Here is a 57,671-nt window from a genome sequence, read left to right as displayed (position 1 = left end):
CAATGACCGCTAGCAGCAACTTCGATATCGACGAGACGCCGATTCTGGCGAGCCTCGCCGCCGGCGCAGCCAGTGCTGCGCCTGGCTCCGCGCAGGTGCGCGAGATACTGGCCAAAGCACGCGAACTGAAAGGCATCAGCGCCGACGAGATCGTGCCGCTGATGAACCTGCGTGACCCCGAACTCATCGACGAACTGTTCGCCAGCGCGCGTTTCGTCAAGGACGCCATCTACGGCAAGCGGCTGGTGATCTTCGCGCCGCTCTACGTCTCCAACCTGTGCGCCAACGAGTGCAGTTACTGCGCCTTCCGCAAGCGCAACAAGGAAGTCGTTCGCCGTGCGCTCGACCAGGACGAGATCGCACGCGAAACGCGCATGCTGATCGACCAGGGGCACAAGCGCATCCTGCTCGTCGCCGGCGAGTCCTATCCGACGCGCGGCCTCGACTACATTCTCGACGCCATCGACACCGTCTATTCGGTCAAGCATGGCAAGGGCGAAATCCGCCGCGTGAACGTCAATATCGCGCCGCTCTCGGTCGAGGAATTCGCGCGCCTGAAGGAAGCGAAGATCGGCACCTACCAGATCTTCCAGGAAACCTACCACCACGAAACCTACCGCCAGGTGCATACCAGCGGTGCCAAGACCAATTACCAGTGGCGCCTGCAGGCGATCGACCGCGCGATGAGCGCCGGCATCGACGACTGCGGCGTCGGCGTGCTCTTCGGGCTTGCCGACTGGCGCTTCGACCTGCTCGCGCTGATGCAGCACATTGGCCACCTCGAGGCGACTTTCGGCGTCGGCCCGCACACCATCAGCGTGCCGCGCATCGAACCGGCGACCGGTTCGTCTTTCGCGACGCTGCCGCCGCACGCGGTCAGCGACGAGGACTTTCGCAAGATCGTCGCCATCCTGCGCATCGCCGTTCCCTACACCGGCATCATCATGTCGACGCGTGAAAACGCCGAGATGCGCCGCGAAACCTTCGCGCTCGGCGTCTCGCAGATTTCCGGCGGCAGCCGCACCAACCCCGGCGGTTACGCCGAAGCGGCGCGCGAGGACATGAGCCAGTTCTCGCTCGGCGACCACCGCACGCTCGACGAGGTGGTGCAGGACGTCGCCCGGCTCGGCTACATCCCCTCGTTCTGCACCGGCTGCTACCGCCTCGGACGCACCGGCGCCGACTTCATGGACATCGCGCGCCCCGGCGAGATCAAGCAGCACTGCGACCCGAACGCCGCGTCGACCTTCCAGGAATACCTCTCCGACTACGCCTCGCCCGAGGCGCGCGCGCTCGGCGAGCAGGCGATCGCCGCCTTCATCGACGGCATGGAGCCGACGCCGGCGCGCTACTCGCGCGTGATGGTCGACAAGGTCAGGCAGGGCAAGCGTGACGTCTATCGCTGACGCGACAGCCGTGCCTGCCGGGCAGCGCCGCGAGAGCGACGCGCTCGGCAGCCGCCTGCTTCCTGCCGACTGCCTCTACGGCATCCACACGCTGCGCGCGCTGGAGAACTTCGCGCTCGCCGGCCGCCCGGTACGTCGGCCGCTGGTGCATGCCTACGGTCTGGTCAAGCTCGCCGCCGTGCGCACGATCGGCGCGCTCGACGGCTGGCGCGAGACTTCCGAGCGTGCCGACGCGATCGAACGCGCCTGCCACGAACTCGCCGCCGGCCTGCTCGATGAACACGTTCCGGTCGATGCGCTGCAGGGCGGCGCCGGTACCAGCCTGAACATGAACGTCAACGAAGTGATCGCCAACCGCGCGCTGCAGCTCGTCGGCGCCGCGCCCGGCGACTACGCGCTGATTTCGCCGCTTGACGACGTCAATCGCTGGCAGTCGACCAACGACACTTTTCCAACGGCGTTGCGGCTGGCGGCGATCCGCGAGATCGGCCGCCTCGAGAACGCGCTGGTACGCCTGCAGGAGAGCTTTCAGGCGCAGGAAAAACGCCTCGAGCCGGTGGTCAAGGTCGGCCGTACGCAGTTGCAGGACGCGGTGCTGATCACGCTCGGGCGCGAGATGGGCGCCTACGCCGAAGCGATTTCGCGCGACCGCTGGCGCGTCGCCAAATGCGTCGAGCGCCTGCGCACCGTCAATCTCGGCGGCACCGCCATCGGCACCGGCCTTGGCACGCCGCGCGCCTACATCTTCCGTGTCGTCGATACCTTGCGTGAGCTGTCGGGAATTGGCCTGGCGCGCGCCGACAATCTGGTCGAGGCGACGCAGAACGCCGACGCCTTCGTCGAGGTTTCGGGAATCCTCAAGGCCGGCGCGGTCAATCTGCTCAAGATCTGCGGCGACCTGCGCCTGCTCAGCTCGGGCCCCGACGCCGGCTTTGGCGAGATCCGCCTGCCGGCGCGGCAGGCCGGGTCGAGCATCATGCCGGGGAAGGTCAATCCGGTGATTCCCGAGGCGGTGACGCAGGCGGCGCTGCAGGTCTGCGCCAATGATCAGGCGATTACCAGCGCCGCGGCGATGGGATCGCTCGAACTCAACCCCTTCCTGCCGCTGATCGCCGACTGCCTGCTCGGCAGCATCGACCTGCTCGCCAGCGCCTGCGACATGCTGGCGCGCCTGTGCGTCGACGGCATTGACGCCGATGCCGAGCGCTGCCGGCAGAGCGTTCTTGGCGCGACGGCGAGCGCCACCGCGCTGCTGCCGCTCGTCGGCTACACCGCTGCCGGCGAGCTTGCTGCCGCTGCCAGCGCGAGCGGACGCAGCCTGCGCGACGTCGCCATCGCCTCAGGACTCGTTTCCGGCGAAGCCTACGATTCGCTCATCTCGCCCGAAGCGGTGTGCCGCCTCGGCTCTCCCGACATCACGCCATGAACCAGAACACCCCACGCGCGCTGCGCTTGCACATCGGCATCTTCGGCCGGCGCAACGTCGGCAAATCGAGCCTGCTAAACGCGATCACGCGGCAGCAGGTGGCGATCGTCTCCGCACTCGCCGGCACCACCACCGACCCGGTCGAGAAGCCGATGGAGCTGCTGCCGGTCGGGCCGGTGCTGTTCATCGACACCGCCGGCATCGACGACAGCGGCGTCGTCGGCGATCTGCGCGTCGCCAAGACGCGGGAGGTGTTCGAGCGCACCGATCTTGGCATCATCGTCAGCGACGGCGAATGGGGTGCTTACGAGGAATCGATCGCCGCCGCACTGGCCGAGCGCCAGACGCCGGTGATCGTCGTCCTCAACAAGAGCGACCTCGGCGCGCCGCCGGAAGCGACGCTGGCGCGGCTCGCCGAACTGCGCCTGCCGAGCGTGCGCACCGCGGCGGCGAAGCGGGACGACCCGCTCGGCGACGGCATTCTCGACCTGCGCCACGCCATCGTCGACCACGCGCCGGAAGACTTCATCAGCAACCCGGACATCGTCGCCGACCTCGTCGGGCCCGGACAGATGGCCGTGCTGGTGGTGCCGATCGACAAGGAGGCGCCGAAAGGCCGGCTGATCCTGCCGCAGGTGCAGTCGATCCGCGACCTGCTCGACAACGACGCCTGGTGCATGGTGGTCAAGGAACGCGAGCTGCGTACTGCGCTCGATCAGCTGAAGCGGCCGCCGAAGCTCGTCGTCACCGATTCGCAGGCCTTCCTCAAGGTCGCCGCCGACACGCCGCCGGAAGTGCCGCTGACCAGCTTCTCGATCCTCTTCTCGCGCTTCAAGGGCGATCTGGTCAGCCAGACGCTCGGCGCGCTGGCGATCGACACCCTCAAGGCCGGCGACCGCGTGCTCATCGCCGAAGCCTGCGCGCACCATCCGATCGCCGAGGACATCGGCCGCGTCAAGATTCCGCGCTGGCTGACGCAGTACGTCGGCGGCAAGCTCGAGTTCACCATCGTCGCCGGCCGCGACTATCCCGAGGATCTGTCGCCGTTCAAGCTGATCGTCCATTGCGGCGGCTGCACCTTCAACCGCAAGGAAATGCTCAACCGCATCCTCAAGGCGAAAGCCGCCGGCGTGCCGATCACCAACTACGGTCTGACCATCGCTTTCAGCCTCGGCATCTTCGAGCGCGCGCTGCAGCCCTTCCCGGCGGCGCTGGCGGCCTACGTCGAGGCGCGGCGCGAGCAGGGCAGGGCCGGGCGAGTGGTGGGCGAAGCGACGGGGGAAGCGAAGGGGAAGGAATTAACGGGAAAGGAGATGGCGTGAGCCAGCCGTCGCCGGCGCTGGCAGCGCTGCTCGCGCAGCGCGAGTTTTCCGACGCCGACATCGTCGCGCTGCTCGGACTCTCGGCCGCCGCCGACATCGAATGCCTGCGCCGCGCCGCCTTCGCGCTGACGACGCGCGAAGTCGGCGACCGCGTGCACTACCGCGGACTGGTCGAAATCTCCAACGTCTGCGTGCTCGACTGCCACTACTGCGGCATCCGCAAGGGCAACCGCGCGGTCGAGCGTTATACGCTGAGCCGCGAGCAGGTGATCGACGCCGCTCTGTGGGCTGCGCGCGCCGGCTACGGCTCCTGCGTGCTGCAGGCGGGTGAACGGCGCGACGAAGGTTTCATCAGCCTCATCGAGGACTGCGTTCACGAGATCCGGCAACGCTCGCAGTCCGCGTCTTTGCCGCAAGGGCTCGGCATCACGCTCTCGCTCGGCGAGCAGAGCGCCGAGACCTTCCGCCGCTGGCGCGCGGCCGGCGCGCACCGCTATCTGCTACGCATCGAGACGAGCAACCCGGAACTCTTCGCGCGCATCCATCCGCCGACGCAGCGCATCGAGACACGCTGGCAGGCGCTCGCCGACCTGCGCGACGCCGGTTTCCAGGTCGGCACCGGCGTCATGATCGGCCTGCCCGGACAGACGCTCGTCGACCTCGCCGCCGACATCCTCGCTTTCGCCGATCGCGACATCGACATGATCGGCATGGGGCCGTACCTGCCGGCACCGGGCAACGCCATGCCGGCGGCGGGGGCACTGGCCAGCGACGAGCTGCTGCAACTGGCGCTGAAGATGATCGCGGTGACGCGCCTCGTCCTGCGCGACGTCAATATCGCCGCGACGACGGCACTGCAGGCGCTCGTTGCCGACGGCCGCGAGCGTGGCGTCACTTTCGGCGCCAACGTCGTCATGCCCAGCCTGACGCCGCGCGAGGTGCGCAAGAATTACCAGCTGTACGAAGGCAAGCCCTGTCTCGACGAAGCGCGCGACGATTGCCGTTCGTGTCTGGCCAATCGCATCAGCAGCACTGGCCGCCAGGTCGGCTGGAACGACTGGGGCGATTCGCCACACTCGCGCCACTTCGCCCGCCACAGCGACGCCTAGCCGGCCGGCGGCGGCTGCTCGCCGCGCTTACGGTCGATAGAGCGTGCAGGCGGCGATGCGCCGCTCGATCTCGGCAAGCATCGCCTGGTAAGGGGGCGCGCCGACACCACCGAAACGGCGCTTGAACTCGGCTTCGGCCATGTCTTCCGGCAGACCGGCGATGTCGGGAATGATCGCGCTTTCACCGGCGAGTGCGGCGCCGCGGCGCTGCAGATCGGCGACGCGATCGCCACTGCCCAGCTGTCCGAAAAGCGTCCCCGAACGGTCGGCAGCGAGGTCGACGAAACTGAAGCCGCTGCCGCCGCGCGCGTCGTCGAGCTCCTTGTACAGGCCGATGGCGTCAGCCAGCGGCGTACCGGCGAAAGCGGCGATTGCCGCCGAGACGATGAAATGCTGGGCAAGGTCAGTGCGCCCGCGCAGCGTCACCTGATGCAGCGTCAGCGGCGGCCAGTTGCGCGCTTCGGGGATCAGCGTCGCCCAGTTCCTGCCATTGACGTAGAACGCTAGCACGGCAAGCAGCGCGCGCTGCTCGGCCTGCGCATCGGCACCCGCCGCCGAACGCTCGTGGGCGAGCCGCAGCAGCGGTGCCAGCAGGCGCGACAGCGAAACGCTGTGCGTCAGCTCCGGCGCTGCGCTGAGCAAGGCTAGGCGCTCGTGGTAGGCGCGCAGGCGTTCGCGTTCGGCCGCCGGCAACGTTGCCGCACGCAGGCGATCGGGCAGTTGCTCATCCCAGCGATAGCCGATCGACACACGGTCGTCGGCGATGCTGACGCTGCGGATGGTGTCGGCGAGCAGCCGGTATTCGGCTTTGTTTCCGAGCGCTTCCCGCGCCAGTGCCAGGACAACATGCGCCAGCGCCGCCGGAACGGGCAGCTGCCCTAGCTGCAGCGACTCGATTTGCGGAAAACCGGGAGCGTCGCGCAGCAGCGCGTGCACATTGACGAAATCGCCGAACGGGTTCTGCGGTAGGCGCAGGCTGGCATCGAGCGTCAGCTCTCCCTGCGCCAGCGCCAGCCGCGAACTGCCGCGCCCGAGGCGGTGCAGCGCGTAATTGACCGCCAGATCGACGTCAGCGGCCGAGAGGACGATCGTATGCAAGCCGTCCACCGGCACGCCGTAGCCCTGAAACTGCCGCGGGTCGTTCAAGGCGAGGATGTTCCTGGCGCGCGCGATGTCGTCGGCAGTGAATTCGATCTCGCGCTGCACCCGCGGCGCGTCTTCGCAGACAAGAGCCGCCGCCGCGATGAGCGCCAGCGGGGAGACGACGCCGACGAGGACGAACAGAATAATGAACAGGCGTTTCATCGCTTTCCTGCGGCAACAGATCCGGCGCGGCGAAATCCGGCCAAGCGAAGCGGGACTCGGCGAAGCGTGACCAGGCCAAGCGTGACCAGGCCAAGCGTGACCAGGCCAAGCGTGACCAGGCCAAGCGCGGCCGGTTGCGGTGTGGTCCGCCGCTGCATTCATAGGGGGCTCAGTTTAGCAGCGTCACCGACAATCCCCGGCAGCGGTGGGCGGCAGGCGGTAAAATCGCAGCCCAATGCCTGCCATCGTCCTCCCCCCATCGCCTTTCTCGCCGCCGAAAGGCCTCTTCTCGTGGCGTCCGTACTGGGCCAAGCGCTTCGGTCCGGCGCCTTTCCTGCCGATGTCGCGCGCCGAGATGGACAATCTCGGCTGGGATTCCTGCGACGTCATCCTCGTCACCGGCGACGCCTACATCGACCATCCGAGCTTCGGCATGGCGTTGATCGGCCGCCTGCTCGAGGCGCAGGGCTTTCGCGTCGGCATCATCAGCCAGCCCGACTGGCGCTCGGCCGAGGCCTTCCGCACCCTCGGCCGGCCGAACCTGTACTTCGGCGTCACCGCCGGCAACATGGATTCGATGGTCAACCGCTACACCGCCGACCGCCGCATCCGTACCGACGACGCCTACACGCCCGACGCCGAAGCCGGCCGCCGCCCCGACCACGCGGCGGTGGTCTATGCGCAGCGCTGCCGCGAGGCCTTTCCCGGCAGCGTCGTCGTCATGGGTTCGATCGAAGCGAGCCTGCGCCGCATCGCGCACTACGACTACTGGTCGGATACCGTGCGCCGCTCGGCGCTAGCCGACGCCAAGGCCGACCTGCTGGTCTATGGCAACGCCGAACGTGCGCTAGTCGAGATCACGCATCGGCTGGGGCTTGGCGAAGCGATCGACACGATCCGCGACCTGCGCGGCACCGCCTATCTGACGCCGCGCGGCGCGCTCGCCGGGCGCGGCTGGGTCGAGGTGGACTCGACCAGCTTCGACCTGCCGCGCACGGTCGAGCCGATCCAGAGCCCGTACGAGGATCTGGCGCCGGTACGCATCGATCCGCAAACGCGTCTGGCGCGTGCCGCCGGCCAGCAAAGAATCGAGCTGCGCCGCGCCGCACGCTCCCACTCGGTCGTCCGCCTGCCCTCGTACGAAGCGGTGCGCGAAGACCGCGTGCTCTATGCGCACGCCTCGCGCACGCTGCATCTTGAGTCGAATCCCGGCAACGCGCGCGCGCTGGTGCAGGCGCACGGCGAGCGCGATGTCTGGCTCAACCCGCCGCCGCTGCCGCTGAGCACACCGGAACTCGACGCGGTATACGCGCTGCCGTTCCAGCGCCAGCCGCACCCGGCCTACGCCAAGGCGCGCATCCCGGCCTACGAGATGATCCGTTTCTCGGTGTCGATCATGCGCGGCTGTTTCGGCGGCTGCACCTTCTGCTCGATCACCGAGCACGAGGGGCGCATCATCCAGAGCCGTTCGGAGGAGTCGATCCTGCGCGAGGTCGAGGAAATCCGCGACCGCACGCCGGGCTTCACCGGCATCATTTCCGACCTCGGCGGGCCGACCGCCAACATGTATCGCCTCGCCTGCCGCGACCGCACGATCGAGCAGAGCTGCCGGCGCCTCTCCTGCGTCTATCCCGGCGTCTGCGAGAACCTCAATACCGACCATTCGCCACTGGTGCAGCTCTACCGCAAGGCACGCGCGCTGCCCGGCATCAAGAAGGTGCTGATCGGATCAGGTCTGCGCTACGACCTCGCCGTGCTGGCGCCCGACTACGTACGCGAGCTGACCAAGCACCACGTCGGCGGCTACCTGAAGATCGCGCCGGAGCATACCGAGAAGGGGCCGCTGTCGGCGATGATGAAGCCGGGAATCGGCGACTACGAGAAGTTCAAGGCCTTGTTCGACCGCTTCTCGCAGGCGGCCGGCAAGGAGCAGTACCTGATCCCGTACTTCATCGCCGCGCATCCGGGAACCAGCATCGACGACATGGTGGCGCTGGCGCTATGGCTCAAGCGCAACAATTTCCGCCTCGATCAGGTGCAGACCTTCCTGCCGACGCCGATGGCGCTGGCGACGACGATGTACCACTCGCAGCGCAATCCGCTACGGCCGCTAAAGCGCGATTCGGCGCCGATCGCCACCGAGCGGACTGGCCGCGGCCGGCGTCTGCACAAGGCTTTCCTGCGCTACCACGATCCGGCCAACTGGCCGATGCTGCGCGACGCGCTGAAGAGCATCGGCCGCGCCGACCTGATCGGCCCGGGCAAGAAACATCTGATTCCGGCGCACCAGCCGGCCGGTTTCGTCGCTGCTGGCGGTGGCCAGCAGCGACGAAACGGCTTGCCGCGGTCCCGGCCGAGAGGCTAGCGGCAGCCTGCGAGGCTAGTGGTTGCCGTAGAGCAGGTTGATCGGTAAGGCGACGACGACGCCAACCGAGGTGCCGAAAAATATCCCGCTGTTGATCATGCTCCACAGCGGCGTTTTCGGCAGAAAGCGGCCACCGCCGAGAATGACGAAGGCCGATACGAGTAGTGCCGGCAGCATCCAGTTCAACCATAACCAGCCGACGGCTACGGCGCAGACGGTGCCGACGGCGAACGCCAGAACGATCGAGTTGGCTTGCTGTGTGACGGATGGGCTGGGGTTGGGTTCCATTGTCCTGCGACTCCTGGGGTTTCAGTAAATAGTGGGCAACCGGGAAAAGTTGCGTGATCAGGGTAATCCCGTCAATTGTCCATTGTTTCGCGTGTCGCGCGCCAGTGTACGAGTTCGTCTGCCGACATCGGCAGGGCAAAGAAGAATCCCTGGCCGAACTCGCAGCCAATCTCGCTGAGCAGTGCCAGCTGCTGGGCGTCCTCGATGCCTTCGGCGATGACCTTCAGGCGTAGGCGACGGCCCATGCTGACGATGGCGTCGGCGATGGCAAGATCGTCGTCGTCCTCGAACAGATCGCGAACGAAGGACTGGTCGATCTTCAGCTTGTCGATCGGGAACTGCTTGAGGTATTTGAGGCTGGAATAGCCGGTGCCGAAATCGTCGAGCGAGAAGCTGATGCCGAGCAGGCGCAAGGCGCTCATCTGTTCGAGCGTGCGTGGTGAGGCATCGATGAACAGGCTCTCGGTCACTTCAAGCTCGAGCAGGCTGGGCGGCAGCCCGCTGCTGGCCAGCGCCGCTTCGACCGCTGGCTGCAGGTTGCCGTGGTGCAGCTGGATCGCCGAGACATTGACCGCGACCGGGGTGACGGCGATGCCGGCGTCCATCCAGGCGCGATTCTGCCGACAAGCTTCACGCAACACCCATTCACCGATGTCGGTGATCAGGCCGCAGCCTTCGGCGATCGGGATGAATCGCGATGGCGGGATATTGCCGAACTGCGGATGCTGCCAGCGCAGCAGGGCTTCGAGTCCGATCAGCCGGCCGCTGGCGAGGTCCACCTGCGGCTGATAGTACAGGGTGAACTGGTTGTCGCTGAGTGCGTCGCGCAAGGCGGCTTCGAGGAACAGTTTTTCCTTGGCCGCTTCGTGCATCGTCGCTTCAAAAAACTGGAAGCCGTTGCGGCCTTCCGCTTTGGCGCGGAACAATGCGGCGTCGGCGCAACGCAGCAGGATATCGAAGCTTTCGCTGTCGCGGGGGTACATGCTCAGGCCCAGACTGGCCGAAACATGAAGCGTGTGGCCGTCGATCGTCATCGGCTGCGCGAGGTGTTCGATGACTTTTTCAGCGATGCGCGCGGCGCCGTCGGCGCCGGTTTCGCCGAGCAGCAGCACGAACTCGTCGCCGCCAAGCCGGGCGACGGTGTCGGTTTCGCGTAGCGTGCTGCGCAGGCGGTTGCCGATTTCGCGCAGCAGACGGTCACCGACCTCGTGACCGAGCGAATCGTTGACCGTCTTGAAATGGTCAAGATCGAGCATGATCACTGCCACCTCGCCCTGGCTGCGGTAGGCGGCAGCCAGACATTGATGCGCACGGTCCTTGAGCATCAGCCGGTTGGGCAGGGCGGTCAGTGCGTCGAAATAGGCGAGTTGCTGGATCGCCGCCTCGGCCTCCTTGCGCTCGCTGATGTCCTGGCCGACGCCGATGTAATGCGTTGTCTTGCCGCGGGCATCGCGGACGGAGCTGATCGTCACCAGGAAGGGGTAGACGGATCCGTCCTTGCGCCGGTTGCTGAATTCGCCCTGCCAGAAACCGTAGCGACTCAAGGACTGCCAGACACGGACATAGAACGCGTTGTCCTGTAGTCCCGACTTGAGGATCCTCGGGTTGGCGCCGATCAGCTCGCTTTCGGCGTAGCCGTTCAGTTCGACGAAAGCCTGATTGACGGCGAGGATGCGGCCATCGAGGTCGGTGACCAGCATCGACTCGCGGCTGACTTCGAAGACCTTGGCGGCGAGGCGCAACTGCAACTCGTTGGCAATGACGTCGCTGACGTCACGAACGACGGCGAAAATCCGGCGCGATGCCAGATCGGCATACGAGGTCCACGACAGCCAGCGCCATTCGTCCTGATTGGTGCGGTAGCGGTTGCGGAAGTCGATTACCGGCTCGCCGGTAAGCAATTGTGCGCCGCACTCGATCGTCGCGGCGACATCGTCGGGGTGCACGAAGTCAAGCCAGGGGCGGGTGCACAGCTCTTCCGCGCTCCAGCCGAGGCAGCGCGTCCACGCCGGATTGACCTGCGTCAGCTGGCCGTCCAGGTTGGCAATGCCGATGAGGTCGAGCGATTCGTTGAAAAACTGGTCGCGTTCGTCTTCGGCACGCCAGCGCTCGATGGCCTCGCTGAGCATTTCCGCTGCGGTGTGCAGCAGGGTCCGCTCCTCGTCGATGAACGGATCGGCAGTGGCTGCGGCAGGGTCACCGTCGAGGTTGACGATCTCGATCTCGCCGATCACTTCACCGGCGACCCTGAGCGTCTCGAGAAGGTAGTTCGTGCCGCTGCGGTAGCCGGGTGTGGTAAAGCTCAAGTCCCTGACACGGACGCGTGCGCGCGTTCTGTCGGGCTTTTGCCACCCGCTTGGCAGCAGCCGGGCGACGTCCTCGACGAATTCGGCCGACAAGGCGCGCGTTCCCTGGATCAGTGTCGATAGCGCGAAGAGGCAACTCAGTTCCTTGACGCGCTCTTTCAGTTCCTCCGACAGCCGCCTGTTTTCCGCCTCGGAAGAGATGAGGCGGCGCCTTTGTTCGACCAGCTGGCTTTGATCGACGATGGCGGCGACGAAGTGCCAGCGTTCATCGGCATCCCCCTCGGGAAAGCGCGCCAGATGCAGGTCGCCGACGAAATCGCGGCCGGCGGCACCGCGGAAATCCAGTTCGCGCAGAACCTGCGGCGTCGTTTCCGCCGATGAGAAGGCGCCCAGCGCTGCCGCCTGATGATGCTCGTCGACCAGGCGGCGAAAGAAGTGCTGACGCAGATGGCCACGGTCAAGGCCGAACATCAGCTCGGCCTGATCGTTGGTGTGGATGATCAGACCGTGCCGGTCGACGGTCATCAGCGCCATCGGGACATTGGCAAAGAGCGTCGAAAAGCGCGCCAGTGCGATCTCGGCCGCGTGCTGCGATCGCCCCAGCTCCTCGTTCTGGATGATCAGCTCGGCCTGGTAGATACGCAGGTTTTCGACCAGTTCGCCGAGGGTGAAGTCGCCGCGTTCGAGAATCCGCTCGGCTAGCGCGAAGTCGCCGCGACGCAGTGCGGCGAAGGCCCGGCGCCGCTCGTCTTCGCCAAAGTGGGCGAGAGTTTCGTCCTTGCTGTCAGCCATTGCATGGGCCCCAGGTGGAGACGTCGATATGGCTGACAATCGCGCCGCCTTCCGGGCTGTCAAGTGGCACCGCCTGCATCAGGAAGCGGCTGTTACCGCCGGGCGCGGTGTATTCGAGCGAGAACCTTGGCAGTTCGCCGGCGAGAACCGAGTCGAGGCCGGCGGCAATACGTTCGCCGGTGGCGCTGTCCGCATCGCGGCTGGCACGCAAGGACGCCGGGTAGCGCGAACCCGGACCCGAGCGGAGCAGACGCGGGTCGCCATTGTGCTTGGCAAAGTCACGCCACGAACTGTTAATCAGGCGAATCATGCCGTCGCGGTCGACTACCGCCACCTGCTGCGGCAGCGCGTCGAGGATTGCCTGCAGACGGCGCATGTCGTGCAGCGAGGTAACGTCGATGAAGGCGATCACGGCGCCGCGGCTGCGCGGCGCCAGCGCTGCGTAGGGAACGATCTTGACCAGATAGAGCTTGCCGCCGCCGCCGCGGACTTCCTTTTCGAGGGTGCGGGCGCTGGCGACGCAGGTATGCAGGTCGCTGGCCAGTGTCGGGTAGTCGAGTGTGTGCGTGAAATCGGCCAGCGGCCGGCCGATGTCGCCGTCGCGGATGTTGAAGATGTTCTTCACCTGCGGCGTGAAGCGTGTGATCTTGCGCTCGTCGTCGAGGAAAACGGTCGGAATGCCGCCGGCCATCGCCATGCTGTCGAGGTCGGCGTTAAGGCGGTTGAGAATCTGGATCTTCTCCTGGTTCTCGGCATTGACCGTGTACAGCTCCTCGTTGAGCGACTGCAGTTCCTCGTTTGAACTCTGCAATTCCTCGTTCGAGGCCATCAGCTCCTCGTTGGTTGCCTGCAGTTCCTCGTTCGAGGTTTCCAGTTCCTCGATTGCTGCCTGCAGGCCTTCGCGCGTCGCCGCCAGTTCGCGTTCCATGGCGCTGACGCGCTCGACAGTTTCGACGTCGAGATCGAGCGCGCGCATGCCCTCGGCCGAGCCGGGCGCCGGGCTCACCGGGACGACTTCGAAGGACAGCAGCAGGTAGGGGCCGAGCCCGTTTTCACGCGGCAAGGGGCGCACCAGCAGACGCAAGCGCTCGACGCTGTCGTCGGCGAGGCTGAAGTTGGCGGGCTCGGAGCAGATGCTCTTGCCGTCCTTCTGCGCGCGATGCACCAGCGCCTGCGCTACCGGTACCAGCTGCGCCGGCAACAGGCGCAAGGCGTCGAGCGAGACCTGTCCCTGCGGAAATTGCAGATAACGTTGCGCGCCGCCGAAGATGTGCGTCAGTTCGCGCTTTTCCGAGAGCAGCAGGCTGGGCGGCGCGTGCGCGCTGAGCAGCAGGTTCTGCGCGGCGTCGATCGCCTGCGAGTCACTTGACCGCCCCGGTATGCCGAGCAGCGGCCGACGCAGGTTGGCCGCGTCGGCGTTATGCCGTCCGCGCGTGCCGACATCGCCCAGTTCGATCGGCAGGCTGGCGTGACGCAGCACGCAGAACAGCTTGTGCTTGCTCGACGTTGCCGTGAAGTCCTGATTGAGTGCCGACAGCGACTCGCTGCTGCCAAGGAACAGGAAACCGCCCGGCGCCAGCGCATAGTGCATGCGCCGCAAGGCGCGTTCCTGCGCCGAGGGCAGGAAGTAGATCAGCATGTTGCGGCAGGTGATCAGATCCATGCGCGTGAACGGCGGATCCTCGAGCAGGTTGTGCCGGGCGAAGACGATGTTCTGGCGGATTTCGGGATTGACCGCGAAGTGTCCGCCCTTCTTGGTGAAGAAGCGCTCGAGACGCTGCGGCGACACTTCGGCGATGATCGCTTCCGAGAAAACGCCAGCGCTGGCGGCGTCGATATTCTGCTGGGCGACGTCGGTGGCGAAAATCTTGAAGTTCGGCCAGCGGCGCACGCGCTCGAATTCCTCGGCGAAGAGGATGGCGATCGAGTAGGCCTCTTCGCCGGTGGATACACCGGCGACCCAGATGCGGATCGCTTGTGTGTCGGCGTGGTCGGCGACGATGCGCGCCACGGCGGTGCGGGCAAGCTCCTCGAAAGACTCCGGGTCGCGGAAGAAGCTGGTCACCGGGATGAGGATTTCCCGTTGCAGCAACGCCGCCTCGCCGCGCTCGCCCTCAAGCAGGTGGAGGTATTGCTCGAAATCCGGCGTATGGCGCACCTGCATGCGCCGTTCGATGCGCCGCAACACGGTCGCCGGCTTGTATTCGTGGAAGTTGATGCCGCCGAAATTGCGCAGCAGGTGCAGGATTTCCTCGAGGGAGTTGCCGCGCTCGGCCGGCGGCGGCACGCGTGCGCTGTCGCGCGAACTCGGCGACAGCGGCTGGCGGATGTGTTCGAGAATGCGCTGGCCCATCTCCTCGGCGGCGAGGATTTCGTCGACCAGACCGGTGGCGATGACCGAGCGCGGCATGCCGTCGAACTTGGCGCTCTCTGGCGACTGCGCCAGCAGCAGGCCGCCGGCATCGTTGATCGCCACCGATCCGCGCGCGCCGTCAGAACCGGTGCCGGAAAGGATGACGCCGATGGCGCGCGCGCCGAAGCTGGCCGCCAGCGAGGAAAAGAAGAGGTCGATCGGCAACGACAACCCGTGCGGGCTTTTCGGCATCAGGCGCAAGCGCCCCTTTGCCGCAGTCATCATCGCGCCGGGCGGGATCAGGTAGACATTACCGGCGACGATGCGCATGTCGTCCTCGACCATGGTCACCGGCATGCGCGTATGCCGCGCCAGCAGACTGGCCATCAGGCTCTTGTGGTCGGGCGAGAGGTGCTGGACGACGACGAAGGCAGCATCGAGATCGGTGGGCATCGGCTCGAACATGCGTTCAAGCGCTTCCAGACCGCCGGCCGAGGCGCCGACGCCGATGACGTAGCCGGGGAACTCAATCTCACTCGCCGCCGTTGTCGCGTTTGGTGCGGCTTCCTGTGCCGGCGCGTCGAACAACTCCAGGTAAGCAGCGGCGTCTGCATCCCCGTCGGCCGGTGGCGAAAACGTCTGCTGCTGCCCGGCCTGCTCGCCTGCTGTCCCGTTATCCCGCACGATGCACTTCTCCCCTCAAGGCACTGCTTCAATTCCGCCGCGGTGAATAATTGTTGTGCGGCATCAGCTCGTGGGATTTTACTCGCAAGCCCTGCAATAGGTTGCATCCCTTACGCGCCTGCTGTTCGCGTGCATTGGCGCGCCGCCATGCCGCTGGGGCGGCGAAGGCCGCTGCGGCAGAAGTAGTTCTGGCCTGGCCCGTTTTGGCGGGGCGGTCAGCCTGCGCGCCACGAACATCAGCGGACGGGTGGTATGATGAAAACCGTTCCCGCACATCGGCGCAATGAATCTGGCGCCCGGGCGGGGCGGCGGCACCCGGAATTCTCGCGCTTGATCGTCGAGTTTGTGCGTTCGTCGCGCCGGCTTGCCGGAAATGCGCGGCATTGGTTCCGGGCGCTTTGCTGGTCGGGGTGTCGCGGCCTGCTCTTGTGCCGACTTGCAGCGCTGCGCGGCGTCCCGCCGTTATCAGCGCGGGCTGGAGCATGCCGCGCTTGTTGATTGCGCTGTGCCGGGCGACAGATGGTCGCAGGAAAGTCGCCGGAATGCGGCGGCTTCGGCAATTCGGGCACAATGCGGGCGGATTTCGGGCGGATTTCGGGCGGATTCGTGGCAGGATTCGCAGCAAATAAAAAAGCCGGCTCGAAAGCCGGCTTTTTCTGAATCTGTTGCTTGGTGCCCAGGAGAGGACTCGAACCTCCACAGTGTTGCCACCACCAGGACCTGAACCTGGCGCGTCTACCAATTTCGCCACCTGGGCAAGCGCGAAGAAGGCCGAATTTTAATGGAAACTTTTACGATGTCAATAAAGAAATTGTCGAAAATACGAAAGAATGATCCGCAACTCGCTCGCGAGATGGAGCGCTACGAGAATCCGCTGCCCTCACGCGAGTACATCCTGCAGTTGCTCGAAGAGGAGGGAAAGCCCGCCGGCTTCGAGCGTTTGTGTGAAATGCTCGATATCCGCGCGGAGGAGCTCGATTCCTTCCAGCGCCGTCTTGGCGCGATGGAGCGCGAAGCGCAGCTGATGCGCAACCGCAAGGGCGCCTACATCGTTCCCGAGCGCGCCAGCCTGATCGCCGGCCGCGTCGAAGGCCATCCCGATGGCTACGGCTTCCTGATTCCCGATGGCGACGGTGCCGATCTGTTCCTCGACTCGCGGCAGATGAGCAAGGTGCTGCACGGCGACCGCGCACTGGCGCGCGTCACCGGCGTCGACCGCAAGGGGCGTAGCGAGGGGACGATCGTCGAGGTGCTCGAACGCGCCAACCACAAGGTCGTCGGCCGCGTGCTGGTCGAGCACGGCATCACCGTCGTCGTTCCGGAAAATCGTCGCATCAGCCAGGACATCCTCGTTGCGCCGGACAAGAAGGCGAAGCCGCAGTCGGGGCAGGTGGTGATGGTCGAAATCATCGAGCAGCCGGGGCGGCACGCCAAGCCGATCGGCCGTATCGTCGAAGTACTCGGCAACTACGCCGATCCGGGAATGGAAATCGAAATCGCGCTGCGCAAGCACGAGATGCCCTGCGAGTTCGACAAGGCTTCGCTGGCCGAGGCCAAGGAGTTGCCAGCCAAGGTGAAGAAAAGTGACCACGTCGGTCGCGTCGATCTGCGCGCCTTGCCGCTGGTGACCATCGACGGCGAGACGGCGAAGGATTTCGACGACGCCGTCTATGCCGAACGGCGCGGCGAGGGCAAGAACGCCGGCTGGCGGCTGGTCGTTGCCATCGCCGACGTTTCACATTACGTGCGGCCGGGTTCGGCGCTCGATGCCGAAGCCAAGGAACGCGGCAATTCGGTCTATTTCCCGCGCCGCGTCATCCCGATGCTGCCGGAGAAGCTGTCCAACGGCCTCTGCTCGCTGAATCCAGAGGTCGAGCGTCTGGCGATGGTCTGCGACATGCAGATCGGCGCCAATGGTGCGATCGAGGACTACCGTTTCTACCCGGCGGTGTTTCGCTCGCAGGCGCGCCTCACTTACACGCAGGTGTGGAACTGGCTGTCCGGCGAGTCATTCCCCGAGGACAACGCGCAGGCCGCGCTGCTGCCGCATCTGCGCAATCTGGAGTCGCTCTACCGCGCGCTGGCGCAGGCGCGTACCGAACGCGGTGCGATCGATTTCGAGACGATCGAGACGATGATGCTGTTCGACGATCAGGGCAAGATCGCCAATATCGTTCCGGTGCATCGCAACGAGGCGCATCGCCTGATCGAGGAATGCATGCTGGCGGCCAACGTCTGTGCCTCGGCTTACCTCGAAAGCCACAAGCAGCCCTGCCTCTACCGCGTGCATGAAGGGCCGACGCCGGAAAAGCTCGAAGGCCTGCGCAATTTCCTCAAGGAATTCGGTCTCGGTCTTGGCGGTGGCGACAAGCCCTCCGCCAGTGACTACGCGACGCTGCTCGAACAGATCAAGCAGCGCCCGGACGCGCAACTGTTGCAGACGGTGATGCTGCGCTCGCTGCGCCAGGCGATGTACAGCCCGGACAACGTCGGCCATTTCGGCCTTGCCTACGAGCGCTACACGCACTTCACCTCGCCGATCCGCCGCTATCCCGATCTGCTGGTGCACCGCGCGATCAAGGCGACGCTGGCCGGTGAGCGTCTGCCGGCCAATGGCTGGGACGATATCGGCCTGCACTGTTCGATGACCGAACGCCGTGCCGACGAGGCGACACGCGATGTCAGCAACTGGCTGAAGTGTTACTACATGAAGGGGCGCATTGGCGAGGAGTTCGACGGCACCATTGCCAGCGTTACCGCCTTTGGCGTCTTCGTCGCACTCGATCAGGTGTATGTCGAAGGCCTGGTTCACGTCTCCGAGCTCGGTGAGGACTACTTCCGCTTTGATGCGCAGCGCCACCAGATGCTCGGCGAGCGCACGGCGCGTCGTTACCGTCTCGGCGATCGCCTGCGCGTCAAGCTGGTGCGCGCCGACCTTGAAACCGGGCGTATCGATTTCGTTCTCGGCACGACACCGCTGGCCGTTGCGCAGACGCCGGCTGCGGCCGAGGCTGGCGCCGAGACGAAGGCGAGGAAGCCGAGACGCGCGCGCAGCTGATTGCGCGCGTCTTCCTGCTGTCGGCCGGCAGGAAGACGCGCTGGTCGTGGCGGCGGATGCGGTGTCGGATGCCGCGTCCGCCGCGCTGCGCGTCTCCGCTGTTAAACTCGCGGCCTTTCCGCAGAAGGGGTTTCGCTCATGTCGCAGTTTCGCCCGATCCACGGCTTTCACGCCATCCTTGCCAAGCTTCGCCACGCGCCGGATTCGATCCGCGAAATCTATCTTGACGCCGGCCGGGCTGACGCGCGGGCGCGCGACCTGATCCGTCGTGCCGAGGTGGCTGGCGTACGCCTGCTGCCGGTCGATGCCGCGCGGCTGGCGGCGATGGCGCCGGGTGCCAGCCATCAGGGCGTCGTCGCCCACGTCGACGCCGCCACACCCTATGTGACGCTCGATGATGTGCTCGACACGCTGGAAGAGCCGCCGCTGTTGCTGGTGCTCGACGGCATCCAGGATCCGCACAACCTCGGCGCCTGCCTGCGCGTCGCCGACGCCGTCGGCGCGCACGCGGTGATCGCGCCGAAGGACCGCGCTGTCGGTCTGACGCAGACGGCGATCAAGGTCGCCAGCGGCGCCGCCGAAACCGTCCCCTACATCGCCGTCACCAATCTCGCGCGCACGCTGCGCGAGCTGAAGGAGCGCGACATCTGTGTCATCGGCACCGACGCCGCGGCGACGCAGGACCTTTACACGGCCGAGTGGCCGGTGGCGACGGCCTGGGTGCTGGGTGCCGAAGCCGACGGCATGCGCCGTCTGACGCGCGAGAATTGCGACCAGCTGGTGTCGATCCCGCTGCTCGGCTCGGTGGCGAGTCTCAACGTCTCGGTTGCTGCCGGTGTCTGTCTTTACGAGGCGCGGCGCCGGCGCAGCTGAATTGAGCAAGGAATCAGTCTCGCTTGCTTTGGCTCAAAAAAAGTTAAATGTGAGAAAATAGCCGATTCCGTGTAAGAGAGGCCGAGAATCATGTGGCTGAAGACCCTGCAGGCCCGCTTTGCCGTACCCGTTTCGGTTTTTGTCGGGGTGGCTGTACTCGGCAGCGCTTTTGTTTTCTCGGTCATCGAGCGTTCGCGCATCGAAGGCGACGTCGCCGCCAAGGCGATGCAGCAAAGCCGCAGCGTCAGTCAGTTGCTCGATGTCACCGACGCGCTGGTGATGGACCGCACGCGCAGCTCGATGCGCCTGCTGATCGAGCGCGGGCAGGCCTTGGGTGCGCCGTCGCTCGGCGGCGAGGTGCGCGTCGGCGAGAAGACGGTTCCCGATCTGCTGCTCGGCGGACGTGGCCAGGCCAACCGCTTCGAACTGGTTGACGGCGTCACCGCCATCGGCGGCGGCACGGCGACGCTCTTCGTCAGGAGTGGCGAAGATTTCGTACGCATCTCGACCAACGTCAAGAAGGACAACGAGCGCGCCACCGGTACGGTGCTCGACCCGAAAGGCAAGGCCATGGCGGCGATCCGCGAAGGCAAGGCTTTCTACGGCGAGGTCGACATCCTCGGCAATCCCTACCTGACCGGCTACGAGCCGATCCGCGATGCTGCCGGGCAGACGATCGGCATCTGGTACGTCGGTTACAAGCTCGATCTGGCGCCGCTGAAAGCGGTGGTCGAAAGCGGTCGGCTGCTCGAAACCGGCTTCATCGCGATCATCGACGGCAAGGGCAAGGTTCGCTTCCGTTCAGGCCATGTCACCGACGAATCGGTCGAAGCCCTGCTCAAGGACGGCGCCGGCTGGGTTGTAGAAAAAACCGAATTCGCGGCATGGGGATTCGTCATCGTCGCGGCGTATCCCGAGGCCGAAGTGGCGCGGATTGCCAACGGTCGCATGTTCGCGATCATCGGCGTCGGTGTCGCCGCCTGTCTGTTGCTGATCGGCCTGCTGATCTTCCTGCTGCGCCGACTGGTGCTCAAGCCGCTCGGTGGCGAGCCCGATGCGGCGAGCGCGGCGGCGGCGCGCATCGCTGCCGGCGACTTGCGCGAGGCGATTCCGCTGCAGCGCGGCGACGCCAGCAGCATGATGGCGGCAATTGCACGCATGCAGGACAGCCTGCGCGGCATCGTCGGCAGCATTCACGGCAGCGTCGGCGCGCTCGACGACGCTGCCGAAGCGCTGGTGCAGATGGCCGAGCGCGTGTCGCAGGGCAGCGCGCAGCAGAACGACGCGACGTCGACGATCGCGGCCACCCTTGAAGAAATCACCGTCAGCATCCGCCAGGTTTCCGACGGTGCGAATACGGTCGATCAGATGGCCGGCAGCGCCGGCACGCTGGCCGGCGAAGGCGACGTCATCGTCGGCGAGGCAGTGCGCGAGATGCGGCAGAGTGCCGAGGTCGTCAATCAGTCGGCAAAGACCGTCGAGCAACTCGGCCGCGATTCGCAACGCGTCACCGAGATCGTTCAGGTGATCAAGGAAATCGCCGACCAGACCAATCTGCTCGCGCTCAACGCGGCCATCGAAGCGGCGCGTGCCGGCGAACAGGGGCGCGGTTTTGCCGTCGTTGCCGACGAAGTGCGCAAACTGGCCGAGCGCACGGCACTATCGACGCAGGAGATCGCCGGCATGATCAGCGACATCCAGCGCAATACGCAGGCGGCGATCGTCGGTATCGAAGACGGTGCGGTTCGCGTCAACAGCAGCGTCGAGCGCGCGGAAGCCGCTGGCGTCGGCATGACGCGCATTCGCGAGGCGACCGAATCGGTCGTGCATGCGGTCGGCGAGATTTCGAGCTCGCTCAAGGAACAGAGCATGGCGGCCGAACTGATCGCGCGCAGCGTCGAACAGGTGGCGAACATGAACGACGAAAACACCGCGGCCGTGCACGGCGTCACCGAGGAAGTGCGTCGCCTGCATGAACTGGCGGGCGAACTGCGCGTCGCCGCTGATACTTTCCGCGTCTAGGGGGCAAGCTGCGCGTATCCCGCGGCGCAAGGAAAAAGCCCTCCCGGCCGGCAGCCGGGAGGGCGTTTCAGTTTGCAGGGCGGCTTGGCGACTGTCTGGGCGGCCGTCAGACGATCATGCCGGCGCCGACGGTGTTGTTGCTGGCTTCGTCAATGACGATGAAAGCGCCGGTGGCACGCTCGTCGGCGTAGGCGTCGACCGCCAGCGGCTGCGCCAGGCGGAAGGCGACGCGCGCGATGTCGTTCATCGCCAGCTGTTCGGCCGGCTGGTGTTCGAGGCTGTTGATGTCGACGCGGTAGTCGATGCCGTCGAGCAGCGCCTTGCTTTCGCGCGTGGTGTGCCGGATCAGGTACTTGCGTCGCGGATCGAGCGGCGATTCCGACAGCCAGCAGAGCATTGCTTCGATGCGCCGGGTGACGGTCGGCAATTGTTCGCTGCCGACGATGCTGTCACCGCGCGAGACGTCGATGTCGTCTTCGAGCAGCAGCGTCACCGACTGGCCGGTCACCGCGAATGGCAGCTTGCCGTCGCCGGCCGGGCCGGACTCGTGCAGGCGGATTTCGCGGACCCGCGTTTCGCGCTCCGACGGCAGCACCACCACCCGGTCGCCGACGGCGACGCGGCCGGCTTCGATGCGTCCCATGAAGCCGCGGAAATCGTGCAGTTCGGGGTTGGCCGAGTCCTGCGGCCGGCACACATACTGCACCGGGAAGCGTAGCGCTGCGTTCTCGCGGTCGCGCCGCAGGGCGCCGGCGGCGGGCGCGGCTTCGAGCAGTTCGAGCAGCGTCGGACCTTCGTACCAGCCGAGATTATCGCCGCGGTCGACGATCATGTCGCCGTTCAGCGCCGAGATCGGGATGAAGCGCACTTCGATGTCGAGCTGGCTGGCGAAAGCCTCGTAGTCAGCGCGGATCTCGTCGAAGCGCGCCTGCGCGTGATCGACGAGGTCCATCTTGTTCACCGCGACGACCAGCCGCGGAATGTTCATCAGCTTGGCCAGATACGAATGCCGGCGCGTCTGCGTCAGCACGCCACGACGCGCGTCGATGAGGATGATCGCCAGATCGGCGGTCGACGCGGCGGTGACCATGTTGCGCGTGTACTGCTCGTGCCCCGGCGCGTCGGCGATGATGTACTTGCGCGTGCCGGTGCTGAAGTAGCGGTAGGCGACGTCGATGGTGATTCCCTGTTCGCGCTCGGCCTGCAGGCCGTCGGTAAGCAGCGACAGGTCGACGGCCGACAGTCCGCGCTTCTGCGAGGTGCGCTCGATCGCGTGCAGCGTGTCGGCGAGGATGGTGCGCGAGTCGTAGAGCAGGCGGCCGATCAGCGTGCTCTTGCCGTCATCGACGCTGCCGCAGGTGAGAAAGCGCAGCAGGCCGTGGTCTTCGGGCGCCGCGGGCGTGCCGGCCGTAGGCAGATGTTCGATCGCTGACATCAGAAATAACCTTCCTTCTTGCGTTGTTCCATCGACGCTTCCGAGGTCTGATCGTCAAGGCGCGTTGCGCCGCGTTCGCTGACCGTGGTGATCGCCGTTTCCTCGATGATCTCGGCGATGCTGACGGCAGCCGATTCGACCGGCGCCGTGCAGGTGATGTCGCCGACGGTGCGGAAACGCACCTGCAGGTCCTCGACGACGTCGCCGGGCTGCACCGGCGTCACCGGTGTCACCGGCGCCAGCAGGCCGTTGCGGCGCACCACCGGGCGGCGGTGCGCGAAGTAGATCGAAGGCAGCTCAAGGCCTTCGCGTTCGATGTACTGCCAGACGTCGAGCTCTGTCCAGTTCGAGATCGGGAAGACGCGCATGTTCTCGCCGCGGGTGATACGCGCGTTGTACAGGTTCCATAGTTCCGGGCGCTGGTTCTTCGGATCCCACTGACCGAATTCGTCGCGGAAGGAAAAGATGCGCTCCTTGGCGCGCGCCTTTTCCTCGTCGCGCCGCGCGCCGCCGATGCAGGCGTCGAAGCCGTGCTCCTCGATCGCTTCGAGCAGCGTCACCGACTGGTGCTTGTTGCGCGATTCGCCTGGTGTGCGCAGCACGACGGTACCGCGCGCCATCGAATCCTCGACAGAACGCACGATCAGCCGTTCGCCGATCTCGGCGGCGCGGCGGTCGCGAAAGTCGATCACCTCGGGATAGTTGTGGCCGGTGTCGATATGCAGCAGCGGGAAGGGAAAGCGGCCGGGGCGGAACGCCTTTTCGGCGAGGCGCAACAGGCAGATCGAGTCCTTGCCGCCGGAGAAGAGCAGCGCCGGCCGGCTGCACTGGCCGGCAACCTCACGCATGATGTGGATGGCTTCGGCTTCGAGCCAGTCGAGGTGCGACAGCTCGCTGCCGGCGGCCGCGGTGGGCGATACAGGGGAATTCATCGGGTCTTGTTTCCTGGGCTGATCGGGGAGACGTCGGCTGAGCTGGCTGCATGCGAGCCGGGGTGCAGTCCGCACTCGCGCACCTCGGCATTTTCCCACCACCAGCGGCCGGCGCGAACGTCCTCGCCGGCGCTGACGGCGCGCGTGCATGGCGCACAGCCGATGCTCGGGTAAAAGCGGTCGTGCAGCGCGTTGTACGGCACTTCGTGCAGCTGCACGTAGGCCCACACCTCGCGCTCGCTCCACGCGGTGAGCGGGTTGAACTTGGCGATGCCGTGCGCGGCGTCTTCCTCACGCAGCGCGAGTCCGGCGCGCGTTACCGACTGTTCGGCGCGCTGGCCAGTGATCCACGCCTTGGCGCCGGCGAGCGCGCGGCCGAGCGGTTCGACCTTGCGCAGCCGGCAGCAGGCGCGGCGCTGCTCGACCGAGTCGTAGAAGGCGTTGATGCCATGCTCGTCGACCCAGGCTTCGAGTGCCTCGCGCTGCGGGAAATGCACCGCCACCGGCAGGCCGAAATGGCGGCGCGTGGTGTCGAGCAGGGTGTAGGTTTCCTCGGGCAGGCGGCCGGTGTCGAGCGTGAAGATGCCGATCGGCAGTTGCTCGCGCGCGATCAGGTCGGTCAGCACCATGTCCTCGACGCCGAGGCTGCTGGCGAAGACGGCAGGGGCGAAGTCATGCGCGATCTCGCGCAGCAGCGCGAGCGCTTCGGCACTGCGCTGGTCGACGCGGGCGACGAGTTCGGCGTCGCCGCGATAGTCGGGACGCTTCATACCGCTTCTCCCGGTTGCGCCGGGCGGCGGCGGAACAGCGGCAGCGGCTGCTCGACGGCGCCCTGATAGCTGTCGCTGAAGGCCGTCAGGCCTGCCAGCGCGCGCTCGGCATCCTTGTCGGCACGCAAGGCGAAAGCGTCGAAGCCGCAGCGACGCAGCAGGTACAGCTGGTCGTGCAACACGTCGCCGATGGCGCGCAGTTCGCCCCGATAGCCGTAACGTTCGCGCAGCGTGCGCGCGATGCTGTAGCCGCGGCCGTCGGTGAATTTCGGGAAGTTCACCGCGAGGAGTGTGAAGTGTTCGAGGTCGGCGGCGATTGCCGCCGGGTCGTCAGCGGCGTCGAGCCAGACGCCGAGCGCTTCCCCACGCGCCAGCAGTTGTTCGCGTTGCGCCAGCCATACGTCAAGCGGTAGCAGCAGCGGGCCGGCGGGCGGCGTTTGCGCTGCGTCGGCAGCGGCGTCGATCTTGGGCAGCAGTGTCCAGGCGTCGTCCTCGACGCGGGAATTACGAATGATCCGCGCCATCGGCGGCTTTCCTTTTCTCTGGGATGTGGCGACCGCGCCCGGCGTAGGCGCGCTCGCGGAAGGGGGTGCTACCGATGCGCGCGAGGCTGTCGGCGAAAAGCTCACCAGGGGCCGCGTTTTCCTGGTGCACCGCGACCAGCGCCTCGACCACTTCCGGCACCTCGTCGGCGCGGAAGGACGGGCCGATGACGCTGCCGATCGTCGCCGCATTGCCCTGGCGGCCACCGAGCGTGATCTGGTACCACTCCTCGCCGTTTTTGTCGACGCCGAGGATGCCGATGTCGGCAAGGTGGTGATGGCCGCAGGAGTTCATGCAGCCGGAGATGTTGAGCGACAGCTTGCCGAGCTTGTCGAGCGCGTCGGCATCGGCAAAGCGCTGCTGCACTGCCTCGGCAACCGGCACCGAGCGCGCGTTGGCGAGCGAGCAGAGGTCGCCGCCGGGGCAGCAGATGATGTCGGTGAGCAGGCCGATGTTCGGCGTCGCCAGCCCGGCGGCGGCGCTGATCCGCCAGACTTCGGGCAGATCGCTCAGGCGCACGTCGGCGAGAACCAGATTCTGTTCGTGGCTGCTGCGCAGTTCGCCGAAGCTGAAACGCTCGGCGAGATCGGCGACGGCATCCATCTGCTCGGCCGTGATGTCGCCGGGGGCGACACCGGTCTTCTTCAACGACAGGGTGACGGCGGCGTAGCCGGCAACCTTGTGCGCATGCACGTTACGCGACAACCAGCGTGCGAAACCGGGTTCGCTGGCGGCGAGCCGGTCGAGCGCGGCGCGTTCGCCAGCGACATCGCTGACCATGGCATAGGCCGGCGGCGCAAAGTCGGCGGCGACGCGCGCGAATTCCTCGTCGGTCAGCGTCAATGGCCCGTCGCGGTACAGCGCCCATTCGTCTTCGACCTGACGGCGGAATTCGTCGACACCCAGCGCCTGCACGAGAATCTTGATGCGCGCCTTGTACATGTTGTCGCGGCGGCCGTGGCGGTTATAGACGCGCAGCACCGCGTCGAGGTACGAAAGCAGGTGCCGGCGCGGCAGGAAATCAACGAGCAGTTTGCCGATGATCGGTGTCCGCCCGAGGCCGCCGCCGACGAAAACGCGCAGGCCGAACTCGCCATCTTCGCCGCGAACCACTTCAAGACCGATGTCGTGCGCGCGGATCAGCGCCCGGTCGGTGCCGGCGGCGTTGACGGCAATCTTGAACTTGCGCGGCAGGAAGGCGAACTCCGGGTGGATGGTCGACCACTGGCGGATGATCTCGCAGTAGGGGCGCGGGTCGGCGATCTCGTCCGGCGCGATGCCGGCAAAGTGATCTGAGGTGACGTTGCGCACGCAGTTGCCCGAGGTCTGGATGGCGTGCATCTGCACGCCGGCCAGTTCGCCGATAATCGCCGGCGTCTCCTCGAATTTCGGCCAATTGAGCTGCAGGTTCTGCCGCGTCGTGAAGTGGCCGTAGCCGCGATCGTAGCGGCGCGTGATGTCGGCGAGCTTGCGCAGCTGCGCCGCCGACAGCAAGCCGTACGGGATGGCGATGCGCAGCATCGGTCCGTGGCGCTGGATATACAGGCCGTTCTGCAGGCGCAGCGGGCGCAGCTCGTCGGCCGACAGTTCGCCGGCGGCATGGCGCGCCATCTGGTCGGCAAACTGGGCGGCGCGCTCGTCGATCAGGCGCTGGTCCTTGGTATCGTAGCGATACATCGTGGGTTTTCCGTTTCGGCCGGAGTCGCTGCCGGCACGATCTTCTGTGCGGGCGACGGCCGGAGTGTAAGGTGTGACGGGAAGGCGAAACTTACGGCAAGCTCCGAACTGGCGGCATCGTAGCAGTGCACTATTGATCCAAAAAGACTGTTCAGTTAGATTGTTATAACTCTCTGTTATTAATTCGCCGGATTTCCGCCGCTTCGCCGTTTGGCCTCTGCCCAGGTGCACCGATGAAACTTCAACAATTGCGTTACCTCGTCGAAGTCGCCCGTCGCGGGCTGCATGTTTCGGAAGCTGCCGAGGCACTCTATACCTCGCAGCCGGGCGTTTCCAAGCAGATCAAGCTACTTGAGGACGAACTGGGCATCATCATTTTCGAGCGCAGCGGCAAGCGTCTGACCGGGATTACCGAGCCTGGACGTGAGGTCGTCGAGATTGCCGGCCGCATGCTGCGCGAAGCCGAGAACATCAAGCGCGTCGGCGAGGAATATACCGGCGGCGGCAGCGGCAGCCTGGTCGTGGCGACGACGCATACGCAGGCGCGCTATGCCTTGCCGCTGGTGGTCAAGCAGTTCGTCGACCGGCATCCCTCAGTGCGCCTGTCGATGCGCCAGGGTAGCCCGACGCAGATCGCCGAATGGACCGAAAAGGGCGAGGCCGACATCGCCATCGCTACCGAAGCACTTGACCATTATCCGCAGCTGGTTGGCTTGCCCTGCCATCAGTGGTCGCACTGCGTGATCGCCCCGTCCGGCCACCCGCTGCTCGCCGAGGGCAGCCTGACGCTGGCGTCGCTGGCGCGCTGGCCGCTGATCACCTACGATCCGGCCTTCTCCGGTCGTTCGCGCATCAACCAGGCTTTTGAGCGCATGCAACTGACGCCGACGATCATGCTGACGGCGATCGACGCCGACGTGATCAAGACCTACGTCGGTCTTGGCCTCGGTATCGGCATCATCGCCAGCATGGCTTATGACCCGGTGCGCGATGCTGGAATCGGCGCGCTCGACGCCGAACACCTGTTCGGCGCCAATACCACGCGTCTCGGCTTGCGTCGTGGTGTCCGCCTGCGCCGCTATGACTATGATTTCATCGAGCTGTTTGCACCGCACCTGCCACGGCACGCGGTCGACATGGCGATGGCCGGCGGCGGCGAAGAGTACCAGCTGTAGCTTTTTCGCTGTTTGCCAGAGGTTTGCGCTACGCCCAGCAGACTTGCCGCGCACTTTGTTGAACAAGGGCGCGGTAAACCGCTATAATCGCCGGCTTTTCCACCTTGCCCCACCGTTCGCATGGCGGGGGGTTTTTGCCATAAGGAGTGTTCATGCGTCATTACGAAATCGTTTTCATCGTGCATCCGGACCAGAGCGAGCAGGTCCCGGCGATGGTCGAGCGTTATCGCTCGCTCGTCACCACTCGCAACGGCCAGATCCACCGCCTGGAAGACTGGGGCCGTCGTCAACTGGCCTACCCGATCCAGAAGCTGCACAAGGCGCACTACGTGCTGATGAACATCGAGTGCGACGGCGAAACGCTGGCCGAACTCGAGCATGCCTTCAAGTTCAACGACGCCGTTCTCCGCCACCTCACCATCAAGACGAAGAAGGCCATCAGCACGCCTTCGCCGATGATGAAGGAAGAAAAGGCGCGCTCGCTGCTCGAACCGAAGGCCGAGGCCAAGGTGGAAGCCACCGAGCAACCGGCAGCCTGAACTCGGGAGACTCGCTGAATCGCGTCGATCTGGCCGGCGTTCTCGTCGAACGCAAGGCCCTCCGCTTCACCCCGGCCGGTGTGCCGGTGAGTGAGTGCCTGATCAGGCATCAGTCGGAGCAGATCGAAGCGGACGTGCCACGGCGTGTCGAGTGTGAAGTCCAGGCCATCGGCCTGGGGCCCGTAGCGCGCTGGATACAGGCGGCGCCAACGGGAGCGACGGTCCGCCTGAGCGGATTTCTCGCCGCACGCAGCGCCAACGGCAAGCAGTTGAGATTGCACATACACACGATCGAATTTGTAGAAGGAAAGCAAAATGGCCAGGTTCTTCAAGAAGAAGGATGACAAAAACGGCAAGAAGCGTGGCGGCGGTCTGTTCAAGCGCCGCAAGTTCTGCCGCTTCACCGCAGAGAAGGTCGAGGAAATCGACTACAAGGATGTTGACCAGTTCAAGGAATACATCGCCGAAAACGCCAAGATCATGCCTGCACGTCTGACCGGCACCAAGGCCGGCTACCAGCGTCAGCTGTCGGTGGCGATCAAGCGTGCGCGCTTCCTGGCGCTGCTGCCCTACACCGACAACCATCAGTAACAGGGGGAAAGACGATGCAAATTATTCTGCTGGAGAAGGTCGTCAACCTCGGCGCCTTTGGCGATCTGGTCAAGGTCAAGGATGGCTACGCCCGTAATTTCCTGATTCCGACGGGCAAGGCCCGCCGCGCGACGCCGAAGGCGCTTGCCGAGTTTGAAGTCCGCCGCGCTGAACTCGAGCGTCTGGCTGGCGAAAAGCTGGCTGCGGCCCAGGCCGAAGGCGAGAAGCTCGAAGGCGCCATCGTCCGCATCGCCCGTAAGGCCGGTGTCGATGGCCGTCTGTTCGGCTCGGTGACCAACTACGACGTCGCCGATGGCCTGAAGGTGCTCGGCTTCACCGTCGAAAAGTCGGCGATCCGCATGCCGGCCGGCCCGATCAAGACGGTCAGCGAAACGCAACTGGAAGTCTCGCTGCATACCGACGTGATCGCCACCGTCACGGTTGCTGTCGTCGCCGAGTAAGTCGCGCTTTCGGTACCCAGCGTACTGAACGCCAGAAAAAGCCCTGCTTCGGCAGGGCTTTTTCATTGCCTGCTGCCAGCGCCGGCAGCGCACGTTAAACTGCGCTTTTCAATCTTCGCTGCCGTTGCGCCCGCTGCGCCCGGCACTGGCGTTTTTCTGTCCGGATGCTCATGGCCAAGTCGTTCAAGTCCTTCAATGCGCAGTCGCGGGATGCGGCTGTAGACCCTGCCATCGCCCAGTTGCGCGTGCCGCCGCACTCGCTCGAGGCCGAGCAGTCGGTGCTCGGCGGCCTGCTGCTCGACAATTCGGCGTGGGACCGCATCGCCGACCTGCTTTCCGAAGGCGATTTCTACCGCGACGAGCACCGCCGCATCTGGCGGCAGATCAGCAAGCTGTTCGAGCGCGGCAAGCCGGTCGACGCGGTGACCGTTGCCGAAGCACTCGAGACCGCCGGTCAGGGTGAGCAGACCGGCGGTCTCGCCTACCTTGGCGAACTGGCGGCGAACACGCCGTCGGCGTCGAACATCCGCCGCTACGCCGAAATCGTTCGCGAGCGCGCCATCCTGCGTCAACTGGTCACTGCCGGTGACGAGATCGCCGGCAGTGCGCTCAATCCGCTCGGCCGCGACCCGAAGACCCTGCTCGACGAGGCCGAGGCCAAGGTGTTTGCCATTGCCGAGAGCGGCTTCCGCCACCAGAGCGGCTTCCAGCACATCAATCCGCTGCTGACGCAGGTGGTCGAGCGCATCCAGGAACTGCACGACCGCGACAACGCCTCCGATATCACCGGCGTGCCGACCGGCTACCACGATCTCGACGGCAAGACCTCGGGCCTGCAGCCTGGCGATCTGTTGATCGTCGCCGGCCGGCCGTCGATGGGCAAGACTTCGCTGGCGCTGAACATGGCCGAGCACGTGGCGATCGAGGTCGGCCTGCCAGTCGCGGTCTTCTCGATGGAAATGGGCGGCGCGCAGCTGGCCATGCGCATGCTTGCCTCGGTCGGTCGTCTCGATTCGCATCGCGTGCGTACCGGGCGGCTGAATGACGACGAGTGGTCGCGCCTGTCACTGGCCATCGGCAAGATGCACGAAGCGCCGCTGTACATCGACGAGACGCCAGCCTTGAACCCGATCGACCTGCGCGCGCGCGCGCGCCGCCTGCACCGCCAGTGCGGCAGCCTCGGCCTGATCGTCATCGACTACCTGCAGCTGATGTCGTCTACCTCGGCCGGCGAGAATCGCGCCACCGAAATTTCCGAAATTTCGCGTTCGCTGAAAGGCCTGGCCAAGGAGCTTTCGGTACCGGTGATCGCGCTGTCGCAGCTCAACCGCTCACTCGAACAGCGCCCGAACAAGCGGCCAGTGATGTCGGACCTGCGCGAGTCCGGCGCCATCGAGCAGGATGCCGACGTGATCATGTTCATCTACCGCGACGAGGTGTACAACCAGGACACGCCGGACAAGGGCATCGCCGAGATCATCATCGCCAAGCAGCGGAATGGCCCGATCGGCACCGTCAATCTCGCCTTCCTTGGCGAGTACACGCGCTTCGAGAACCTCGCCCATCAGGGCGGCTACTAGTGCGTCGCAGCCGGCGCGAGGCGAACGCCGCAAGCGCCCGGCTGCGGGTTGCAGTTCCTAACCGTTGATCCGGCGCGTCGCGACGCGGTAGCCGAGGCGATCACCATCGAGGCTGGAGAAGCGCCCGTCGGCCGATTCGGCCTGCGGGTAGACGAGGAAGGGCAGTGAGGCGCCGGCACCGCGCGGCAGCGGTGTGTCACCGAAGGCATCGCGCAGGCTGACGTCCTGTGCGGCGTTGAAGCCGATCCAGTTCATTTCCCAGAAGCCGAAAAGCAGCTTGCGCAGCACTGCCAGCTTGGCGTCGGCCGGGCCGAGGTGTTCCTCGGCGATCGCCGTACGCACGTCGGACGGGTCGACCGGAATCCAGCCGTAGCCCGGTGCGTAGAACTCGGCGCGGCAGTGCTGTGCCTGCGCCAGTTCGCCGTTGCGGCCGAGACTGGAAAACAGCCGCGAACTGTCCACCCGCAAGCCGAAGACCGGCCGCGCCGGCATGCCGATCGAGCGACACAGGCCGACGAAGAGCAGTGCAATATCGGCGCTGCGGCCGGAGAAGCGGCCACCTTCGATCATCGCCGCGACGTTGCCGGAGCCACAGCCACTGCCCAGCGGATCGCGCACCGTGTTGTCGACGACCCAGTCGTAGATCGCCTTGCCTTGCGCCACCGGATCCTTGACGCGGCCGACGGCGCGCTCGGCGAGGTGGCGCAGCGCTTCCTCGCTGACGCCGTTGAGTGGCTGCAGACAGCTGCGCAGCACCGCGGTGCGTTCGGCAGCGACGTTGCGCCGCGTGATGTCGAAATGCCGGTCCTGCGTTGCTACCTGGCTGACCATGCGCAACTGCGGGTTGGCGACGCCTTCTTTCCATTCGGCGACGAAGACTTCCATTTCCGCGGTCGGGTCGCGGTAGATGCCGGCCGTCTCGAAGTTGCCGTCCCAGCGGTGGCCGAGCGAGCGCTGCCAGACCGAATCCTTGTACTGCGCGAGCGGCAGCCAGACGCGCACGCGTCCGCGCACTTTCTGCACGCTGATCTGCGAAGTGATTTCGTAAGTTCGCCACTGCTCGGGTGGCTCTTCGGGCAGCGTCAGCGCGGTACGTACGGGCTGCGCTTCACTGCCGGCGGCAAGCGGCTTGGCCGGTGACTTGCGCGCGTTGTTCTTGTAGGCAAGCTTCTGCCCGGGGCGGGCAGTCGTCTTTGGCGCGGTGCGTACTGCGGGTTTCCTGGCTGCTACCTTGTTGACAGCGACTGCCGGCGTCGAGGCCAGCAGCGAGAAAATCGCCGTTGCGGCGAGGAATCTGCGTCGTTTCATCAGCACTCCAGCGAGCGTCACGACCACCCGTACCGGCCGCTGCTGGCGACACCTTGCGCACGTTCAGCGCCGGCAGGTGCGGCGTTCGGCGTGGCAGAAGCTGAAGCGGAAAGCGTGGCAGAAAACCTGGCAAAAAGCGTGGTGGGCAGTCGTTCGCGATTGCCGGCCGGGGGAACCGGCCGGCCCGGATCATAGCACTTCGGCAGCGCGGTCGGCGAGGCGGGAACGCTCGCCGCGTTGCAGCGTGATATGGCCCGAATGCTCCCAGCCCTTGAAGCGATCGACGACGTAGGTCAGGCCGGAGCTGCCTTCGGTGAGGTAAGGCGTGTCGATCTGCGCGATGTTGCCGAGACAGACCACCTTGGTGCCGGGACCGGCGCGCGTGATCAGCGTTTTCATCTGCTTCGGCGTCAGGTTCTGCGCCTCGTCGATGATCAGGAACTTGTTGAGGAAGGTGCGCCCGCGCATGAAGTTGAGCGACTTGATCTTGATCCGGCTGCGAATCAGGTCGCGCGTCGCCGCACGCCCCCAGTCGCCGGCTTCGTCATCGGTCTTGTTGAGCACGTCGAGATTGTCTTCGAGCGCGCCCATCCACGGCCCCATCTTTTCTTCCTCGGTGCCGGGCAGAAAACCGATGTCCTCGCCGACCGGGACCGTCACCCGCGTCATGATGATTTCCGAGTAGAGCTTGCTTTCGAGCACCTGCGTCAGGCCGGCGGCGAGCGTCAGCAAGGTCTTGCCGGTACCGGCCTGGCCGAGCAGGGTGACGAAATCGACTTCCGGGTTCATCAGCAGGTTGAGCGCGAAATTCTGCTCGCGGTTGCGCGAGGTGATTCCCCAGACGTTGTTCTTCGGATGCGTGTAATCGGTCAGCGTTTCGAGCAGCGCACTCTTGCCCACCACCTCGCGCACGATCGCGTAGAGCGGATGTGAACCTTCCTGGAAGACGAATTCGTTGACCAGCAGTTGCGAACAGAGCGGACCTTTCAGCCGGTACAGCGTGTGTCCATCCTTTTTCCACGACTCCATCTCCGGGCCGTGCGCTTCCCAGAAATCGACGGGCAGCTCGCGCATGCCGGTGTACAGCAGGTCGGTGTCCTCGAGCACCTTGTCGTTGAAATAGTCCTGTGCCTCAAGGCCGAGCGCGCGTGCCTTGATGCGCATGTTGATGTCCTTGGACACCAGGATCACCGGGCGCCCGGGATGACGCTGCTGCAAGTGGATGACGACGGCGAGGATCTGGTTGTCGGCTTTGGCCGTCGGCAGGCCCGCCGGCAGCTCGCCGGCGATGGCTTCGGTCTGCACGAACAATCTGCCGCTGGCCAGCCCGCGCGAAGGGCCTGCGAGCGGAATGCCGAGTTCGATACCCTCTGCGGTGCTGCTGACGATTTCGTCGAGCGTGCGCGTGATCTGGCGAGCATTGCGCGCGATTTCCGACATGCCTTTCTTGTTGTTGTCGAGTTCTTCCAGCGTCATGATCGGCAGGAAGACATCGTGTTCCTCGAAGCGGTAGACGCTGGTCGGATCGTGCATCAGCACGTTGGTGTCGAGGACGAACAGCTTGACGGCAGGGACTTCGGAACGTGCGGCGCGTTTGCGGGCCATTCAGTATCTCCGGCAGGGTGGGCTCAGGTGCGGGTCAGCAGCGGACAGCGACGGGTTACGGGCAGGTCAGAGGCTTTTCACGAAATCGAGCACTTGCGCCGCATGGCCGGCGGTTTTCACGCCGCGCCACTCGCGCCGCAGGACGCCCTCGGCGTCGATGACGAAGGTACTACGCTCGATGCCACGGCATGCTTTACCGTACATGCTTTTCATCTTGATGACATCAAACTGGCCGCACAGCGACTCGTCGACGTCGGAGAGCAGCGGGAAGGGGAGTTCCAGCTTGGCCTTGAAGTTCTCGTGCGATTTCAGGCTGTCGCGCGAGACGCCGGCAATCCGGCAGCCAGCGCTGGCGAATTCGTCGTGCAGATCGCGAAAGTCCGAGGCTTCGGTGGTGCAGCCCGGCGTGCTGTCCTTCGGGTAGAAGTAGAGCACCAGCGCTGATCCGCGTTGTTCGGACAGGCGGAACTCCTGGCCGCCGGTGGCCGGGCGGCTGAAGTCGGTGACGGCTTGATCGATCATGGCTTCTCCTTGTCGAATGAGTGCTGTCGGCGTTCGCCATCGTGCGGGGATGGGCGCGCCCAGGACGGTCTGATTGTTGGGGCAAAGCGGCGGCCGGTCAAGCAAGCGCGGTTACGCGTCGTGGCCTGCTCCTTGCGGGCGCTGCATGCGGTCGTATCAAGCGCCGGCTTGCTTTCGCGCGTGTCGCGCCTATACTGGACCTTCATCGCAAGAGGTGCATCATGGAAACAGCTGCCGTCAGTTCTGCCACCAACAACCCGCTTGCCACGCGTGAATCGCTGCTGCAAACGGCTGCCGATCGCAGCAGCACGCGCGCCACCGGAAAAGGCGTTGCGACCGAGAGCAAGCAGGCGCTGGCGACGGACAATCCGGTCGCCACCAACCAGAGCACGCGCGTCAGCCTGTCGGCCGAATCGCTTGCTCGCGCAGCCGCCGAGACGCAGTCGGCAGATGCCACTGCACCGAACGCTGCCGGCACTGTAACGGACGCCCAGCCGGCCAGTGCGACGACGGCGGCAGGCACTGCGACGTCGACCACGCAGTCACCCGCCAACGGCGTCGCGCCGGCTGCCGATACGGGGGCTGCGGCTGCGTCGCGCAGCGAAGCGCGGGCCACCAGCGCACGCGCCGCCGAAGCCAGTGGCAATCAGACCGCTGCCGCCAATGACGAGAGCAGAGCGTCGGCGGCCAAGAGCGCGGCAAGTACGGCGAACCCGGCGGTCGCCGCGGGTGTCGTCGCTTATCAGCGCGTTTTCTCGCTCTGAGTCCTGCTTTTCCGGCGCCGCTTCGGCGCTGATCGGGCCGCGCTTGGTGGTCGTTTCGCGGCTGTAGCGCGTTTCTCCTGCCCGTCCCCTCAGGCTTTTGCCCCTCGCGGTCGCGGCGCGGACTCGACGCTTTGCGCCATTCCTTGCCCGCGCCCGTCGGCGCGGGCGGCGCCGGCTTCTGGTAGCATGCGGGCTGATTTTCGAAGAAGTGCGCATGTCCCTTTCCGTTGCCGATGTCTTCTCCGCGAGCGGGCCGCTGGCTGCCCGCATTGCCGGTTACCGTCCGCGTTCGCAGCAGGTCGAGATGGCGTCGCGCGTTGCCGCCGCCATCGAGGGTAATCGCGTCTTTGTCGCCGAGGCCGGCACCGGCACCGGCAAGACCTACGCCTACCTCGTTCCCGCGCTGCTTTCCGGCGGCAAGGTGATCGTCTCCACCGGCACCAAGACGCTGCAGGACCAGCTCTTCGCGCGCGACATACCGACCGTGCGCGACGCGCTCGGCTCGCCGGCGCAGGTGGCGCTGCTCAAGGGGCGCGCCAACTACGTCTGCCACTACCATCTTGAGCGAGCGCTTGCCGACGGACGCTTCGTCAGCCGTGAGGATGCGGCGCACGCGCAGCGTATCGCGCGCTTTGCCAAGCGCACGCAGACCGGCGACAAGGCCGAATGCAGCGACGTGCCGGAAAACTCGACCGTCTGGCCGCTGGTGACGTCGACGCGTGACAACTGCCTCGGCCAGGATTGCCCCAACCACAAGGAGTGCTTCGTGCTCGCCGCGCGCCGCGACGCGCTCGCCGCCGATCTGGTCGTGGTCAACCACCACCTGTTCTTCGCCGACGTGATGCTGCGCGACGAAGGCGCCGGCGAGCTGCTGCCGGCCTGCAACGCGGTGGTCTTCGACGAGGCGCATCTGCTGCCGGAAACCGCCAGCCTGTTCTTCGGCGACAGCATTTCGACTTCGCAGATTCTCGATCTGGTACGCGATGCGAAGAACGAAGCGCTCGCCGCGGCACGCGACTGCCTCGACCTGCCGCCGGCACTCGCCGCGCTGGACAAGGCGACGCGCGATCTGCGCCTGACGCTGCCGGTCGATCCGGCTCGCTTTGCTGTCGCGCAGCTGCTGGCGCGCGACGGTTTCGAGCTGGCGCTGGCCGAAGTCGGCCGCCGCCTCGACGCCGCGGCGAAAATCCTCGAAACGCAGGCCGGGCGTGCCGAAGGGCTGGAGAACTGCTGGCGGCGCGCTGGCGAGGTGCTCGCCGCGCTGCGTCGCTGGCAGGCCGGCGCCGACGCCGAAGTGGTGCGCTGGGGAGAAACCTATACGCATGCGCTGCAGCTCAACGCGACGCCGTTGGTCGTCGCCGGCATCATGCAGAAGCAGATGAGCGGTCATCCGCGCGCCTGGATCTTCACTTCGGCGACGCTGGCGGTGCAGGGCGATTTCGCGCATTACTGCGGCGAACTCGGCCTCGACGACGCCGACGCGGCGTGCTGGGAAAGCCCCTTCGACTACCCGCAGCAGGCGCTGCTTTACGCGCCGCGCGATCTGCCTGACCCGAACAGCCGCGACTATACCGAGGCGATCGTTGAAGCCGTTTTCCCGGTGCTGCAGGCGGCCGGCGGTCGCGCTTTCTTCCTGTGTACCTCGCTGCGCGCCATGCGCCGCACGCACGAGCTGCTCGCCGAACGGCTCGAGCGTGCCGGTCTCGACTGCCCGCTGCTGCTGCAGGGCGAGGGTGGCAAGACCGAACTGCTCGAGCGCTTCCGCCGCCTCGGCAACGCCGTGCTGGTCGGCAGCCAGAGTTTCTGGGAAGGCGTCGACGTGCGCGGCGAGGCGCTGTCGCTGGTGGTCATTGACAAGCTGCCCTTCGCGCCACCCGACGACCCGGTGCTCTCGGCGCGCATCGAGAAGATGCGCGGCGAAGGCAAGAACGCCTTCATGGAATACCAGCTGCCGCGCGCGGTGATCAGCGTCAAGCAGGGCGCCGGCCGACTGATCCGCGACGAGACCGATCGCGGTGTGCTCGTCATCTGCGACCCGCGCATGCTCAGCAAACCCTACGGCAAACGCGTCTGGCGCAGCCTGCCGCCGATGCGGCGCACGCGCGAGCTGGCCGACGCGGTCGCCTTCTTTTCTTCCTCGACCTCTACATGAATCAAATCCTCCCGGCGAAGCAGATCGCTCCTGACCAGGACTGTTTGCTCGCGGCGGCAACGCTCAACCACGAATGCCTGTGCCCGACGCTCGACCTCGAGCGGCTGCCGCAGGCACTCGCCTCACGTCTGCCCTTGGTGCCCGCCGGCAGCGCTGTAGAAGATCCATTGCCGGGACTACTGGCGACGCACGCGCATCTTTTCTCGCCGGCGAGCATCTACGTCGCCGAAGCCGATCTGCAGGCGATGCGCGCCGGGGTCGAAGCGATCGAGCGCGTCATCGCCACGCCGGCTTTCCGCCAACAGGCGCTGGCACAGGCACCGGCCATCGCGCAGCTACCGCAGGCCGCCGCCGGCGTCTTTCTCGGTTACGACTTCCACCTCGGTGACGACGGGCCGCGCCTGATCGAGATCAATACCAACGCCGGCGGCGCGCTGCTCAACGCGCTGGTGGCGGCGCTGCCGCGCGCCGCCTGCGCGCACCACGGTGCCCTGCTCGGACTGAGCGCGAGCGCCAGTGCCGGCACTGCCGATCATCCGTTGCCGGATGCTACAGCTGCCACGCCGTCAGTGACCGACGCGGTCTCGCCGGCAACGACCTACCGCGACCCGGCGAGCGCGCCGACGCGCTTTCTTGCCATGTTCCGCGAAGAGTGGCGGCGCGCGCGTGGCGCGCGGCCGCTGCGTCGCATCGCCATCGTCGACGCGGCGCCAGCGGGGCAGTTTCTCGCCGCCGAATTCGAGTGCTTCCGCCGCTTGTTCGAGAGCGACGGCATTGCCGCGCTGATCGCCGATCCTGACGAACTCGCTTTCGACGGCAGCGTTCTCTCGTGTCGCGGCGAGCCGGTCGACCTCGTCTACAACCGCCTGACCGATTTCGCGCTCAACGAGCCGGCGCAAGCCGCGCTGCGCGCCGCCTATCTTGCCGACGCCGTGCTGCTGACGCCGCACCCGCAGGCGCACGCGCTCTACGCCGACAAGCGCAATCTCTGCCTGCTCTCCGACGACGCCTGGCTGGCTGCTGCCGGTGTCGATGCCGCCGACCGTGCGCGGCTGGCGGCAATCGTTCCGCACACGGCGGTGGTGACGCCGGAAAACGCCGACACCTTCTGGAACGAGCGCCGGCAGTACTTCTTCAAGCCCTGGGGCGGCTATGGCGGCAAGGCGGCATATCGCGGCGACAAGCTGACGCGTCGCGTCTTCGGTGAAATCGCCGCCGGTGGCTACGTCGCGCAGCAGGTGGCGCCGCCGTCGCTGCGCCGCGTGCGCATCGACGGCGAGGCACGCGAACTAAAGCTCGACTTGCGTCTCTACGTTTACGCGGGCGAGGTGCAGTTGGTCGCTGCGCGCCTCTACCAGGGGCAGACGACCAACTTCCGCACGCATGGCGGCGGTTTCGCCACGGTCATCGAAGTTCTCTGCGCGGCGGCGATGGCTGCCAGCGCAGCGACGGGCGAAGCCGACGTCGTTCCCGCTTAGCCGGCGCCAGGCGGCTTCTCGCGGCTGCGGATTGTGGCTGCCGCCGACAAGCTTGTCCGCAGCGCGGCTGTGATCCCGTAAGGTCTCTTGCCGTCGTCGCTCGCTGGCGACAGCGAATACTTTTCCGCAAGCGGGGGTCCGCAGCATGGCTTTCATCTCGATCGACGAACTCACCGCCAAGCGCATTCCGCCCGAGACCTTCTCGCTGTTTGCGCTCGGTTTCCGGCCGTTTTTCCTGCTCGCGGCGCTGTTCGGCGCGCTGGCGGTGCCGGTGTGGGCGCTGGTGTGGGCGCTGGTGCTCGCCGGCGTCGTCAGCACGCCCCTGCCGGGTCTGTGGTGGCACGCGCACGAGATGATCTTCGGTTTTGCCGCAGCGGTCATCGTCGGCTTCCTGTTTACCGCCGGCAAGGCATGGACCGGGCAACAGACGCCGACCGGCCAGCTGCTGGCGGCGCTGGCCGCACTGTGGATCGCCGGTCGGCTGGCGATGGCACTCGGCGACGGCGTCTGGGTGGCGCTGGTCGATGCCGCCTTCCTGCCTGTCTGCGCGGCGATCTTCGTCGGCTTGCTGGTACGCTCCAGGAACAAGGTCAATTACTTCATCGGCGGCCTGCTCAGCGTGCTCGGGCTGCTCAATCTCGGTTTCCACCTGGCACGCCTGCACGTGCTGGCAGTCGATCCGCTGAGCGTTCTGCACTTCGCGCTTTGCCTGATCGTGCTGCTGGAAACGATCATCGCCGGTCGTGTCGTGCCGATGTTCACGCTCAGCGCCATTCGTGGCGTCCGGCAGTGGCGCAACAAGGCTTTCGACTACGCGGCCATCGCCTGCACCGGAGTGGCACTGGTGCTATGGGCCGGCGACGCCGGGCCATGGGCGGCTGCCGTCGCCGTTCTTGCCGCACTGCTGCAGATCGCGCGCACCCTCGGCTGGAATACCTGGGCCACACGGAAGAATCCGCTGCTGTGGGTGCTGCACGTCTCGCATCTGTGGATTCCGCTCGGTCTGCTGCTGCTCGCGGCGGCTCAGTGGCAGCTGCTGCCGCGCTCGGCCGGTATCCACGCGCTGGCCATCGGCGCCACCGGCGGCTTGATCATCGGCATGATCACGCGCACCGCGCTCGGTCATACCGGCCGCTGGCTGGTCGCCGGGCCAGTGGAAACGATCGCCTACGCGCTGGTGCATCTGGCGGCGCTGACGCGCGTGCTGACGATCGCGGCGATTCCGGCGGCGGCGAGTGGTGGTGTGCATCTCGCCGCGACCCTGTGGGCGCTTGCCTTCCTGCTTTATTTCTGGCGCTACCGGCCTTTCCTGACGCGCGCCCGGCTCGACGGCAAGCCCGGCTGATGTGCGCAAGCCGCGCGTGGCGCCGGCGTGCCCCCCCTTTGTCATTTGCGCCGGGCTCGTCGTACCATAAGCGCCCTCGCAACCGGGAGTTTTTCCGACCATGCATCGCCGCGTCAGCGCAGACCTGAAATCCGGCCAGTACTGGGACGCCATCGACAGCGCGCGTTCCTGGCTGGAGTGCACGAGTTACGGACAACTGGCGCGCGAACTGGCGCGCATCGACGATGACGAACGCGCGTCGCTGATCGCGCTGCTGCGCGATGTGCTGCTGATGGGCGGGCCGCTCGGCGGCCCCTTGTGGGGAACGCCGCTGCTCTTCCGCTACGATTCGCCGACGCGCGACGAAGTGGTGTTCATGCCGCCAAAACGCCTGCCGGCGGGCAGCGTGCTGGCGGGCTGGCTGCCCGTCTATCTGCTCGACAGCGAGGAGCCGCTCGGCTTTGCCTGCAAACCGGCGAGCATCGCCGTCGCCACCGGCGCCCTGTCGGCAGCGGTGCTGGTGCTGCAGAGCGCCGATACCGAACCGCCCGAACTCGCCGACGACTGGCTCGCCACCTCGGTCAGTCCGGCCGATGATGAGCGCGTCATGCTCTCCGCCGGCCCCCTGCTGCCGTGGATCGAAGCGCTGGAAGCGGCGCAGCTGATGCTCGACGAAATCGCCATCGCCGCGCTGCCCGAAAATTCGCCGCGGCGTGAGAGTGCCGGGCAGATTTCACCGCTCTTCCTCTCGCCCAAGGCGCAGGCGCTGGCCTCGGCGCGGGTGCTGCACCTCGCCGAATTCGCCGCCCCGGCGAAAAGGCCGAAAACGGGCAAGAAGGGGCGTCAGGAAAACTGAGCGACCCTCGCTGCCGGGTCTTCCTGCTCCGGCAGGTGGCCTTAATCCGCTGGCTTGCGTTTCATCAGGCTCGCGGCGAGCACGGCAAAGACGAAGACCACCGCCAGCAGCAGGAAGCTCTCCGAGAAAGCCTGTGCCATGCCGCCGGCGCCGTGCAGCGTTTGCCGCCATTCGACGAAGACCGCCGAAAAGGCGATGCCGAGCACGCCGCCCAACTGGCGGACGTAGCTGATCACCATCGATGACTGGCCGAGCTGGTGGATTTCCATGCCACGCAGCGCGGCAATACTCAGCGAAGGCAGGATCAGCGCCAGCCCGATGCGGCCGAGAATTGTCGCCGCCACCAGACCGGCGTAGTCGATATGGCCGCCGATGATCGCCAGCGCCAGAAAAGACAGGCCGAACAACACCAGTCCGACGATGGCGATCCACTGCGGCAGATAGCGGTCGGCGAGACGGCCGGCGAGCGGAATGCACAGCGCCAGCGCGATGCCCGCCGGCATCAGCGCGAAACCGGCGTCGGTCGCCGAATAACCGAGCACGCTCTGCAGAAAGACCGGGATCAGATAGGTCGAGGCATAGAGACCGAAGCCGTAGGAAAACGACACCAGCGTGCCCATCGCGAACGGCCGGTCGCGAAACAGCGACAGGCTGATGATCGGGCTGCTGGCACGGCTGCCGTGACGGATGAACAGCACCAGCGCCAGCAGCGCGATGCCGAACTGCAGCCAGGTCCAGGCATGCATGAGCCCGCTGTGGTGCAGCGCGGCGACGCCTTCGACCGTACACAGGGTCGCCAGTCCGAGCAGTCCGACGCCGAGCCAGTCGAAGTTCTTCTCGCGCCGCTCGTCGCTTTTCGGCAACAGAAAAAGCGCAGCGACGCCGGCACTCAGGCAGAAGGGCAGGTTGAGCAGGAAGATCGCCTGCCAGCCGAAATGGTCGAGCAGCATGCCGCCGAGCGCCGGCGCGACCGCCGGCGCGAGGACGATGCCGAAACCAAGCGTTCCCGAAGCGCGTCCCTGGCTGGCTGCGGGGAACAGACGCATCACCGTCAGGGTGCCGAGCGGCTGCAGCATGCCGGCGGCAGCGCCCTGGACGATGCGCGCGGCGACGACGAAGGGAAAACTCTCGGCCAGACTGCCGGCGACGCTCGACGCCGCCAGCACCGCGAGCGCGAACAGGAAACAGCGGCGAAAACCGAAGCGGTCGAGTAGCCACGGCGTCGGCAGCATGGCCAGCGTCATCGCGCCCATGAAGCCGGTGATCGCCCACTGCACGCGTTCCTGGCCAAGACCGAAGCGTTCGATCAGCGCCGGGATGGCGACGTTGAAGCTGGTCGTCGACAGCACGCCGGCAACGGTGCCGAGCGCCACTACCGTCAGCGCCAGCCACGGATAGCGGCCGCCGAAGCGGGCGCGCAACTGTTCGCGGCTGGGTGACAGTGAGGGAAGTGGCATTGGCTCCGGTCGATCAGTCCTGCAGCACGCTGGCCATGGCGCCGGCGACGTAGTCGATGTTGTGCTGGTTGAGGCCGGCGACGCACATGCGCCCCGATTGCACCAGATAGACGGCGAACTCCTCGCGCAGCCGGTCGACCTGCGCCGGCGTCAGCCCGGTGTAGCTGAACATGCCGCGCTGGCGGAGGAAGTAGCCAAAATCGCGTCCCGGCACTCTGGCAGTCAATACGTCGAATAGTTTCTGGCGCATCGTCTTGATGCGCGAACGCATGGCGGCGACTTCAGCGACCCACTGCGGGAAGAAGGTCGCGTCGTTCATTACCGTGGTGGCGACGCGCGCGCCGTGTACCGGTGGGCTCGAGTAGTTGCGGCGCACGGTGAATTTCAGCTGGCCGAGGACACGCGCGGCTTCGTCGGCGTCCTTGCATACCACCGACAGTCCGCCACAGCGTTCGCCGTAGAACGACAGGTTCTTCGAGAACGAATTGCCGACGAGGAAGCTGATTCCCGAATCGACCAGCGCGCGGATGGCGAAGACGTCGTCTTCGAGGCCGTCGCCGAAACCCTGGTAGGCGATGTCGAGGAAGGGAATCAGCTCGCGTTCGCCGAGCAGAGCGATCACCTGCCGCCATTGCTCGGGCGAGAGATCGATGCCGGTCGGGTTGTGACAGCACGGATGCAGCAGGACGATGCTCTCCGCCGGCAGCGTGGCGAGTTTTGCCAGCATGTCGGCAAAGCGCAGGCCGCCGGTCGCGGCGTCGTAATAGGGGTAGTCGTGCACCGCGAAGCCGGCACCTTCGAAGATCGAGCGGTGGTTGTCCCAGGTCGGGTCGCTGACCCAGATCGCGCTTTGCGGGAAGTAGCGTTTGAGCAGGTCGGCGCCAACCTTCAGTGCCCCCGAACCGCCGAGCGTCTGGATGGTGGCGACGCGCCCGTCACGCAGTGCCGCGCTGTCGGCACCGAAGAGCAGGCGCTGAATGGCGGCACGATAGTCGGCGGCGCCTTCCATCGGCAGATAGGTGCGCGGCAGCGGCTTGGCGGCAATGACCGCTTCGGCGGCGGCGACCGAGTCGAGCAGCGGCACGCGGCCGGCTTCGTCGTAGTAAAGGCCGATGCCGAGATTGACCTTCGGTGTGCGCGGGTCGTGCTGGAAGGTTTCGACGAGGGTGAGGATCGGATCGCCGGGGTAGGCGTCGACATGCTGGAACATGAAGTTTTCCTTTGGGCACTGAACGAAAGACGTGAGCACAGCGCCGACAACGGGTAGCCGCCGCCAGCGCTGGCGCAGAAGGCAGGCATTGTCGGCGAGACGGCCGGAATGCGCAAAGGTGCCGCCGCCGCGGATGACTGTCTGGCGCACGCGGACTGGCGCCTCTGCCGTCAATCGGCTGTCAGTGCGCCTGGCGCAGGCCGCTGCTGGCCTGCCACAGCATCAGCGCACTCGCGTGCTCCAGCCCTTGCCCCTGCAGCAGGGCCAGCGCCTCGGCATGGCTCTGCGCGCCATGCGCGGCAAGCGTCGCCAGCGCGCCGCTCAGCGAACAGACGCGGGTAATGCGGCCGAGCGCGCCCATCTGCGCCGGCGGCAAGCCTGACTCCTGTTCCGCCAGCGCGGCGAGCGAGGCCGGGCTGAGTTTCCACGAACTGGCGATAAGCCTGGCCATGCGTGCGCGATGCAGCTCGATCGCCGCGATGAAAACCCCGGCATGCGGCAGGGTGTCGGGCTGCTCGCGGTACTTTTCCATGGTCAGGCGAAAGATCACGATGTGCGCGAGCATCTTGAGCAACGCGAGAATCTGCGCGACGAAAGCATCGCTGCCGACCAGCTCTGTGCACTTCCCGGCAGCAGCCGAGCTGCGTTCCGCCCGCTCCCAGGTAATGGCGGCGAAGTTGTCGAAGTAGCCACGTGGCACCTGAAACACCGGTTGCAGGATGGTCGTCGCCAGCAGTCCGCGCAGGCCTTCGGTGCCGAGCAGCAGCACTGCGCCGTCGATGTTCTCGACCGGCGTTGGCGCGACGCGGTACGCCGGACTGTTGGCGCCTTGCAGGACGGCGCTGGTCAGCGCCGGATCCTCTGCAATCAGCTGCGCCAGTTCGCGGCGCGTCGCTTCGCTGTCGTTTAGCGTTTTCAGCAGCTTCGGCAGTTGCAGCGGCCGGCGCGGGAAGTAATCGCGCTCCTGCACCGACTGCTCAAGCGCTGCGGCAACGCTCCGCAGCACTCGCAAGTGCTTGCCGGAGAGCGTTTCGTCGCCGTGCACGACGCCGAAAGCCAGACGGAGGCAGGCGGCGGATGCGGCGGATGCGGCGGATGCGCCGCCATGGTCCGGCAGCGCGCCGATGCCCGCCGCATCAGGTCGTGCCGCCGGCGCGGCGTTTGCCGCCAGCCTTGCCGCAGCAGAGGGCGGCGATGCCTTCGGGCGTCGCGCCAGCATGGCGAAGGCCGCAAAACCGGCTAGCACCACTATGGCGATGATCGGGAGCTCGGACATTACTCGGTTTGTCAGGTTTCTCGTTCGCTGCTGCCGTTCCGCCTGGCTGCCAATACGCCAATGACGCGGTGCTTATGCGAAAGAACTCATGCTGACGGCAATTATCCGCCAGTTTGCCGTGCTTGCCGCAGTTTCAGCCGTAACGCCGTGCTGCTTCGACCGCAAGGCCGCTGCCGATGCTGCCGAACAGATCGCCTTCGACCGCGCGCGCCTGCGGCAGCAGCGCGGCGATGCGCTGGCGCAGGCGCGGCACACCGCTGGCACCGCCGGTGAAGAACACCGTGTCGATGCCGTCGGCGCTGACGCCGGCGTCGCGCAGCAGCGTGGCGACGGTGGTCTCGACCTTGTCGACCAGCGGCGCCGTGGCGTCGTCGAATTCCTGGCGCGTGATCGCCAGTTGCAGACCGCTTTCCAGCAGGTCGAGATCGAGCAGTGTGCGGTCGTGTTCGGAGAGCGCAATCTTGGCGTGCTCCATCTCGTTGGCCAGCCAGTGGCCGGCGCGCTTGTCGATCAACGTCAGCAGGCGTTCGGCCTTTTCCGGTTCCTGTGCGTCGATGGCGAGGCGCTTCTGCTCGGCGAGCACCTGGCGCGTATAGGCCGAGTTGATGGTGTGCCAGGTGGCGAGATTGAAGTAGATGCCCGAGGGCAGTTCGCGACCGTTGCGCAACTGGCTGCGGTAGCCGAGCAGCGGCATCGCGCTTGCCAGGTTGAGCAGGCGGTCGAAATCGGTGCCGCCGATGTGCACGCCGCCGTTGGCGAGCAGATCGTCGTGCCGGTCGGCGCGGCGTGCGCGCTGCGGCGACAGGCGAACGAGCGAGAAGTCCGAGGTGCCGCCGCCGATATCGGCAACCAGCACCAGTTCCTCGCGCGCAATCGTCGTTTCGTAATGGAAGGCCGCCGCGATCGGCTCGAACTGAAAGCTGACGTCCTTGAAGCCGACAGCGCGGGCGATCTCGGCGAGCGTCGTCTCGGCGGCCTGATCGGCCGCGGCGTCGTCGTCGACGAAGAAGACTGGCCGGCCAATCACCACCTGCTCGAAGTTGCGCCCGCCATGCAGGTCGGCGCGCCGTTTCAGCTCGCCGATGAAGCTGCCGAGCAGGTCGCGGAAAAGCAGCGAACGGCCATGCACCTCGGTCTTGCCGTCGATCAGGCGGCTGCCGAGCAGGCTCTTCAGCGAGCGCATCAGGCGTCCTTCGTAGCCCGCCAGATAGTCGGCAAGACCGGCGCGGCCAAAGTGCGTGCTGTCGTCCTCGGCGTTGAAGAAGACGACCGAAGGCAGGGTCACCTTGCCGTCTTCGAGCGGCAGCAGCGTCGGTTGTCCTGGACGCCAATGGCCGACGGTCGAGTTGGAGGTGCCGAAATCGATGCCGCAGGCGCGGGCGGGTGATGCTTCAGACATGGGTCAGGGCGCAGCGGCAGGGGCGGGGGCAGCGATGCTACGCCGCGCCCGAAATGATGTCCAGAAATGATCGGCAAGCGGCGCGGCAGAGGGCCGGCATTCGCGGCGAAGCTGCTGTCGTCACTGCCAAGGGCCGGATGCCGACGGGGGCGCTTGTTCCTGCCCCTGTGTGCGCCACAGTACAGACCCCCGCTTCCCTGCTGGCGATGCTGCGTTCTTGCCTTGATGCGCGGCGTGCTGCTTTGCCCGTCAATGGATCGCAAGGGGAACGCAATGGCTGCCACGGTAAGAAAGAGTCTGCGCCTGCTGGTCATCGCCGGACTGCTTGCCCTGGCCGCGGTGACCGCCACCGGCATCTTCAGCCTGAACTATGCGGCGGCGATGCTCGCCGAGCTTAGCGGCGTGAGCCTGCAGTCAATCATCGGCCTGTCGATCATCGATGAAGGCCAGACGGCAATCCGTTCCGAAAACCGGCGAGCCGGCGGCGCCATCGGTCAGTACGGCGAACTCGATGAGTTGCGGGCCGTCCTGCAGCGCAAGGAAGCGATCTGGCAGCGCATCGACAAAGGCTGGCAAATTTACGCGCCGCTGCCGCAAAGCCCCGAGGAAGCGGCGCTCTGGCAGCGGTTTGTCGCTGAGTGGGGCAGCTGGAAGGTGGCCGAGCAAAGGATCACGGCCGCGGTCGAAGCGACGAACCGCGCCGGCAGCGACGAACAGCGCGCAAGTGCCCGCCAGGATTATGCGACGGCGCTGGCCGCAGCATTGCAGCCCTTCGACAAGGCGGCAGCGACGCTCGACTCGGTTATCGAACTCAATGTGAGTATCGCCGGCGAATCGCGGGACAAGGCCGAACGCTTCGACCGGCTGGCGATGTTTGCCTTGCTTGGCATGGCGCTTGTGGCACTGGCCGTGCTCGGCGTTCTCGGCCTGCGCATCTCGCGCGGCATCCTGAAAACCCTCGGTGGTGAGCCAAACGATGCGCGCCTCATGGTGCAGCGCATTGCCGGCGGCGACCTGCGGCAGAACATGTTGGTCAGGCCCGGCGACACCGAAAGCCTGATCGCCAACCAGCAGAAGATGCAGGAGCAGTTGCGCAGCGTCGTCAGCGAGATCGTCACGACAGTTGCGCGCACCGAAGGCGCTGCGCAGGCGCTGGCCGGTGCCGCGCAGCAGATGGCCAGCTCGTCGCTCAGCGGCAGCGAGTCGGCGTCGTCGATGGCGGCGTCGGTCGAGCAGATGTCGGTCAGCGTCAGCCAGGTTTCCGGCAGCACGCGCTCGGCGCTGGCGATCGCCGAGCGCGCCGGGCAGCTGTCGGTCGATGGCGGGCGGGTCGTCGAGGAAGCCATCGCCGAAATCAATCACATCGCCGGCACGGTACGCTCGACGGCGACGAAGCTCGCCTTGCTCAGTGCAAGCTCGGAAAAGATCTCGATGGTGGTGCAGGTGATCAAGGAAGTGGCCGAGCAGACGAATCTGTTGTCGCTGAACGCCGCGATTGAGGCTGCACGGGCGGGCGAAAGCGGACGCGGCTTTGCCGTTGTTGCCGATGAAGTCCGCCAGCTGGCGGAACGCACGGCCAAAGCCACCACCGAGATCAGCGACATGATCGGCCAGATTCACGAGCAGACGCACGCCTCGGTAGACACCATGGCCGCAGCCGTCACCCAGGTGGGCCGCGGCGTCGAGCTGGCGAGCCAGGCGGGCGCGGCCATCGAGCGGATTCGCGACAGCGTCAAACAGGTGGTCGATGTGGTTCAGGACATCGGCGGCGCGATCAGCGAGCAGAGCATCGCCAGCCAGCAGATTGCGCAGCGCGTCGAACAGGTGGCGCAGGCGTCCGAGGAAAACAACTCGGCGGCGCAGCAGACGGCCGAGGCCGCGCGGGAACTGACGGCGCTGGCCAGCCAGCTGCGAACGACGGTCAGCCGCTTCGAAGTCTAGCGCGGCGTCGCGGGAAGCGTCGGAGTCTCGGTGCGCAACAGGCTGCGCAGATCGCCGATCAAGCGATCGATCAGCGTGCGCAGCATCTGCAGTTGCCGCGCAACTTCCGCGCGCTCGTCGCTATCCGGGTGCTGCTCAACTTCGACCGGTTCCACGGCCGCCCTGCGCACGCGCGCATGCGCCGCCAGCAGGGACTGAAAGCCGGCTTCTTGGCCGCGCGTCGATGCGGCCGTTTCCTGCCAGCGACAGAAATGGCGGTCGTGGACTTCAACCGGCAAACGGACGTCCTCCGGATTGGCGAGATGGTTGTCGATGGCGCGTCGCCAGTGCCCGAGTTCAACCTCGGCAAAAACCGCCTCGCGATCAGCGGCACAGGGCGAGCGCTTGTTCCAGACGGTCCACGCCGCGTCGGGGCGCCAGTTGGCAGCCCATTCCGGAAATTCGCCGCCCGGCATTGGCCGCGCGATGGCATAACCCTGGGCCTGCTGGCAACCCATCGACAGCAGCAGTTCGCCGTGGGCGACCGACTCGACGCCTTCGGCGATCACCCCGCGGCGGAAAGCGGCGGCGAGTCCAAGCACGCCTTCGACGATGGCCAGGTCGTCGAGGTCGTCGAGCATGCCGCGCACAAAGCTCTGGTCGATCTTGATCAGCTCGGCCGGCAGGCGTTTCAGGTAGCTGAGCGACGAATAGCCGGTGCCGAAGTCATCGAGCGCGAAGTCACAGCCGAGTTCGTGACAGCCGCGCATGACGCCGGATACATGTGTCACGTCTTCCAGCGCGCTGGTTTCGAGCACTTCCAGCTGCAGCCGCGACGCCGGAATCTGCGGATGCCGCGCCAGCAGTGCGCTCAGTCGCGGAACAAAGTCGTCCTGCTGCAACTGATGCGCGCTGATGTTGACGCTGACCGGAATATCCAGACCGGCAGCACGCCATTCGGCCATTTGCTGCAGTGCGCTGTCGATCACCCACTCGCCCATTTCCACCGCCAGCGGATGCCCTTCGACCACCGGCAGGAAGGCCGCCGGCAGCAGCAGGCCGCGCTCCGGGTGTTGCCAGCGGATCAAGGCTTCGGCACCGATCACCGCGCCGCTCTGCATGTTCACCTTGGGCTGGTAATAGAGGACGAGTTCGCCTCGTGCGAGTGCGCGCTCGATATGCTTGAGCGTTTCGCGTTGCGTCGTCACCGCCGCGTCCTGCTCGACATCGAAAAGATGGTAGCGGTTCTTGCCCGCCTCTTTGGCCACGTAGAGCGCCTGGTCGGCATGACGCAGCAGCAGGTCGGCGTCGGCACCGTCCTGCGGATAGAGGGTGACGCCGATACTGGCCGACACCTGCAGCGTCAGGTCGTCGAGCGCGATGCGTGACGCCGAGGCACGCAGCAGGCGTTCGAGTACCGGCTGACAATCCTGTGGCCGCTCCAGGTCGACCAGCACGGCGACGAATTCGTCGCCGCCAATGCGCGACAGGGTGTCGCCCTCGCGCAGCGCTTCCTTCATGCGCTGCGCGATCGCGATCAGCAGCTCATCGCCGACATCGTGGCCATGACGGTCGTTCACCGCCTTGAATCCGTCGAGGTCGAGATAGGCGACGGCCACCGACTGTCCGCGCCGCTGGCTCTGCGCAATCGCCTGCTGCAGCCGGTCGGCGAGCAGCACGCGGTTGGGCAGTCCGGTCAGGATGTCGTAGTGCGCGATGCGCTCAAGCTGCTTCTGGTGTTCCTTGATCGGCGTGATGTCGGTGAACAGCGCGATGTAGTTGCGCGTTTTGCCATTGCCGTCGAGCACCGCGCTGATGGTGAGGATTTCGGCGTAGATCTCGCCGTCCTTGCGCCGATTCCAGATTTCTCCGCTCCAGTGCCCCTGGCTGCTCAGTTCGCGCCACATGGCCTCGTAAAACTCGGGTGGCTGCCGGCCGGATTTGAGAATGCGCGGGTTCTGACCGATCACTTCTTCACGGCTGTAGCCGCTGATGCGCGTGAATGCGTCATTGACTTCGACGATGTTGCCGTCAGGGTCGGTGATGGTGATGCCCTCGCGGGCGTGCGTGAAAACGCCGGCGGCAAGTTGCAGCCGGGCTTCGGTGCGCTTGCGTTCGCTGATGTCCTGGATGATGCCGAAGACGATGCGCGTGCTCGCGTCGTAGATGGCGATCGAATGGATATCGCGGATTTCGCCGCTGTCGGCCACCCTGATCTTGAACTCGACGTCGTAGGGGATCTGCTGTTCGACCAGGTTTCTCAACGCAGCATCAAGTAACGGCCGGTACTCGGGCAGCGGTATCTTTTGCACGATCTCTAAGTCGAGACTGCCTTCTGGCACGCCATACAGCTTGCTCGCGCCCTCCGAAGCATGCATCGTCCGCGCGTCCAGGTGGAGTTCCCAGTTGCCGGATCCCGACGCCAGCTCAGCCCTTCTCAGGCGGGCCTCGCTGGTGCGGATGGCGTCTTCGGAGCGCCGTTGCTCGGTGATGTCCTGTACCGATCCCAACGCGGCCACCGCTCGTCCATCGTCGTCAAGTTCAAGCTCGGCGCGTCCGCGAACCCACTTGATCTGTCCATCGGCGATGATGCGGTGCTCAAGATCATACGGCGCCCTCTGCGCCAGCGCCGCCTGCCAGACCATCGATACCTTGGCGTGGTCGTCGGCGTGCACGCAGGTCAGGAAGCTCTTCATGCTCATCGCCGTGCCGGCCGGGATGCCGAAAATCCGGTAGGCCTCGTCAGAACATGTCAGTTCGTCTGCGGCGATGTCGAGGTGCCAGCCACCAAAACCACCGACGCTCTGCACGCGCAGATTGCGCTCCTCGCTGGCGAGCAGCTTGTTGTTGACGCGGGCCAGGCGCAATTCCTTTTCGGCTTGTTCCTGCTGCAGTTGCTGGGCAGGGCGACGCACGCCAGTGAGCACGATTGCTGCGTAGATCAGGATCACCGAAGCGAAGCGGCAGTAGTGTCCCAGTTCGGCGATGAAGTCGCCGGAAGTGTTGTGCCGGATCAGGCAGATGCCGGTGACGAGCGCCAGCAGCTGCGATGCGGCGAGGAGCGGGAAAACGCCGGGCGGCAAGGCACCGCGCACATACCAGAGCAGGGCATGCGCGCCGAGCAGCAGTACGATGATGAGTGTCTCATTTTCGTTGTTGATCGGCGTCAGGCCGCCACCCTCGGGAAGGGCTGCCGACCAGCCGCCGTAGCCGATGGCCAGGTAGATGGCCAGAGCAAGTGCGGCGAAAGCCGCCGCGGCACGGCCAAAGTCGACCTTGCGCGCGATCAGTAGCGGGGCGGCCAGCGCGGCGATGACTTCGATGCAGCGCGTCGTCAGCCAGAACCAGGTGGGCTGGCTGCTGGTCAGCGCCGGGATCAGCTGCAGTTCCCTGACCGTCAGGATGTGCAGCGCGTCGACCAGGCCGCTGCTTCCGTAGGCGGCGCCGAGAACAATCAGGTAGCTGCTGTTCAGGTTATGCCGGCACGCCCAGGTCAGCGAGAAGATCGAGAAACTGAGCGCGATGACGAACAGCTCGGCCAACGTGTGGAAGAGCAGGTCGTGTCCGGTTGCCGACGCCGTCAGCAGCGCCCCGATTCCGGCAAGGAATAGCCAGGCGTTGAGGTGGCCGAGTTTCGTCTCGCTCTTCATCTATCCACGCCGGTCCGGCGCCGCAAAATCGATGGGATTGCCTGTGGCTGCGCGCGATTTTAGCGGATTGTTCGCAGCCGGTAACAATGACATGCGCGCGGCGGCTGCGGCGCTGGAATCGCCTCGACGCCGGTTGCCGCAGCGGCAACCGCGCCGGCGCGATCGACTCGGCTACGCCGGCTTCGCAACGAGGACCTTGTCGACGCGGTTGCCGTCCATGTCCATGACCTCGAAGCGCCAGGCAAGCGCCTCGAAATGATCCGCGGGCGCCGGGACGCGCCCGAGCGCATGCATGATGAAGCCGCCGAGCGTGTGGAAATTGTGCTCGTCCTCGCCGGGCAGGTCGTCCTCGATATCGAGCACCGACTTCAGCCGTTCAATGCCGACATCGCCATCGACCAGCCAGGAGCCGTCTTCTCTTTGCACGATGTCCCGATCCTCCGGCGCCTCGGGCACCGACAGCTCGCCGACAATCGAGGCCAGCACGTCGGTCAGCGTGACCAGGCCCTGTACGTCGCCGTATTCATCGACGATCAGCGCAAACTGCAGGCGGGCGCGGCGGAAGCTCTCGAGCAGGCTGGTCGTCGTCACCGATTCCGGCACGTACAGCGGCGGATGCAGGACCGCCTCGACATCAGCCGAGGAAATGCAGTGGCCGGGCACCGCCTTCTTCAGCAGATCGCCGGTTTGCAGGATGCCGAGTATGTTCTCCAGGCCGTCGCGACAGACCACCAGACGCGAGAACTCGCTGTCGATGATGCGTTGCCGGACAGTCTCTTCGTCCTCGTCGAGATCAACGACGAACATCTCGCGGCGCGGCGTCATGATCGCCGCGATCCGCTGCTCGTCGAGACGCAGCACGTTGGAAACGAGTTCCTGTTCGCTCTCATGGAAAACGCCCGCCTCGGCGCCCTGTTCCATCAGCACGTTGATCTCGTCATCGGTGACCGGCGGCTCTTCTTTCTGTTTTGCGCCGAAGAGGCTGAGGATTGCCGAGCACGAGCTCGACAGCAGAAATACCAGCGGATGGCTGATGCGAGCCAGCAGCAGCATCGGCCGCGCCACCAGCGAGGCGATCCCCTCCGGCGCCAGCATGGCCAGGCGTTTCGGCACCAGCTCGCCGACCACCACCGAAAAGTAGGTCAGGCCGACCACGGTGATCGTCAGGGCTACGGTTCGCGCATGCGGCGTCAGCAGGGGAATCCCGGCGAACCACTCGGACAGCGGATCGGCGATGGCCGCTTCGCCAATGGCGCCGCTGAGAATGCCGACCGTCGTGATGCCGACCTGGATCGTCGAAAAAAAGCCCGCCGGCTCCTGATGCAAGCTGAGCGCCGCTCTGGCGCCAGCGCTGCCGTCGTCGGCCAGATTCTGCAGTCTGGCCTTGCGCGCGGAAACAACGGCAATCTCGGACATGGCAAAAACACCATTCACGAGGATGAGGAGAAACAGTAAGGCTATATCCATATGGGAAGCCGCCCGACGCCTGTGTGGCGTGCGACTTCGGTACCAAGACGCGCCGATTGTAGCAGGCGGGAGAAATGCCTCCGCCGCTCCCGGCCGGCAAGGCGCTGAACCGCTGCTAGCGGAACAGCCAGCGCTGCACCAGTCGCGTATAGCGCGGCATCACCACGTAGACCATCAGGAAGACCACCACGCCGGTGACGCACAGGGTGGTAAAAACGTTGCTGGCTGGCGCGCCGATCAGGCGCAGCAGCGGCACTACTACCAGCGGCACGCCAAGCGCCAGCGGAAAGATCGCCGACCAGGTAACGAGGTACTGCTTCCAGCGCACCGGCACCTTGGCCTTGGCGCCGCTTGGTGCAAACCAGAAATCGAGACCGCTGCTGACAAAGAAATCATCGCCGGTAACGAGCAGCGGCTGCACTTTCTCGATGAGGCGGCTGCGCTCGGCGGAGCCCATCCACTGCTGCAGATGTTCGCGGGTATCGAAGCGGATCACCACCGTGAAGGTCTCGGTCAGCCCGGCGATCGGCCGGACGAGATGCCAGTCCAGATGGCCGGGGGCTGCCTTGCATAGCGGCGCAATCTCATCAAGCCAGCTTTCATAGCCGGCATGGCTCTCGGCGCGCACCCGGTGGGTGATGACAACGGTGGCGCCATCGGCGCCAGGGTTGGCGGTAGATGCTTCGGTTTTCATGGGGGCGGCATTTCGTCGCTTGGCAAGGTCTGGCATCGTAGCCTACGGCAAGCTGCTTGCGGCGCCCTCGGAAGGGCTGCGGTTGCTTGTGCGTCAGCCCAGTGTCGCTTGGCCGGCCAGAGTGGACAGGCAAGACATCCTCGGTCCCCGACAGCTTCCGACCGAGGTTGTGTGGAAACGCCCCAAACGCTGAGGCTCTGGCGGCGGCTGAAGATGGCGTTGTCACTTTGAAGCGGCTTGTGTTCGAAATCTGAGCGGTAAAAGAGGTTGTTTTTGTCCTTGGCTGCTTCAAGTTGCAGCCATACACCTCCTGATGGCCGCTATTAGTTCATCGGCTCCCAGCAGATTGATGACCCTACGCAGGTTGTAGCCCAGGACATGCAAGCTCATCTCGGTTTTCACGTTCTTCAGCCGTCGCATCAGGAAGTGCGCGGAGCCCATCCAGAATTTCAGCGTGCCAAAGACATGTTCAACGGTGCAACGGCGTTGCTTCATCTTCCCGGGCGTAATGTTCATCCGGTGTTGCATGGCGTCGAGCACGCCTTCGTGCTCCCAGCGTCGGACGCGTCTCTCCTTTCCGGTCGTGCATTGCGCTTTCTGCGCACATTGTCGGCAAGTCAGGGAGGACGCGAAATAGTGGTCGATTTTCATCCCATCCTCTGACGAAGAGTATCGATATATCAAGCGCTCTCCAGCCGGGCAGCGATATTCATCGTCCGCTTCGATGTAGATGAAATCACGCTTGTCGAATAACCCCTTGGCCTTGTTATCGGAGGTCATCGTCTTCGGCACCCAGGGCGTGATGCCTGCCTCAACGCATTTGAGGATTTCGGGACCTTTGAAATAGCCCCGGTCTGCCAGGACGTCCAGTTGTTCTGTGCCGGTGGCATCCATCGATTTCAGAGCCATATTCGACAGTTGCCGGCGGTCGTGGCCTTCGTTGGTCACCTCGTGAGCAACAATGAGGTGGTGCTTCGTATCCACCGATGCCTGGACGTTGTAGCCAACCATCCCCGTGCCGCGACCGCTGGTTGCCATCGACCGGGCATCCGGGTCAGTCAGCGAGAGTTGTTCGTCAGGCTGCAGCTTCAGTTGCTCTTCCATTTGACGGAGATATTCCATCTGCTGGCGAAGCTTGCCCAGTTTCTCCTGAATGTGCTGGCCGCGTCGGCCGGCATCAGATGATTGCGTTCTGTCAGCGGTATCCAACTCCTGCAAATACCGCTCGATGCTCTCGTCGATTTGTTTCATCCGCTGTGCCAACTTGTGCGGCGTGAAGTTCTTGTCGCGGTTATTCACGGCCTTGAACTTGCTGCCATCAACGGCCACAGCCGCTTCGCTGAACAAATCAAGTTGGCGACAGAGGGCTACAAAGCGCCGGCAGACATTACGGATGCCTTTGCCGTTGTCCCGGCGAAAGTCCGCAATCGTTTTGAAGTCTGGGCATAAGCGGCCGGTCAGCCACATCAGTTCAACATTCCGCCCAGCCCCTCTCTCCAATCGCCGACTTGATTGGATGCGGTTCAGATAGCCGTAGATGTAGAGCTTGAGAAGAAGTCCGGGGTGGTAGCCGGGTCTTCCCGTTGCTGCCGCCGACGTGTCGAACCCCATTTCAGCCAAGTCGAGGGCTTCAACAAACGCGTCAACTACACGGACCGGATTGTCTGGGCCGATGTAATCTTCCAGGCATTCGGGCAACAAGCTCAGTTGACTGCGGGACTCGCCTTCGATGAATCGCTTCATTCCTGCACCTCCGTACAGGAATTAACGCACCACCGCTCCGTTTGGCGTACACAGCCGAGGGGTTTTCACACAGCCTCGACCCAATTCGGCCATGGGCGCTTGTGGAATGCTGTCGTTCAACGTCTGAATCCACCGGCCTGCGCGGCTTTTTGCGCAGGTCCGGTGGAATGAAAAGTTAGAGATTCGATGCGCCATTTTTGACAAGATCGTAATAGTTTTCAACGACGAACCCGCTGGTAAGTTCTCCTGACATGTTTAGCATCGGGTCAACGAGGACACCCACCCCATCATCCTTGACTTTTCGTACGAACTTATCAAATTCGTCGTCAGATCCGATTGTTGAAGTAACAAAAGCAGGCAAATCAATTCCTGCCCTCCTCCAGTTATCAACAAATCTTTCTAATCGAAGTGGGTTGGTAATAAGAAATATCGCGCTAGCAAACGAAATCGGGAGTCCCGACTCTTCTTCCAGAAGAATTACAAGAGGCGCATAGAAGTTCTCGGAAGACGAGTATGTATTTTCTATAGCCTGTGTGTAACGTACGGCTGTCGCGCTACTGCACATAATGCATGTTTCATCGGCTGTCATTACTTGAAGGGCGGTCGAGTAAGTTCCAAATGCCTCTTGTTCAGAGGTATAGCACCACGGGTCTTTCTTGCTTCTTGCGTCGTCGAATTGAACGTTGAAGTGATCTGCAATTGCGCAGGCTTCAGTTTCAGAATACCTAACGACCTTTCCACGCTCATGAACATACCTTGCACTTCCGTCTTCAAGCATGATTTTGACGCACCACGAGCCCTTAGATATTCGGTTGTAGTCTGACTTCCATGCTATTGGGAAAACACGATTGCTAATGTGAGCTGCTGCGGAAAATAGACCCTGGCCACGAGGGGCGTGAAGAAACCACCGGACATAGTCGAAATTCTTGAGAAGCTTATTTTCACGAAACAGATCGTGTGTTATTAGACCCAAAACCCGGTCGGTGGTGCGCATGCACTTTCTATGCACGATGCCGACTGCATGCTCCATACCATCCTCTTCAATCTCAATAACAGGGGAGGAGTCTTCGGATACTGGGTCTCCACAGTGAAGGCATTTAAGCGGGTCTTCCAACGACTCGGCTAGCCGAGCGGAATACTCTGCATGTGCCCTGGCATAGGGTTCATCTTCGGGGCTGGTCTCTGAGTTAATCGGGATGAGCGTTATTCGTGCCTCAGAAAACCTATCTACGTGTTCTTCGATAAAGCGTTCGATTCCAATGTATGTCGAGGCACGATGTATGACATCCAATGTTTCTCCGTTTAGGAGTTCAACCTTGCCGTCGAAAAACCTGACACGCTTTTGGCCGTCGTCTTCGAAGCGATAAAGCTCAACGATCAAATAATCAGCGTCGGGAAAGGGGGACTTAACAAGTAGTACTTCACGCCCGGCAGAAAACTTCCCCTTGCATTGAAGGCTGAAATACTCTCTAGCCGCCTCGTTAGCCATCGTACGGTTCTGAGGGCCAATAAACCGCCCCACTCTTTGCATTAGCGCGGCTTTGTCGATGGAAAGACGGTCTTTAGCTAAGGACAAGCAAAGTGCAATCAGACTTCCCCACAGTAGCACCGGGGAGATATTCGATTTTCCTGACAGCAAAGTCAGAACGGCTGCCTCTAAGGGAGCGCCATCTTCAATGTCAACTATTGCAACGCGGATTTTTTTGATGAGTTTTCTGAACTCGCTGCCTGGCATTGCTGAGCCAGTCTTTTCGAAAAAATGTGCTTCTAGCAGCCCCTTGGTCTTTTCAATAACATCCATTTCAGCGAGTGTTAATGGATTGTCGTCGCTCGA

42 protein-coding genes and 1 tRNA gene (1 of these 43 running past the window's edge) are annotated in these 57,671 nt (G+C 65.1%); 21 read left to right on the top strand and 22 right to left on the bottom strand.

Features of this window, described 5'->3' with window-relative positions:
• Positions 1-2 precede the first annotated feature (2 nt).
• Genes hydG through hydE form a run of 4 tightly spaced genes read left to right on the top strand, consistent with a single transcriptional unit; the run spans position 3 to position 5,263 of the window.
• Positions 3-1,406, top strand: coding sequence for a [FeFe] hydrogenase H-cluster radical SAM maturase HydG (gene hydG, locus GGD90_RS09920; protein ID WP_153116512.1), 1,404 nt, complete (start codon positions 3-5; stop codon positions 1,404-1,406).
• Positions 1,390-2,832 (top strand): aspartate ammonia-lyase, encoded by a 1,443-nt coding sequence (locus GGD90_RS09915; RefSeq protein WP_228273710.1) that lies wholly within the window; start codon positions 1,390-1,392, stop codon positions 2,830-2,832. Before hydG ends, GGD90_RS09915 begins: the two co-directional genes overlap by 17 nt.
• Complete coding sequence (hydF, locus tag GGD90_RS09910) at positions 2,829-4,154, top strand: [FeFe] hydrogenase H-cluster maturation GTPase HydF (protein WP_153116513.1); 1,326 nt, start codon at positions 2,829-2,831, stop codon at positions 4,152-4,154. The genes GGD90_RS09915 and hydF overlap by 4 nt, the downstream gene beginning before the upstream one ends.
• On the top strand, positions 4,151-5,263 hold the full coding sequence (gene hydE / locus GGD90_RS09905) for a [FeFe] hydrogenase H-cluster radical SAM maturase HydE (protein ID WP_221227725.1): 1,113 nt from the start codon (positions 4,151-4,153) through the stop codon (positions 5,261-5,263). The genes hydF and hydE overlap by 4 nt, the downstream gene beginning before the upstream one ends.
• 27 nt (positions 5,264-5,290) lie before the next feature.
• On the opposite strand, the gene GGD90_RS09900 is transcribed toward hydE, so the two are convergent.
• A complete protein-coding gene (locus GGD90_RS09900; protein ID WP_153116514.1) occupies positions 5,291-6,568 on the bottom strand; it encodes a hypothetical protein in 1,278 nt (425 codons plus the stop codon).
• A gap of 340 nt (positions 6,569-6,908) precedes the next feature.
• Here GGD90_RS09900 and GGD90_RS09890 point away from each other — a divergent pair, with 340 nt between their 5' ends.
• The gene (locus GGD90_RS09890; protein WP_221227727.1) at positions 6,909-8,933 is read left to right on the top strand and encodes a YgiQ family radical SAM protein; all 2,025 of its coding nucleotides are present in this window, start codon (positions 6,909-6,911) and stop codon (positions 8,931-8,933) included.
• 15 nt (positions 8,934-8,948) lie between these two features.
• Here GGD90_RS09890 and GGD90_RS09885 read toward each other — a convergent pair whose 3' ends face one another.
• The 3 genes from GGD90_RS09885 to GGD90_RS09875 all read right to left on the bottom strand — a co-directional run bounded on the left by GGD90_RS09885 (position 8,949) and on the right by GGD90_RS09875 (position 15,356).
• Positions 8,949-9,221 (bottom strand): hypothetical protein, encoded by a 273-nt coding sequence (locus tag GGD90_RS09885; protein WP_153116517.1) that lies wholly within the window; start codon positions 9,219-9,221, stop codon positions 8,949-8,951.
• A gap of 71 nt (positions 9,222-9,292) precedes the next feature.
• A complete protein-coding gene (locus tag GGD90_RS09880; protein ID WP_153116518.1) occupies positions 9,293-12,319 on the bottom strand; it encodes a sensor domain-containing protein in 3,027 nt (1,008 codons plus the stop codon).
• On the bottom strand, positions 12,312-15,356 hold the full coding sequence (locus tag GGD90_RS09875) for a chemotaxis protein CheB (protein ID WP_221227724.1): 3,045 nt from the start codon (positions 15,354-15,356) through the stop codon (positions 12,312-12,314). Before GGD90_RS09875 ends, GGD90_RS09880 begins: the two co-directional genes overlap by 8 nt.
• A gap of 519 nt (positions 15,357-15,875) precedes the next feature.
• On the opposite strand from GGD90_RS09875, the gene GGD90_RS09870 reads away from it, so the two are divergent.
• Complete coding sequence (locus tag GGD90_RS09870; protein WP_153116519.1) at positions 15,876-16,016, top strand: hypothetical protein; 141 nt, start codon at positions 15,876-15,878, stop codon at positions 16,014-16,016.
• A gap of 10 nt (positions 16,017-16,026) precedes the next feature.
• Here GGD90_RS09870 and GGD90_RS09865 read toward each other — a convergent pair.
• Positions 16,027-16,113 (bottom strand) — tRNA-Leu (locus tag GGD90_RS09865).
• A 39-nt stretch (positions 16,114-16,152) separates the two neighbouring features.
• Between GGD90_RS09865 and rnr the strand changes: the two genes are divergently transcribed.
• The 3 genes from rnr (at position 16,153) to GGD90_RS09850 (ending at position 21,309) form a co-directional block, all read left to right on the top strand.
• On the top strand, positions 16,153-18,414 hold the full coding sequence (gene rnr, locus GGD90_RS09860) for a ribonuclease R (protein WP_153116520.1): 2,262 nt from the start codon (positions 16,153-16,155) through the stop codon (positions 18,412-18,414).
• Positions 18,415-18,552: 138 nt separating this feature from the next.
• On the top strand, positions 18,553-19,287 hold the full coding sequence (rlmB, locus tag GGD90_RS09855) for a 23S rRNA (guanosine(2251)-2'-O)-methyltransferase RlmB (protein WP_153116521.1): 735 nt from the start codon (positions 18,553-18,555) through the stop codon (positions 19,285-19,287).
• Positions 19,288-19,377: 90 nt separating this feature from the next.
• Positions 19,378-21,309 (top strand): methyl-accepting chemotaxis protein, encoded by a 1,932-nt coding sequence (locus GGD90_RS09850; RefSeq protein ID WP_153116522.1) that lies wholly within the window; start codon positions 19,378-19,380, stop codon positions 21,307-21,309.
• Between the two features lie 106 nt (positions 21,310-21,415).
• On the opposite strand, the gene GGD90_RS09845 is transcribed toward GGD90_RS09850, so the two are convergent.
• From GGD90_RS09845 to GGD90_RS09825, 5 genes are read right to left on the bottom strand one after another with little or no spacing between them, the layout of a single operon-like run.
• On the bottom strand, positions 21,416-22,744 hold the full coding sequence (locus tag GGD90_RS09845; protein ID WP_153116523.1) for a sulfate adenylyltransferase subunit 1: 1,329 nt from the start codon (positions 22,742-22,744) through the stop codon (positions 21,416-21,418).
• Positions 22,744-23,676, bottom strand: coding sequence for a sulfate adenylyltransferase subunit CysD (cysD, locus tag GGD90_RS09840; protein ID WP_153116524.1), 933 nt, complete (start codon positions 23,674-23,676; stop codon positions 22,744-22,746). The genes GGD90_RS09845 and cysD overlap by 1 nt, the downstream gene beginning before the upstream one ends.
• Positions 23,673-24,446 carry a phosphoadenylyl-sulfate reductase gene (locus tag GGD90_RS09835; protein WP_153116525.1) on the bottom strand — a complete coding sequence of 258 codons (774 nt, stop codon included), beginning with the start codon at positions 24,444-24,446 and terminating at the stop codon, positions 23,673-23,675. The genes cysD and GGD90_RS09835 overlap by 4 nt, the downstream gene beginning before the upstream one ends.
• Positions 24,443-24,970: a DUF934 domain-containing protein gene (locus GGD90_RS09830; protein ID WP_153116526.1), complete on the bottom strand. Its 528-nt coding sequence runs from the start codon at positions 24,968-24,970 to the stop codon at positions 24,443-24,445. Before GGD90_RS09830 ends, GGD90_RS09835 begins: the two co-directional genes overlap by 4 nt.
• Positions 24,951-26,666 (bottom strand): nitrite/sulfite reductase, encoded by a 1,716-nt coding sequence (locus tag GGD90_RS09825; protein ID WP_153116527.1) that lies wholly within the window; start codon positions 26,664-26,666, stop codon positions 24,951-24,953. Before GGD90_RS09825 ends, GGD90_RS09830 begins: the two co-directional genes overlap by 20 nt.
• A gap of 233 nt (positions 26,667-26,899) precedes the next feature.
• Between GGD90_RS09825 and GGD90_RS09820 the strand changes: the two genes are divergently transcribed.
• From GGD90_RS09820 to dnaB, 6 genes are all read left to right on the top strand, one after another.
• Positions 26,900-27,841: a CysB family HTH-type transcriptional regulator gene (locus GGD90_RS09820; RefSeq protein ID WP_153116528.1), complete on the top strand. Its 942-nt coding sequence runs from the start codon at positions 26,900-26,902 to the stop codon at positions 27,839-27,841.
• A 152-nt stretch (positions 27,842-27,993) separates the two neighbouring features.
• Positions 27,994-28,380 (top strand): 30S ribosomal protein S6, encoded by a 387-nt coding sequence (gene rpsF / locus GGD90_RS09815; protein ID WP_153116529.1) that lies wholly within the window; start codon positions 27,994-27,996, stop codon positions 28,378-28,380.
• Positions 28,377-28,724, top strand: a complete 348-nt coding sequence (priB, locus tag GGD90_RS09810) for a primosomal replication protein N (RefSeq protein ID WP_267904058.1) — start codon at positions 28,377-28,379, stop codon at positions 28,722-28,724. The genes rpsF and priB overlap by 4 nt, the downstream gene beginning before the upstream one ends.
• Positions 28,696-28,971: a 30S ribosomal protein S18 gene (rpsR, locus tag GGD90_RS09805; protein ID WP_153116530.1), complete on the top strand. Its 276-nt coding sequence runs from the start codon at positions 28,696-28,698 to the stop codon at positions 28,969-28,971. The genes priB and rpsR overlap by 29 nt, the downstream gene beginning before the upstream one ends.
• A gap of 14 nt (positions 28,972-28,985) precedes the next feature.
• A complete protein-coding gene (gene rplI / locus GGD90_RS09800) occupies positions 28,986-29,432 on the top strand; it encodes a 50S ribosomal protein L9 (protein WP_153116531.1) in 447 nt (148 codons plus the stop codon).
• Positions 29,433-29,602: 170 nt separating this feature from the next.
• Complete coding sequence (gene dnaB / locus GGD90_RS09795; RefSeq protein ID WP_153116532.1) at positions 29,603-31,012, top strand: replicative DNA helicase; 1,410 nt, start codon at positions 29,603-29,605, stop codon at positions 31,010-31,012.
• A 57-nt stretch (positions 31,013-31,069) separates the two neighbouring features.
• On the opposite strand, the gene GGD90_RS09790 is transcribed toward dnaB, so the two are convergent.
• The 3 genes from GGD90_RS09790 to GGD90_RS09780 all read right to left on the bottom strand — a co-directional run bounded on the left by GGD90_RS09790 (position 31,070) and on the right by GGD90_RS09780 (position 34,447).
• Complete coding sequence (locus tag GGD90_RS09790; protein WP_153116533.1) at positions 31,070-32,320, bottom strand: transglutaminase-like domain-containing protein; 1,251 nt, start codon at positions 32,318-32,320, stop codon at positions 31,070-31,072.
• A 189-nt stretch (positions 32,321-32,509) separates the two neighbouring features.
• The gene (locus GGD90_RS09785) at positions 32,510-33,925 is read right to left on the bottom strand and encodes a PhoH family protein (RefSeq protein ID WP_153116534.1); all 1,416 of its coding nucleotides are present in this window, start codon (positions 33,923-33,925) and stop codon (positions 32,510-32,512) included.
• 66 nt (positions 33,926-33,991) lie between these two features.
• Entirely contained in the window at positions 33,992-34,447 is a 456-nt protein-coding gene (locus GGD90_RS09780; protein WP_153116535.1) for a peroxiredoxin, read from the bottom strand.
• A 221-nt stretch (positions 34,448-34,668) separates the two neighbouring features.
• On the opposite strand from GGD90_RS09780, the gene GGD90_RS09775 reads away from it, so the two are divergent.
• The 5 genes from GGD90_RS09775 to GGD90_RS09755 all read left to right on the top strand — a co-directional run bounded on the left by GGD90_RS09775 (position 34,669) and on the right by GGD90_RS09755 (position 41,021).
• Positions 34,669-35,211 carry a hypothetical protein gene (locus GGD90_RS09775; RefSeq protein ID WP_153116536.1) on the top strand — a complete coding sequence of 181 codons (543 nt, stop codon included), beginning with the start codon at positions 34,669-34,671 and terminating at the stop codon, positions 35,209-35,211.
• 214 nt (positions 35,212-35,425) lie between these two features.
• Complete coding sequence (locus GGD90_RS09770; RefSeq protein ID WP_153116537.1) at positions 35,426-37,363, top strand: ATP-dependent DNA helicase; 1,938 nt, start codon at positions 35,426-35,428, stop codon at positions 37,361-37,363.
• A complete protein-coding gene (locus GGD90_RS09765) occupies positions 37,360-38,841 on the top strand; it encodes a hypothetical protein (protein ID WP_184415074.1) in 1,482 nt (493 codons plus the stop codon). The genes GGD90_RS09770 and GGD90_RS09765 overlap by 4 nt, the downstream gene beginning before the upstream one ends.
• Positions 38,842-38,986: 145 nt before the next feature.
• Positions 38,987-40,186 (top strand): NnrS family protein, encoded by a 1,200-nt coding sequence (locus GGD90_RS09760; RefSeq protein ID WP_153116538.1) that lies wholly within the window; start codon positions 38,987-38,989, stop codon positions 40,184-40,186.
• Between the two features lie 100 nt (positions 40,187-40,286).
• Positions 40,287-41,021 (top strand): hypothetical protein, encoded by a 735-nt coding sequence (locus GGD90_RS09755; protein ID WP_153116539.1) that lies wholly within the window; start codon positions 40,287-40,289, stop codon positions 41,019-41,021.
• A gap of 41 nt (positions 41,022-41,062) precedes the next feature.
• On the opposite strand, the gene GGD90_RS09750 is transcribed toward GGD90_RS09755, so the two are convergent.
• From GGD90_RS09750 to GGD90_RS09735, 4 genes are all read right to left on the bottom strand, one after another.
• A complete protein-coding gene (locus tag GGD90_RS09750) occupies positions 41,063-42,478 on the bottom strand; it encodes a DHA2 family efflux MFS transporter permease subunit (protein WP_153116540.1) in 1,416 nt (471 codons plus the stop codon).
• A 13-nt stretch (positions 42,479-42,491) separates the two neighbouring features.
• On the bottom strand, positions 42,492-43,688 hold the full coding sequence (locus GGD90_RS09745) for an amino acid aminotransferase (RefSeq protein WP_153116541.1): 1,197 nt from the start codon (positions 43,686-43,688) through the stop codon (positions 42,492-42,494).
• Between the two features lie 181 nt (positions 43,689-43,869).
• Positions 43,870-44,964 (bottom strand): HDOD domain-containing protein, encoded by a 1,095-nt coding sequence (locus GGD90_RS09740; RefSeq protein ID WP_153116542.1) that lies wholly within the window; start codon positions 44,962-44,964, stop codon positions 43,870-43,872.
• Positions 44,965-45,097: 133 nt separating this feature from the next.
• The gene (locus tag GGD90_RS09735) at positions 45,098-46,363 is read right to left on the bottom strand and encodes an Hsp70 family protein (RefSeq protein ID WP_153116543.1); all 1,266 of its coding nucleotides are present in this window, start codon (positions 46,361-46,363) and stop codon (positions 45,098-45,100) included.
• Between the two features lie 273 nt (positions 46,364-46,636).
• Here GGD90_RS09735 and GGD90_RS09730 point away from each other — a divergent pair, with 273 nt between their 5' ends.
• Positions 46,637-48,304, top strand: coding sequence for a methyl-accepting chemotaxis protein (locus tag GGD90_RS09730; protein ID WP_184415072.1), 1,668 nt, complete (start codon positions 46,637-46,639; stop codon positions 48,302-48,304).
• Here GGD90_RS09730 and GGD90_RS09725 read toward each other — a convergent pair.
• The 5 genes from GGD90_RS09725 to GGD90_RS09705 form a co-directional block, all read right to left on the bottom strand.
• Positions 48,301-51,933 (bottom strand): bifunctional diguanylate cyclase/phosphodiesterase, encoded by a 3,633-nt coding sequence (locus GGD90_RS09725; RefSeq protein ID WP_153116545.1) that lies wholly within the window; start codon positions 51,931-51,933, stop codon positions 48,301-48,303. The genes GGD90_RS09730 and GGD90_RS09725 overlap by 4 nt on opposite strands.
• Positions 51,934-52,104: 171 nt before the next feature.
• A complete protein-coding gene (locus GGD90_RS09720; RefSeq protein WP_153116546.1) occupies positions 52,105-53,400 on the bottom strand; it encodes a hemolysin family protein in 1,296 nt (431 codons plus the stop codon).
• A gap of 115 nt (positions 53,401-53,515) precedes the next feature.
• Entirely contained in the window at positions 53,516-54,094 is a 579-nt protein-coding gene (locus GGD90_RS09715; protein WP_153116547.1) for an antibiotic biosynthesis monooxygenase, read from the bottom strand.
• Between the two features lie 288 nt (positions 54,095-54,382).
• Positions 54,383-55,837: an IS1182 family transposase gene (locus GGD90_RS09710; RefSeq protein ID WP_153116548.1), complete on the bottom strand. Its 1,455-nt coding sequence runs from the start codon at positions 55,835-55,837 to the stop codon at positions 54,383-54,385.
• 175 nt (positions 55,838-56,012) lie between these two features.
• Positions 56,013-57,671, bottom strand: partial view of a carbohydrate kinase family protein gene (locus tag GGD90_RS09705; RefSeq protein WP_153116549.1) — the 3' portion only. The gene runs 414 nt beyond the window's last position; only the last 1,659 of its 2,073 coding nucleotides appear in the window; its start codon lies off the right edge, out of view — the gene reads right to left on this strand; the stop codon is at positions 56,013-56,015.

This window comes from Rhodocyclus tenuis (assembly GCF_014197755.1).
Lineage (GTDB): Bacteria > Pseudomonadota > Gammaproteobacteria > Burkholderiales > Rhodocyclaceae > Rhodocyclus > Rhodocyclus tenuis.
The sequence above is the reverse complement of the archived record's forward strand: the minus strand, read 5'-3'. Positions and strand labels throughout refer to the sequence as shown.

Coding starts and splice junctions, on each gene's coding strand:
- hydG (WP_153116512.1), top strand. CDS start 3: ATGACCGCTAGCAGCAACTTCGATATCGACGAGACGCCGATTCTGGCG.
- hydF (WP_153116513.1), top strand. CDS start 2,829: ATGAACCAGAACACCCCACGCGCGCTGCGCTTGCACATCGGCATCTTC.
- GGD90_RS09900 (WP_153116514.1), bottom strand. CDS start 6,568: ATGAAACGCCTGTTCATTATTCTGTTCGTCCTCGTCGGCGTCGTCTCC.
- GGD90_RS09890 (WP_221227727.1), top strand. CDS start 6,909: ATGTCGCGCGCCGAGATGGACAATCTCGGCTGGGATTCCTGCGACGTC.
- GGD90_RS09885 (WP_153116517.1), bottom strand. CDS start 9,221: ATGGAACCCAACCCCAGCCCATCCGTCACACAGCAAGCCAACTCGATC.
- GGD90_RS09880 (WP_153116518.1), bottom strand. CDS start 12,319: ATGGCTGACAGCAAGGACGAAACTCTCGCCCACTTTGGCGAAGACGAG.
- GGD90_RS09870 (WP_153116519.1), top strand. CDS start 15,876: ATGGTCGCAGGAAAGTCGCCGGAATGCGGCGGCTTCGGCAATTCGGGC.
- rnr (WP_153116520.1), top strand. CDS start 16,153: ATGTCAATAAAGAAATTGTCGAAAATACGAAAGAATGATCCGCAACTC.
- rlmB (WP_153116521.1), top strand. CDS start 18,553: ATGTCGCAGTTTCGCCCGATCCACGGCTTTCACGCCATCCTTGCCAAG.
- GGD90_RS09850 (WP_153116522.1), top strand. CDS start 19,378: ATGTGGCTGAAGACCCTGCAGGCCCGCTTTGCCGTACCCGTTTCGGTT.
- GGD90_RS09845 (WP_153116523.1), bottom strand. CDS start 22,744: ATGTCAGCGATCGAACATCTGCCTACGGCCGGCACGCCCGCGGCGCCC.
- cysD (WP_153116524.1), bottom strand. CDS start 23,676: ATGAATTCCCCTGTATCGCCCACCGCGGCCGCCGGCAGCGAGCTGTCG.
- GGD90_RS09835 (WP_153116525.1), bottom strand. CDS start 24,446: ATGAAGCGTCCCGACTATCGCGGCGACGCCGAACTCGTCGCCCGCGTC.
- GGD90_RS09830 (WP_153116526.1), bottom strand. CDS start 24,970: ATGGCGCGGATCATTCGTAATTCCCGCGTCGAGGACGACGCCTGGACA.
- GGD90_RS09825 (WP_153116527.1), bottom strand. CDS start 26,666: ATGTATCGCTACGATACCAAGGACCAGCGCCTGATCGACGAGCGCGCC.
- GGD90_RS09820 (WP_153116528.1), top strand. CDS start 26,900: ATGAAACTTCAACAATTGCGTTACCTCGTCGAAGTCGCCCGTCGCGGG.
- rpsF (WP_153116529.1), top strand. CDS start 27,994: ATGCGTCATTACGAAATCGTTTTCATCGTGCATCCGGACCAGAGCGAG.
- rpsR (WP_153116530.1), top strand. CDS start 28,696: ATGGCCAGGTTCTTCAAGAAGAAGGATGACAAAAACGGCAAGAAGCGT.
- rplI (WP_153116531.1), top strand. CDS start 28,986: ATGCAAATTATTCTGCTGGAGAAGGTCGTCAACCTCGGCGCCTTTGGC.
- dnaB (WP_153116532.1), top strand. CDS start 29,603: ATGGCCAAGTCGTTCAAGTCCTTCAATGCGCAGTCGCGGGATGCGGCT.
- GGD90_RS09790 (WP_153116533.1), bottom strand. CDS start 32,320: ATGAAACGACGCAGATTCCTCGCCGCAACGGCGATTTTCTCGCTGCTG.
- GGD90_RS09785 (WP_153116534.1), bottom strand. CDS start 33,925: ATGGCCCGCAAACGCGCCGCACGTTCCGAAGTCCCTGCCGTCAAGCTG.
- GGD90_RS09780 (WP_153116535.1), bottom strand. CDS start 34,447: ATGATCGATCAAGCCGTCACCGACTTCAGCCGCCCGGCCACCGGCGGC.
- GGD90_RS09775 (WP_153116536.1), top strand. CDS start 34,669: ATGGAAACAGCTGCCGTCAGTTCTGCCACCAACAACCCGCTTGCCACG.
- GGD90_RS09770 (WP_153116537.1), top strand. CDS start 35,426: ATGTCCCTTTCCGTTGCCGATGTCTTCTCCGCGAGCGGGCCGCTGGCT.
- GGD90_RS09765 (WP_184415074.1), top strand. CDS start 37,360: ATGAATCAAATCCTCCCGGCGAAGCAGATCGCTCCTGACCAGGACTGT.
- GGD90_RS09760 (WP_153116538.1), top strand. CDS start 38,987: ATGGCTTTCATCTCGATCGACGAACTCACCGCCAAGCGCATTCCGCCC.
- GGD90_RS09755 (WP_153116539.1), top strand. CDS start 40,287: ATGCATCGCCGCGTCAGCGCAGACCTGAAATCCGGCCAGTACTGGGAC.
- GGD90_RS09750 (WP_153116540.1), bottom strand. CDS start 42,478: ATGCCACTTCCCTCACTGTCACCCAGCCGCGAACAGTTGCGCGCCCGC.
- GGD90_RS09745 (WP_153116541.1), bottom strand. CDS start 43,688: ATGTTCCAGCATGTCGACGCCTACCCCGGCGATCCGATCCTCACCCTC.
- GGD90_RS09740 (WP_153116542.1), bottom strand. CDS start 44,964: ATGTCCGAGCTCCCGATCATCGCCATAGTGGTGCTAGCCGGTTTTGCG.
- GGD90_RS09735 (WP_153116543.1), bottom strand. CDS start 46,363: ATGTCTGAAGCATCACCCGCCCGCGCCTGCGGCATCGATTTCGGCACC.
- GGD90_RS09730 (WP_184415072.1), top strand. CDS start 46,637: ATGGCTGCCACGGTAAGAAAGAGTCTGCGCCTGCTGGTCATCGCCGGA.
- GGD90_RS09725 (WP_153116545.1), bottom strand. CDS start 51,933: ATGAAGAGCGAGACGAAACTCGGCCACCTCAACGCCTGGCTATTCCTT.
- GGD90_RS09720 (WP_153116546.1), bottom strand. CDS start 53,400: ATGGATATAGCCTTACTGTTTCTCCTCATCCTCGTGAATGGTGTTTTT.
- GGD90_RS09715 (WP_153116547.1), bottom strand. CDS start 54,094: ATGAAAACCGAAGCATCTACCGCCAACCCTGGCGCCGATGGCGCCACC.
- GGD90_RS09710 (WP_153116548.1), bottom strand. CDS start 55,837: ATGAAGCGATTCATCGAAGGCGAGTCCCGCAGTCAACTGAGCTTGTTG.